The organism is Streptomyces sp. NPDC007205, from assembly GCF_040634095.1.
Lineage (GTDB): Bacteria > Actinomycetota > Actinomycetes > Streptomycetales > Streptomycetaceae > Streptomyces.
The window spans coordinates 141,476-199,146 of record NZ_JBEYEW010000013.1 but is presented as its reverse complement, the minus strand read 5'-3'; the positions used below and the strand labels follow the sequence as shown (position 1 = coordinate 199,146).

At 70.1% G+C, this 57,671-nt stretch carries 52 protein-coding genes (1 of these 52 cut by a window edge); 15 read left to right on the top strand and 37 right to left on the bottom strand.

All coding sequences use genetic code 11. From position 1 onward, the window contains the following. Positions 1-113, top strand: partial view of a pseudouridine synthase gene (locus tag ABZ624_RS22830; RefSeq protein ID WP_360091776.1) — the end only. It extends 805 nt beyond the left edge of the window; the window shows 113 of its 918 coding nt (coding positions 806-918); the start codon falls outside the window, past its left edge; its stop codon occupies positions 111-113. A 14-nt stretch (positions 114-127) separates the two neighbouring features. On the opposite strand, the gene ABZ624_RS22825 is transcribed toward ABZ624_RS22830, so the two are convergent. From ABZ624_RS22825 to ABZ624_RS22750, 16 genes are all read right to left on the bottom strand, one after another. Continuing rightward, positions 128-1,582, bottom strand: coding sequence for a cytochrome P450 (locus ABZ624_RS22825; RefSeq protein ID WP_360091773.1), 1,455 nt, complete (start codon positions 1,580-1,582; stop codon positions 128-130). A 48-nt stretch (positions 1,583-1,630) separates the two neighbouring features. Further along, positions 1,631-2,251: an ATP/GTP-binding protein gene (locus ABZ624_RS22820; protein ID WP_360091770.1), complete on the bottom strand. Its 621-nt coding sequence runs from the start codon at positions 2,249-2,251 to the stop codon at positions 1,631-1,633. After that, complete coding sequence (locus ABZ624_RS22815) at positions 2,232-2,648, bottom strand: DUF742 domain-containing protein (protein WP_360091767.1); 417 nt, start codon at positions 2,646-2,648, stop codon at positions 2,232-2,234. Before ABZ624_RS22815 ends, ABZ624_RS22820 begins: the two co-directional genes overlap by 20 nt. Beyond that, entirely contained in the window at positions 2,645-3,049 is a 405-nt protein-coding gene (locus ABZ624_RS22810) for a roadblock/LC7 domain-containing protein (protein ID WP_360091764.1), read from the bottom strand. Before ABZ624_RS22810 ends, ABZ624_RS22815 begins: the two co-directional genes overlap by 4 nt. Further along, positions 3,046-4,716, bottom strand: a complete 1,671-nt coding sequence (locus tag ABZ624_RS22805; RefSeq protein ID WP_360091761.1) for an ATP-binding protein — start codon at positions 4,714-4,716, stop codon at positions 3,046-3,048. The genes ABZ624_RS22810 and ABZ624_RS22805 overlap by 4 nt, the downstream gene beginning before the upstream one ends. A gap of 348 nt (positions 4,717-5,064) precedes the next feature. Beyond that, entirely contained in the window at positions 5,065-7,917 is a 2,853-nt protein-coding gene (locus tag ABZ624_RS22800; protein WP_360091758.1) for a DEAD/DEAH box helicase, read from the bottom strand. 98 nt (positions 7,918-8,015) lie between these two features. Continuing rightward, complete coding sequence (gene tatC, locus ABZ624_RS22795; RefSeq protein WP_360091755.1) at positions 8,016-8,957, bottom strand: twin-arginine translocase subunit TatC; 942 nt, start codon at positions 8,955-8,957, stop codon at positions 8,016-8,018. A 47-nt stretch (positions 8,958-9,004) separates the two neighbouring features. Continuing rightward, complete coding sequence (gene tatA / locus ABZ624_RS22790; RefSeq protein ID WP_360091752.1) at positions 9,005-9,307, bottom strand: Sec-independent protein translocase subunit TatA; 303 nt, start codon at positions 9,305-9,307, stop codon at positions 9,005-9,007. 235 nt (positions 9,308-9,542) lie between these two features. Beyond that, complete coding sequence (locus ABZ624_RS22785) at positions 9,543-9,737, bottom strand: hypothetical protein (protein WP_360091749.1); 195 nt, start codon at positions 9,735-9,737, stop codon at positions 9,543-9,545. Positions 9,738-9,747: 10 nt separating this feature from the next. Continuing rightward, entirely contained in the window at positions 9,748-10,008 is a 261-nt protein-coding gene (locus tag ABZ624_RS22780; protein ID WP_360091851.1) for a hypothetical protein, read from the bottom strand. Between the two features lie 173 nt (positions 10,009-10,181). After that, positions 10,182-11,171, bottom strand: a complete 990-nt coding sequence (locus tag ABZ624_RS22775) for a WYL domain-containing protein (RefSeq protein WP_360091746.1) — start codon at positions 11,169-11,171, stop codon at positions 10,182-10,184. 14 nt (positions 11,172-11,185) lie between these two features. Beyond that, the gene (locus tag ABZ624_RS22770; protein WP_360091743.1) at positions 11,186-12,139 is read right to left on the bottom strand and encodes a WYL domain-containing protein; all 954 of its coding nucleotides are present in this window, start codon (positions 12,137-12,139) and stop codon (positions 11,186-11,188) included. Between the two features lie 168 nt (positions 12,140-12,307). Beyond that, positions 12,308-12,679 (bottom strand): FKBP-type peptidyl-prolyl cis-trans isomerase, encoded by a 372-nt coding sequence (locus ABZ624_RS22765; RefSeq protein ID WP_142150777.1) that lies wholly within the window; start codon positions 12,677-12,679, stop codon positions 12,308-12,310. An 84-nt stretch (positions 12,680-12,763) separates the two neighbouring features. Further along, positions 12,764-13,762, bottom strand: a complete 999-nt coding sequence (locus ABZ624_RS22760) for an FKBP-type peptidyl-prolyl cis-trans isomerase (protein ID WP_360091740.1) — start codon at positions 13,760-13,762, stop codon at positions 12,764-12,766. 142 nt (positions 13,763-13,904) lie between these two features. Further along, the gene (pafA, locus tag ABZ624_RS22755; protein ID WP_360091737.1) at positions 13,905-15,266 is read right to left on the bottom strand and encodes a Pup--protein ligase; all 1,362 of its coding nucleotides are present in this window, start codon (positions 15,264-15,266) and stop codon (positions 13,905-13,907) included. Between the two features lie 9 nt (positions 15,267-15,275). Continuing rightward, positions 15,276-16,535, bottom strand: coding sequence for an MFS transporter (locus ABZ624_RS22750; RefSeq protein WP_360091734.1), 1,260 nt, complete (start codon positions 16,533-16,535; stop codon positions 15,276-15,278). 121 nt (positions 16,536-16,656) lie between these two features. On the opposite strand from ABZ624_RS22750, the gene ABZ624_RS22745 reads away from it, so the two are divergent. Then, positions 16,657-17,673: a LacI family DNA-binding transcriptional regulator gene (locus tag ABZ624_RS22745; protein WP_360091731.1), complete on the top strand. Its 1,017-nt coding sequence runs from the start codon at positions 16,657-16,659 to the stop codon at positions 17,671-17,673. Between the two features lie 71 nt (positions 17,674-17,744). Here the strand turns inward: ABZ624_RS22745 and prcA are convergent, their stop codons facing one another. From prcA to arc, 6 genes are all read right to left on the bottom strand, one after another. Then, complete coding sequence (prcA, locus tag ABZ624_RS22740; RefSeq protein WP_360091728.1) at positions 17,745-18,497, bottom strand: proteasome subunit alpha; 753 nt, start codon at positions 18,495-18,497, stop codon at positions 17,745-17,747. A 62-nt stretch (positions 18,498-18,559) separates the two neighbouring features. Beyond that, entirely contained in the window at positions 18,560-19,405 is an 846-nt protein-coding gene (gene prcB, locus ABZ624_RS22735; protein ID WP_360091726.1) for a proteasome subunit beta, read from the bottom strand. Next, on the bottom strand, positions 19,357-19,932 hold the full coding sequence (locus tag ABZ624_RS22730) for an endonuclease VII domain-containing protein (RefSeq protein ID WP_360091723.1): 576 nt from the start codon (positions 19,930-19,932) through the stop codon (positions 19,357-19,359). Before ABZ624_RS22730 ends, prcB begins: the two co-directional genes overlap by 49 nt. 57 nt (positions 19,933-19,989) lie before the next feature. After that, positions 19,990-20,208: a ubiquitin-like protein Pup gene (locus ABZ624_RS22725; RefSeq protein ID WP_355154257.1), complete on the bottom strand. Its 219-nt coding sequence runs from the start codon at positions 20,206-20,208 to the stop codon at positions 19,990-19,992. Between the two features lie 174 nt (positions 20,209-20,382). Continuing rightward, a complete protein-coding gene (gene dop, locus ABZ624_RS22720) occupies positions 20,383-21,894 on the bottom strand; it encodes a depupylase/deamidase Dop (protein ID WP_360091720.1) in 1,512 nt (503 codons plus the stop codon). Between the two features lie 232 nt (positions 21,895-22,126). Continuing rightward, entirely contained in the window at positions 22,127-23,893 is a 1,767-nt protein-coding gene (gene arc / locus ABZ624_RS22715) for a proteasome ATPase (protein WP_360091717.1), read from the bottom strand. A 519-nt stretch (positions 23,894-24,412) separates the two neighbouring features. On the opposite strand from arc, the gene ABZ624_RS22710 reads away from it, so the two are divergent. Further along, the gene (locus tag ABZ624_RS22710) at positions 24,413-24,715 is read left to right on the top strand and encodes a ferredoxin (RefSeq protein WP_360091714.1); all 303 of its coding nucleotides are present in this window, start codon (positions 24,413-24,415) and stop codon (positions 24,713-24,715) included. Between the two features lie 21 nt (positions 24,716-24,736). Here the strand turns inward: ABZ624_RS22710 and ABZ624_RS22705 are convergent, their stop codons facing one another. The 3 genes from ABZ624_RS22705 to ABZ624_RS22695 form a co-directional block, all read right to left on the bottom strand. After that, entirely contained in the window at positions 24,737-25,318 is a 582-nt protein-coding gene (locus ABZ624_RS22705; protein WP_360091711.1) for a hypothetical protein, read from the bottom strand. A gap of 241 nt (positions 25,319-25,559) precedes the next feature. Continuing rightward, positions 25,560-26,462 carry a tRNA (adenine-N1)-methyltransferase gene (locus ABZ624_RS22700; protein ID WP_360091708.1) on the bottom strand — a complete coding sequence of 301 codons (903 nt, stop codon included), beginning with the start codon at positions 26,460-26,462 and terminating at the stop codon, positions 25,560-25,562. A 58-nt stretch (positions 26,463-26,520) separates the two neighbouring features. Further along, positions 26,521-28,014, bottom strand: a complete 1,494-nt coding sequence (locus ABZ624_RS22695) for a site-2 protease family protein (protein WP_360091705.1) — start codon at positions 28,012-28,014, stop codon at positions 26,521-26,523. 676 nt (positions 28,015-28,690) lie between these two features. Here ABZ624_RS22695 and ABZ624_RS22690 point away from each other — a divergent pair. Beyond that, entirely contained in the window at positions 28,691-29,617 is a 927-nt protein-coding gene (locus ABZ624_RS22690) for a RecB family exonuclease (RefSeq protein ID WP_360091848.1), read from the top strand. 14 nt (positions 29,618-29,631) lie between these two features. Further along, positions 29,632-30,303, top strand: a complete 672-nt coding sequence (locus tag ABZ624_RS22685; RefSeq protein ID WP_360091703.1) for a response regulator transcription factor — start codon at positions 29,632-29,634, stop codon at positions 30,301-30,303. Positions 30,304-30,414: 111 nt separating this feature from the next. Here the strand turns inward: ABZ624_RS22685 and ABZ624_RS22680 are convergent, their stop codons facing one another. The 4 genes from ABZ624_RS22680 to metH form a co-directional block, all read right to left on the bottom strand. Next, positions 30,415-31,995, bottom strand: coding sequence for an ABC transporter substrate-binding protein (locus tag ABZ624_RS22680; protein ID WP_360091700.1), 1,581 nt, complete (start codon positions 31,993-31,995; stop codon positions 30,415-30,417). A gap of 97 nt (positions 31,996-32,092) precedes the next feature. After that, on the bottom strand, positions 32,093-33,697 hold the full coding sequence (locus tag ABZ624_RS22675) for an ABC transporter substrate-binding protein (protein ID WP_360091697.1): 1,605 nt from the start codon (positions 33,695-33,697) through the stop codon (positions 32,093-32,095). Between the two features lie 462 nt (positions 33,698-34,159). Beyond that, positions 34,160-34,861 carry an HAD family phosphatase gene (locus ABZ624_RS22670; RefSeq protein ID WP_360091694.1) on the bottom strand — a complete coding sequence of 234 codons (702 nt, stop codon included), beginning with the start codon at positions 34,859-34,861 and terminating at the stop codon, positions 34,160-34,162. Between the two features lie 146 nt (positions 34,862-35,007). Beyond that, positions 35,008-38,520: a methionine synthase gene (metH, locus tag ABZ624_RS22665; protein WP_360091691.1), complete on the bottom strand. Its 3,513-nt coding sequence runs from the start codon at positions 38,518-38,520 to the stop codon at positions 35,008-35,010. 328 nt (positions 38,521-38,848) lie between these two features. Between metH and ABZ624_RS22660 the strand changes: the two genes are divergently transcribed. The 6 genes from ABZ624_RS22660 (at position 38,849) to ABZ624_RS22635 (ending at position 45,979) form a co-directional block, all read left to right on the top strand. Then, a complete protein-coding gene (locus tag ABZ624_RS22660; protein ID WP_360091688.1) occupies positions 38,849-39,613 on the top strand; it encodes an IclR family transcriptional regulator in 765 nt (254 codons plus the stop codon). 346 nt (positions 39,614-39,959) lie between these two features. After that, positions 39,960-40,754 (top strand): MIP/aquaporin family protein, encoded by a 795-nt coding sequence (locus tag ABZ624_RS22655; protein ID WP_360091685.1) that lies wholly within the window; start codon positions 39,960-39,962, stop codon positions 40,752-40,754. Between the two features lie 63 nt (positions 40,755-40,817). Next, complete coding sequence (glpK, locus tag ABZ624_RS22650) at positions 40,818-42,356, top strand: glycerol kinase GlpK (RefSeq protein WP_360091682.1); 1,539 nt, start codon at positions 40,818-40,820, stop codon at positions 42,354-42,356. A 48-nt stretch (positions 42,357-42,404) separates the two neighbouring features. After that, complete coding sequence (locus ABZ624_RS22645; protein WP_360091679.1) at positions 42,405-44,021, top strand: glycerol-3-phosphate dehydrogenase/oxidase; 1,617 nt, start codon at positions 42,405-42,407, stop codon at positions 44,019-44,021. A 211-nt stretch (positions 44,022-44,232) separates the two neighbouring features. Then, a complete protein-coding gene (locus ABZ624_RS22640; protein WP_360091676.1) occupies positions 44,233-44,904 on the top strand; it encodes a FadR/GntR family transcriptional regulator in 672 nt (223 codons plus the stop codon). A gap of 163 nt (positions 44,905-45,067) precedes the next feature. Next, positions 45,068-45,979, top strand: coding sequence for a PAC2 family protein (locus tag ABZ624_RS22635; protein ID WP_360091673.1), 912 nt, complete (start codon positions 45,068-45,070; stop codon positions 45,977-45,979). A gap of 91 nt (positions 45,980-46,070) precedes the next feature. Here ABZ624_RS22635 and mshC read toward each other — a convergent pair whose 3' ends face one another. From mshC to ABZ624_RS22615, 4 genes are all read right to left on the bottom strand, one after another. Further along, positions 46,071-47,300: a cysteine--1-D-myo-inosityl 2-amino-2-deoxy-alpha-D-glucopyranoside ligase gene (gene mshC / locus ABZ624_RS22630; RefSeq protein WP_360091670.1), complete on the bottom strand. Its 1,230-nt coding sequence runs from the start codon at positions 47,298-47,300 to the stop codon at positions 46,071-46,073. Between the two features lie 99 nt (positions 47,301-47,399). Next, positions 47,400-48,239, bottom strand: a complete 840-nt coding sequence (locus tag ABZ624_RS22625) for an SCO1664 family protein (RefSeq protein WP_360091667.1) — start codon at positions 48,237-48,239, stop codon at positions 47,400-47,402. Next, a complete protein-coding gene (locus ABZ624_RS22620) occupies positions 48,203-48,793 on the bottom strand; it encodes a DUF3090 domain-containing protein (RefSeq protein WP_360091664.1) in 591 nt (196 codons plus the stop codon). The genes ABZ624_RS22625 and ABZ624_RS22620 overlap by 37 nt, the downstream gene beginning before the upstream one ends. 112 nt (positions 48,794-48,905) lie before the next feature. Then, positions 48,906-49,592, bottom strand: a complete 687-nt coding sequence (locus ABZ624_RS22615) for a histidine phosphatase family protein (RefSeq protein WP_360091661.1) — start codon at positions 49,590-49,592, stop codon at positions 48,906-48,908. Between the two features lie 62 nt (positions 49,593-49,654). Between ABZ624_RS22615 and corA the strand changes: the two genes are divergently transcribed. Further along, a complete protein-coding gene (corA, locus tag ABZ624_RS22610; protein ID WP_360091658.1) occupies positions 49,655-50,650 on the top strand; it encodes a magnesium/cobalt transporter CorA in 996 nt (331 codons plus the stop codon). 16 nt (positions 50,651-50,666) lie between these two features. On the opposite strand, the gene ABZ624_RS22605 is transcribed toward corA, so the two are convergent. Further along, complete coding sequence (locus ABZ624_RS22605; protein WP_360091655.1) at positions 50,667-51,455, bottom strand: ferritin-like domain-containing protein; 789 nt, start codon at positions 51,453-51,455, stop codon at positions 50,667-50,669. A 180-nt stretch (positions 51,456-51,635) separates the two neighbouring features. Then, positions 51,636-52,691: an LLM class F420-dependent oxidoreductase gene (locus ABZ624_RS22600; RefSeq protein ID WP_360091652.1), complete on the bottom strand. Its 1,056-nt coding sequence runs from the start codon at positions 52,689-52,691 to the stop codon at positions 51,636-51,638. Positions 52,692-52,834: 143 nt separating this feature from the next. On the opposite strand from ABZ624_RS22600, the gene ABZ624_RS22595 reads away from it, so the two are divergent. Beyond that, on the top strand, positions 52,835-53,818 hold the full coding sequence (locus ABZ624_RS22595) for an aldo/keto reductase (protein WP_360091649.1): 984 nt from the start codon (positions 52,835-52,837) through the stop codon (positions 53,816-53,818). Further along, positions 53,815-56,049, top strand: coding sequence for a helix-hairpin-helix domain-containing protein (locus ABZ624_RS22590; protein WP_360091646.1), 2,235 nt, complete (start codon positions 53,815-53,817; stop codon positions 56,047-56,049). Before ABZ624_RS22595 ends, ABZ624_RS22590 begins: the two co-directional genes overlap by 4 nt. 36 nt (positions 56,050-56,085) lie before the next feature. On the opposite strand, the gene ABZ624_RS22585 is transcribed toward ABZ624_RS22590, so the two are convergent. Then, positions 56,086-56,814 carry a hypothetical protein gene (locus ABZ624_RS22585; protein WP_360091643.1) on the bottom strand — a complete coding sequence of 243 codons (729 nt, stop codon included), beginning with the start codon at positions 56,812-56,814 and terminating at the stop codon, positions 56,086-56,088. Positions 56,815-56,861: 47 nt separating this feature from the next. Here ABZ624_RS22585 and ABZ624_RS22580 point away from each other — a divergent pair, with 47 nt between their 5' ends. After that, positions 56,862-57,050, top strand: coding sequence for a DUF5703 family protein (locus ABZ624_RS22580; protein WP_014671721.1), 189 nt, complete (start codon positions 56,862-56,864; stop codon positions 57,048-57,050). 84 nt (positions 57,051-57,134) lie between these two features. Here ABZ624_RS22580 and ABZ624_RS22575 read toward each other — a convergent pair. Further along, a partial coding sequence (locus ABZ624_RS22575; RefSeq protein ID WP_360091640.1) for a chaplin occupies positions 57,135-57,671 on the bottom strand: 537 nt, incomplete at its 5' end.

Sequence of the window (57,671 nt, the reverse complement as noted above, 5' to 3'; positions counted from 1 at the left end):
CGGCCGGCGACTTCCGGAACCCGCTGCGACTGCTCGCGCGGAGGCTGGAGTTCACCGACCCGGTCACGGGCAGGGAGCACACGTTCGTCAGCGAGCGCGTGCTCACCGCCTGACCCGCGCCCCCGGGCTACTCGCCACGCCACCAGTGCAGCAGCCGCCGCCAGACGCCCCGCGGGCGCGCCGCCGGCTCGGGTGCCGCACGGTAGGCCTCGGGCGCGACGGGACTGGGGATGATGGTACGCGGCTCGATCGCCGAAGGCTGCTGCCGCGGGATGGCCAGGGGCCGGGGCGGACCGTCGACGTCCTGCTGCGGCTTGGGCTCGAAGCGCACGGGCAGGGACACCAGGTGCCGGGAGGCGATGGACGAGCGCCAGCTCAACTCCTCCTCCGCGCAGTCGAGCTGGACATCGGGCAGCCGCATCAGCAGCGCGTCGACGCCGACGTCGGCGATGGCACGGCCGATGTCCTGACCGGGGCACTCATGGGGGCCACCGCCGAAGGCGAGGTGGGAACGGTTGCCCTGCATGCTCGCGGACAGGTCCGGGCGGATACGCGGGTCGAGGTTGCCCGGCGCGGGCGCGAAGAGCAGGCCGTCGCCCTTGCGGATGCGCTGCCCGCCCAGCTCGGTGTCCTGCTTGGCGTAGTAGCCGAAGACGGTGCTGAACGGCGGCTCGTCCCACAGGGACTGCTCGATCGCCTCCGGCACGGTCATCTGGCCGCCGCTGAGCTGGGCGCGGAAGCCCGGCTCGGTGAGGACCATGCGCAGCGCGTTGGCGAGGAGGTTCGCGGTGGCCTCGTAGGCCGCGAAGAGGACGAGCCGCAGGTGTTCGCGGACCTCGTCGTCGCTGAGTCCGGCCGGGTGGGTGACGAGGTGACTGGTGAAGTCGTCCTCGGGCCGGGCGCGGCGCCTGGTGGTGAGCCGGCTGAGCGCGTCCATGACGTAGGTGTGGCTCTGGATGGCGGTCTCGGTGCCCTTCAGGGCGTCCCGCGCGGCCTGCACCATCCGGTCGTTGTACTCCTCCGGCATGCCGAGGATCTCGCACATGACGGCCATCGGCAGGTGCTCGGCGAACTGGGAGACCAGGTCGGCCCGGCCGCGTTCGCAGAAGCTGTTGACCAGGCCCTGGGTGTAGCGGCCGATGTGGCGGCGCATGCTGCGGTGGTCGATGGTGGCCATGGCCGCGGTGACCGCCGCGCGCAGCCGCTGGTGCTCGTCGCCCTCGGCGTGCGAGCAGATCGGCTGCCAGGCGATGTGCGGCATGAGCGGGTGGTCGGGCTTGACCATGCCCTCGGCCAGCGGGCTCCAGATCCGGCTGTCGCGGGTGTACAGGGAGGGACTGCGGACCAGGTGCAGGTTCTCGGCGTGCCCGAGGACCACCCACATGGGTACGTCGTCGTGGAGCAGTACGGGCGCCACGGAGCCGTGCTGCTGCCGCAGCCGCTCGTAGAGGTCGCCCAGGTCCTGCGCGTCGGGGCCGTAGAGCCGGCGCAGCCCGCCGGGGCCGAGGCCGTGCGCGGGGCAGCCCGGCGGCGGGAAGGAGGTGGGGTCGGTGTCGGTCAGGGACGTGGGTTCAGACGTCACGGTGTCGCTCCGGAACGGAAAAGAGTGTGGGGGTCGGTCGGCGGCGGGTCAGGTGAGGGCGCCGGTCAGGGCGATCGAGTGCAGGAAGCGCATCAGGGTCATCAGGACGTCCTTGCTGGAGGCCCGGCGGCGTACGTCGCACTCGATGATCGGGATCTCCGGGGTCAGGTCGAGCGCGGTGCGCAGTTCCTCGACGGGATAACGCGGCGCGTCGGGGAAGGAGTTGATGGCGACGACGAAGGGCACGCCGCGTTCCTCCAGCCGGCCCATGACGTCGAAGCTGACCTCCAGACGCCGGGTGTCGACGAGGACGACCGCGCCGAGCGCGCCTTCGAACAGGCCGTTCCACAGGAACCAGAAGCGCTCCTGGCCGGGGGTGCCGAAGAGGTAGAGCACCAGCTTGTCGGTGATGCTGATGCGGCCGAAGTCCATGGCCACGGTGGTGGCGGTCTTGGATTCGGACCCGTAGTTGTCGTCCACGCCGATACCGGCCTGGGTCATGGTCTCCTCGGTGGTCAGCGGTCTGATGTCGCTGACGGAGCCGACCATGGTGGTCTTGCCGACACCGAAGCCGCCCACGATCACGATCTTCACCGCGGCCTGGGCCGTGTGCGGCAGATGATCCTCGGTGCGGGGGCCGGGGATGGTGTCAGAGCCTTTGAAGTCCATGCATCACCGCTTCGAGGAGTGAACGGTCGGGTACGACCTGACGGACGACCGGGGCGCGTACCTGCACCAGTTCAGCCGTGATCAGCTCGGTGATCAGGACGGTCATCGCGCTGAACGGCAGGTTCAGGTAGGCCGACAGTTCGGCCACGGACAGGGGGTTGGCGCAGAGCCGCAGGACCGCGGCCTGCTCCGGTGAGGCGGCCGGCTGGGGGGCGTCGCGCGCCACGATCAGGGTCACGAGGTCGAGTTCGGCGCGCGCGCCGTCCTCGGATCCGGCGACGGTGTACAGCCGCTCGGGGTTCTTGGGCTCGGCCTCCGCGTCGGCCGGTTTCGGCGCGGGCGGCGGCGGAGGCGGCGGGGGCTTCGGCTCGCGCCGTTTGCGTTGTGGAGGAGTCATACGGTCTGCCCGTTCCGCCGGGGCGGACTGGTGAGGTGGGCGCCGATCCGCACGACGAGGTCGCGCATCATGCCGCTCATCCGGCCCGGCTCGCAGGTCACGTCGGCGAGCACGGCGAGGTAGGCGTTGTCGCCGGCGTTCATGAGGTAGAAGTAGCCGCCGTCGATCTCGAAGACGACGACCTGCATGTCGCCGGCGCCGGGGAGCTCCTTGATGATGGCGCCGGCCAGGCTCTGTACGCCCGCGCAGGCGGCGGCCACCCGGTCGCAGGCGTCGGGGTCGCCGCCGTAGCGGGCGATGCGCAGTCCGTCCGCGGAGAGGACCACGATCATCTCGATGCCCGGCACGCCGTCGTTGAGCTGCTTGAGCATCCAGTCGATGTTGCCTCGCTGCTGGATCACTTGAGGTCCCCCTCGTCGTCGGCCTCGGTGGTGCCCTCGACGGGCTCGTCCGCGTAGTCGTTGAGCAGGTGCACGTACTTTTCCGGGTGCCTCGTGAAGTCGGTCAGTTCGGGTCCGGTGGCGCCCTCGGGCATGCCCTTGCGCAGGCCGTTCCAGAAGTCCTCGATGCCCTGGCCGATCGGCCGCTCCATGAGCTTCCTGCGCTCGGGATCCATCTCGGGCTGCTTCGCTTCGGGCCGGGGCTGCGACCAGATGGTGGGCCTGCCCTCGCGCTCGGCCCGCTCGACCTCCGCCTTCTCGGCGAAGCGCTGGCTCAGCGGGGTCTTCATCCGGCTGCGACGCTGCGGCAGTCCGCCCGCCGTCCACTCCGTGACCTCGGGTACGTCGTCCTCCATGGTGATCCCGGCGGGGATCTTGGGGCTGGTGGGACGGCGCCTCTTCGGCGGGCGCTTGGGGCCCTCGACGGCGCCGAGCGCGGGCACCGGCGCGCCGGTGGCGCCGATGCCGTGGGCGGCCCCGACTCCGGGCTCGGTGGTGGTCATGACGCGCGGCACGATGAGGATCGCGCGGACGCCGCCGTAGGCGGAGGCGCGCAGCGAGACCTCCATGTCGAAGAACTTGCACAGGCGGCCGACGACGGCGAGGCCGAGCCGCGGGTTCTCGCCGAGGTTGTGGGCGTCGTCGCCGTTCTTGGCGTCCTCGATCATCTGCTCGATGCGGGCCCGGGACTCCTCGCTGAGGCTGACGCCGGCGTCCTCGATCTCGATGGCGATGCCGGCCTGCACCTCGGCAGCGGTGACATGCACCTTGGTCGAGGGTGGCGAGTAGCGGGTGGCGTTGTCGAGGAGTTCGGCGGCGGCGTGGATGACCGGCTCGACGGCGGTGCCCTTGATGTTGATGTTGACGATCGAGTTCAGCTCGATGCGGCGGTACTCCAGGATGCGCGACATGGCGCCGCGCAGGGTGCTGTAGAGGGAGACCGGCAGGGGCCACTGGCGGCCGGGGCGGCCGCCGCCGAGGACGGCGATGGTGTCGGCGAGGCGGCCGATCAGCGAGGTGCCGTGGTCGATGCGCAGCAGGTCGTCGAACACCTCGGGGTTGCGGCCGTGGTCCTCCTCCATCTCCCGCAGTTCGTTGGACTGCTGGTGGACGATGGCCTGGACGCGGCGGGCGATGCTCACGTAGGAGCGCTCGGTGGCGTCGCGCATGTTGATCTCGTGGTCGGCGCCGCGCAGCGCGACGCGGAACATCTCGCGGTACATCTCGGGCAGGCCGCGCAGTTCGGGGTCGACGTCGTAGGCGTTGACCAGCACGTCCCGCAGCGGTTCGCCGGCGCGCAGCCGCTGCAGGCCGTACGGGATGACGTCGGTGGCGAAGCGCGCGATCAGCTGGTCGTGGGCGGCGAGCCGGTGCTCCAGATACGCGGTGTGACGGGCGTACTCGGCCTGCTGCTCGCGGAGCCTGCGGCCGCGGCGGGCGGCCTCCGCACCCGTGGCGAGGACCAGCAGCAGGGCCAGCGCCCCGAGCGCGCCGACGGTGATGCGGGCCGACGCCGGCGCCAGGGCGACGGCGGCTCCGGTCGCGGCGGCCATCACTATGGCTGGGAGCAACAGCACGCGCGCATAGGGACGTTCGCGGCCGCCGGGAGGCTTCTGAACACTCACCATGGATGCCTTCTGAGACGAATCGGCTGGGTGTCGGGAGAGCTTTCGGGGGGAAGGTTCATGGAACTGTTGGGATCTGTCGCATGTTTGGGAACAAGCGCACGAATTGCCTCAACTCGGTGCGCCGCGGGCGAGCTTAGTCCGACCGGATCATCGCCGTGTCATATTCAGCAAGCACCTGAAATCGCCCGCGCAACAGGAGTACGCTCGGCTTATTTACACGCCGGGTCATTATTCGAACACATTCGGTCACGGCGCACAGGTATGCGAGAGTAACTCACCGTAATGAGTGAAGGGGCCGCAGACGCGACCCCTTCACCCCACCCGGACCCGCACCCGCGAGTCGTCAGGTCACCCCACCGACGAGTAGGCGACAACCCCTCGCAGCAACTGATCGACAGCCTTGCGCGCGGCCTTGGCCACGGTCGACCCCTCGGAGACAGCCGCCGCCGAGATCTGACCCAGCACGTCGATCACCTGCTTGCACCACCGCACGAAGTCCCCCGCGGGCATCTCTGCCTCGCGCAGCACCTCGTCGAGCCCCATGCCCGAGGCCCACATGTACGCGGCCCAGGCGAAGCCGAGGTCCGGCTCCCGCTGTCCGACGCCCTCGGTCTGGCTGATCCGGAACTCCTCCTCCAGACCGTCCAGCCGGCCCCAGATCCGCACCATCTCGCCGAGCGCGGCCTTCGCCCTGCCCGAGGGCAGCTTGGGCACCATCGCGTCGTCGCCGACCCGTGCCTCGTACACCAACGCCGAGACGCAGGCGGCGAGTTCCGCCGGGCCGAGTCCTTCCCAGACGCCCTCACGCAGGCACTCGCTGGCCAGCAGGTCGAGTTCGCCGTACAGCCGGGCGAGCCGCTTGCCGTGCTCGGTGACCTCGTTGCCGCGCAGATAGTCCAGCTCGGTCAGCAGGGCCACGATCCGGTCGAAGGTCCGCGCGATGGTGTTCGTACGGCCCTCGATCCGACGCTCCAGCTGCGAGGTGTCACGCAGCAGCCGGTGGTAGCGCTCGGCCCAACGGGCATGGTCCTCGCGGTCGTTGCAGCCATGGCACGGATGGGCGCGGATCGCGGTCCGCAGCCGGGCGATCTCACGGTCGTCGGCGGCCTGCGAACGCTTTTTACGGGCCCGCTCCGACGGGATGTGCCCGGCCTTGGTGCGCAGCGCGGAGGCCAGGTCGCGGCGGGACTGCGGCGAGCGCGGGTTGAAGGACTTCGGGATCCGCATCCGGTCCAGCGGCTCGACCGGCACCGGGAAGTCCATCGACGCCAGCCGCTTGACCTGCCGCTCGGCGGTCAGCACCAGCGGGCGCGGCCCGTCGTAGTGATCGTAGCCGCGGTGGCCGTTGGAACGGCCGGCGGGCAGACCGGGGTCCAGCACCAGGGCCAGACCGGCGTACTTGCCCGTGGGTACGTGGATGACGTCGCCCGGCTTGAGCCGCTCCAGGGCGCTGGCGGCCTCGGCGCGCCGCTGGTTGGCGCCCTGCCGGGCCAGCTCGGTCTCCCGGTCCTTCAGCTCGCGGCGCAGCCGCGCGTACTCCTCGAAGTCGCCGAGGTGGCAGGTCATGGAGGCCTTGTAGCCGGCCAGCCCCTCCTCGTTGCGCTGGACCTGGCGGGAGATCCCGACGACCGACTTGTCCGCCTGGAACTGTGCGAAGGAGGTCTCCAGCAGCTCGCGCGAGCGGTGCCGGCCGAACTGCTCGACCAGGTTGACCGCCATGTTGTACGACGGCCTGAAGCTGGAGCGCAGCGGATACGTGCGCGTGCCCGCGAGACCGGCGAGGTGCTCCGGGCTCATGCCGCGCTGCCACAGCACGACCGCGTGCCCCTCGATGTCGATGCCCCGGCGGCCCGCACGGCCCGTCAGCTGGGTGTACTCGCCCGGCGTGATGTCGGCGTGCTGCTCGCCGTTCCACTTGACGAGCTTCTCCAACACCACCGAGCGGGCGGGCATGTTGATACCGAGGGCGAGGGTCTCGGTCGCGAACACCGCCTTGACCAGGCCACGGACGAACAGCTCCTCGACGACCTCCTTGAAGGTCGGCAGCATGCCCGCGTGATGGGCGGCGATGCCCCGCTCCAGACCCTCCAGCCATTCGTAGTAGCCGAGGACGTGCAGGTCCTCCTGCGCGATGTGGGAGGTGCGTTCCTCGACCAGGGCGCGGACGCGGTCCCGCGCCTCCTCGTCGTTGAGCCTCAGGCCCGCGTACAGGCACTGCTGGACGGCGGCCTCGCAGGCGGCGCGGCTGAAGATGAAGGTGATGGCCGGCAGCAGGCCCTCGGAGTCCAGCCGCTCGATGACCTCGGGACGGCCCGGCGTCCACACGCGCGAGCGCTGTCTGCGCTCCCGCTCGCGGTCGGCCTCCCGCATCGCACGGCCGCGCCGCCGGTCCTGGTACGACGGTCTCGTCGCCTCCATGCGGGCCAGGCGGACGAGGTCGGGGTTGACGGCCTTCTTGTGGCCCTCGCCCTCCTCGAACAGGTCGTACATCCTCCGCCCGGCGAGGACGTGCTGGAACAGGGGCACGGGCCGGTGCTCGGAGACGATCACCTCGGTGTCGCCGCGGACGGTGTCCAGCCAGTCACCGAACTCCTCGGCATTGGAGACGGTCGCCGACAGCGACACCAGGGTCACCGACTCGGGCAGGTGGATGATCACCTCTTCCCAGACGGCGCCGCGGAAGCGGTCGGAGAGGTAGTGCACCTCGTCCATGACCACGTAGCCGAGGCCGAGGAGGGTCTGGGAGCCGGCGTAGAGCATGTTCCGCAGGACCTCGGTGGTCATCACGACCACCGGCGCCTCGGAGTTCACGCTGTTGTCGCCGGTGAGCAGGCCGACCTTCTCCGTGCCGTAGCGGCGGCACAGGTCGGCGTACTTCTGGTTCGACAGCGCCTTGATGGGTGTCGTGTAGAAGCACTTCTTGCCCTGCTGGAGGGCGAGGTGGACGGCGAACTCGCCCACGATCGTCTTGCCCGAGCCGGTGGGGGCGGCCACCAGTACGCCCTTGCCCGCCTCGAGTGCCTGGCAGGCCTCGATCTGGAAGGGGTCGAGGCCGAAGTCGTACATCTCGCGGAAGGACGCGAGCGCGGTGGCCTGCTCGGCTGCCCGCCTGCGGGCTGCCGCGTACCGCTCGGCCGGTGAGAGGTCCTCTGTCATCGTGCTTTCGAGCGTACCGGGCGCCACTGACAACAGGACGATCATTATCCGGAAGTGGGCTGATCGACAGCTACGGACCCGCACAGACCAATGCCCCCGCCGGTGGGGCGGGGGCCTCGTGCGCGACTCGGTGCGGCGCGGGCTCAGGTCACGTCGTCGTAGCCGTTGACCCGGTCCGTGCCGGGCAGCTCGGGAGCGGCGCTCGCGGCCACTGCCTCCACCTCGTCGATCTCCTCGGGCGTGAGGTCCAGCTCGGACGCCTCGTCGTCTCCGGGGCCCTGGGCCTCGCGGCGGGCTCGGCGCCGGTCATTGAGCAGCGCGATGGCCACGGCGATGAAGTAGAGCCCCCAGATCGGCGCCGCCAGCGCCAGCATCGTCATCGGGTCGGGGCTGGGCGTGGCCACGGCCGCGAAGACGGTGATGCCGACGACCATGCCGCGCCACCAGCCCAGCATGCGCCGCCCGGACAAGACGCCGGTGAGGTTGAGCATGACCAGCAGCAGCGGCATCTCGAAGGCGAGGCCGAAGACGACGATCATGCGGGTGACCAGGTCCAGCAGGTCGTCCAGCGGCAGCAGGTTCTCCGCACCGCTCGGTGTCAGGTCGATCATCACCCGCGCCGTGGTGGGCAGCACGTGGAAAGCGAGGTAGCCGCCGCCGAGGAAGAGCGGGAAGCCGAAACCGACGAACGCGTAGGCGTACTTCTTCTCGTGACGGTGCAGGCCGGGCGCGACGAACGCCCACAGCTGGTAGAGCCAGACCGGCGACGCGAGCACGACACCGGCCATCAGGGCGACCTTCAGGGCCAGGGTGAAGGGTGCCAGCAGACCGCTGACGGTGATGTGCGCGCAGTGGACGTTCTTGACCTTGGCCAGCTCACCGAAAGACTGGTGACAGCCGATCTCGTCGAGCACCGGCCGGGTGATGAAGTTGACGATGTCCCGGTAGAAGAACGCCGCCACGATCGTGACGACCAGGATCGCCAGGACACCCTTCGCGAGCCGGTTGCGCAGCTCACGCAAGTGATCCGCGAGCGGCATCCGCCCCTCGGGATCCCTCTCCTTGTTGCGGGCAGACTTGAGCAACCCACATCCTCATCTCGTGCAGCGGACCGGACGCCCCGGCCCTCGCGTCAGCGCTGGGTCGTGTCCGTCGGCTCGTTGACCGGCCGGGAGCTGGCCACGTCGCCGGGGGCGGCCTGGATCGTGCGCTGAGCCGGAGCGGGCTCCTCGGCGGACTGGGCGGTGCCGGCAGCCTGGGCGGTGCCGTCGGACTGCTTGCCGTCGTCCTTCATCGCCTTCGCCTCGCTCTTGAGGATGCGAGCGGACTTGCCGAGCGAGCGCGCCATGTCCGGGAGCTTCTTGGAGCCGAACACCAGCAGGATCACCACAATCAGCAGCACCAGGTGCCACGGCTCAAGTCCGTTGCGGAACATAAATCTTCACCTTCTCACCGAGGCGGGGCGGCGGGCCTTGTCCGACCCGTCGGACAAGTATCTGACCATCGTGCTGGCAGCGATCGTAACGCCCTGGGGTGAACGGTGGACCATCCCCGGGCGTACTCCCGCTCTGCGGACCGCGCCTCGTTCTCCGGGCCGCGACCAGCAGCGTACCTGGCCGGGCGGGCGGGGTGACAGGGCGAAGTGACCCAAAGCGCACGACGTAACGCAATCACAGCGTATCCACGGCATGGGCCGCGCTGACCGCCGCCCGCTCCAGGTCTTCCGCCGCCCTGTTGATTCGGCGCGCGGAGTCCGCGACCTGCTGACCGAGCCGCCGCGCCTCCAGGAAGACCCGGACGGCGAGCACCCCCAGCACAGCGAGACCCAGGAAACCCAGCACTACCGCGAACATCGGCCAGAACATGACGTCGAGACTAGACGGTGGTGTGCAGCCTGAGCGTCCGGACCCCGCCGCCGGTGAGCAGCTCGACGATGCGTTCCCCGGCGGGCTTGCGGACGGCGGCACCGCACTCGGGGCAGGTGAAGGAGTAGAACGTCGTCCGGCTGGTGGCGCCGATGGCGAGGCGCAGCGCGCTCGCGGCGAGCTCGAAGCGGCCCCGGCAGTCCGGGCAGCCCGCCTTGAACACCACGGGGACCACTCGTCTCATCCCTGCGAAGGCGGCCGCCACCGTCATCTCACCCACACCGGACACCGGAGACTCGCTCACAGCCTCGCTCCTTCTCGTGATCGTTCGCCGGCCGGCGATGCGTCGGCGCTCCGCCGGCGGGGCCGCGATGCGCCGTCCTTCGTCTGCGGCGCCATCGTGGCTGGTCGCGCAGCTCCTCGCGCCCCTTTCGGGGCGCTGCCTCACCGCGGCGCCGTGTCGTACGCCGCCAGCGCCTCCGCGGCCGCTCTCCGGGCGCTTTCGGCCAGCTCCGGCGGGGAGACGATCCGGCCGTCGCGGCCGAGCCGCAGCGCCAGCCGGCGCAACGAGGCCGGATCGGGGGTCCGCAGCGTGATACGCAGCCCGCCGTCGGGAAGCTCGTCGGCGCTGTCGTGCGGGTAGTACTCGGCCACCCAGCGGCCGCCCGGGCCGACCTCGGCGACGACCTCCGGGTCCTCGGCGGCCGGCTGCACCAGGGCCTCGGACAGGTCCCGCGGCTCGATCTCGGGCGGTGCGGACGGCTCGTCCAGGATCCTGATCTCCGCGACCCGGTCCAGCCGGAAGGTGCGCCGCGCCTCGGAGCGGCGGCACCAGGCCTCCACATAGGTGTGGCCGACGCTGACCAGGCGGATCGGGTCGATCTCCCGCTCGGTGACCTCGTCGCGGGCCGGGGAGTAGTAGCGGATCCACAGCCGGCGGCGCTCGGAGATCGCCCGGTCGACGTCGGCGAAGACCCCGCCCTCGGACTCGAAGGTCACCGACAGCCGGGAACTCGCACCGGCGGCCTCACCGGCGGCGGCCTCCACCTTGGCGGTGGCCCGCAGCAGGGCCTGCCGGTCGCCCTCGCGCAGGCCCGGCAGGGTCGCCACCGCGCGGGCGGCCACCAGCAGGGCCGTGGCCTCGTCGGCGGCGAGCCGCAGCGGCTCGGCCGCCTCCTCGCCGAGCGCGGCCGGATTGTGCCACCAGATGCGCTCGCCGTCGGTGTCGATGTCCAGCAGATCGCCGCCGCGGAAGCTGGTGCCGCACATGGGCAGCAGATCGAGATCGGCGACCAGCTCGTCCTCGGTGATACCGAAGGCACGCGCCACATCCGCGATCCGCGCGCCGGGACGCTCCCGCAGATAGGTCACCAGGGAGAGCATCCGCCGGGTCTGGTCGATGGCGTTCACGGGCCTGACCGGTTTGCCTGCCACAGTCCTGCTCCCCCTCAGCCCTTGGCCACGGCACGCAGCCGGTCCACCACGTCCGCGCGCAGCTCGGCCGGCTCCAGGACCACCACGTCCGGCCCGAACTCCACCAGCCAGGCGTCCAGGCCGTGCCCGTACGGAATCTCCAACTCGTCCCAGCCGTCACCGAGTTCCCGCACGCCGGTGGCCTTCGCCCGAAGGGGGTAACCGGCGCCGGAACGCAGCCGGATCAGGGCCGTACCGTCGGCGATCTCTCCCGCCCAGCTCGCCACGGTCTCCCGGACGGTGACGACATCGGGCACGGGAGCGGTGAAGCCCGTACCGCGCGAGCGGACCCTGCCGGTGATCCGGGAGAGCCGGAAGACGCGCTCGGCACCCCGGTCCCGGTCGAAACCGGCCAGGTACCAGTGCCCGCGCCAGCACTCCAGCGCCCACGGCTCCACATGCCGGGGCTCGGGGCGGGCGGCGGAGGCCTTGCGGTAGTCGAAGACGACCGTGCGGCGGTCCCGGCAGGCCAGCATCAGCGGCTCGAAGGCGGCCTCGTGCACCGGGATACGGGGCTCCAGCGCGCCGTGCGCCTCGTACGGGTCGACGTCCTCGGGCAGCCCCGCGGCACGCAGCTTCTGCAGGGCACCGCTGGCGGCGCCGGCGAGGCGGGCCTGCTGCCACACCTTCGCGGCCAGCCCCAGCGCCGCGGCCTCCTCGGCGTCCAGGGTGATCGGCGGCAGGCGGTTGCTGTCACGGCGGGCGAGATAGCCGACCTCGCCGTCCAGGTTCTCCACCGTCTCGATGACCAGGCCCAGCTCGCGCAGGTCGTCCTTGTCCCGCTCGAACATCCGGTTGAAGGAGTCGTCGCTGCCCGCCTCGAGGTAGGCCTCGATGGACTCGCGCAGCTCGCGCTTGCTGAGCGGCCGACGGGTGCCGAGCAGACACAGCGCGAGGTTCATCAGCCGCTCGGCCTTGGCAATGGCCATCGACGCCCTTCGCCTTTCCTCTGGTGCTTCCGAGCGATGACCGTACCGCTCCGCAGTGCGGTGGCAAAGCCGAGGGCCCATGCCCGAGCAGGCATGGGCCCCAGGTGATCGGATCCGGTCGCACCCGGCCGGTCGGCCGGGAGTGGACCGGCGTGGATCAGACCGGCATCAGACGCCGAGCAGGTCCACCACGAAGATCAGGGTCTCGCCCGGCTTGATCGCCGGGGTCGGGCTCTGGTTGCCGTAGGCGAGGTGGGCGGGGATCGTCAGCTGGCGGCGGCCACCGACCTTCATGCCCTGCACGCCCTGGTCCCAGCCCTTGATGACACGGCCCCCGCCGAGCGGGAAGCGGAACGGGGTGCCCCGGTTCCAGCTCGCGTCGAACTCCTCGCCCGTGCTGAAGGCGACACCCACATAGTGGACGGTGACGGTCTGACCCGCCTGCGCCACCGCCCCGTCGCCCTCCCAGATGTCCTTGATCTCGAGGTCCGCCGGGGGCTCGCCGCCCGGGAAGTCGATCTCGGGCTTCTCGATGCTCACGTCAAAAGCTCCTGCTTGTGTACGACACGAAACACGGACAGTCTTTCATCCCCGCGCCCCCGCCGCCCGCCACGGACACCCCCGCTACACCGCCGCGAGGATGTCCACCGTGAACACCAGCGTCGCACCCTTCTTGACGACACCACCGCTCGGCGGAGTGTTGCCGTAACCCAGCTCCGGCGGCACCACGACCAGCACCCGGCTGCCGGCCTTCTTGCCGGTCAGCCCCTGCGCCAGGCCCTTGACCGCCTGCTGCAGCTGCTCCACCGCGAACTGGGCGAGCCGGCCCGAGCCGTACGTCCGCTGGAAGGTTTTGCCACTGTCCCAGACCAGCCCCTGGAACTGGCACAGCACCGCCTGGTCCGCCTTCAGCTCGGGACCGTCCCCCTCCAGGACGTACGTCGACACCAGCTTCTTCGGCGGATCCGTCTTCGGCACGGTCACCTTGGGCACATTGCCGTCCGTGTTGGTGGCCACCTTGGGCAGCGCGGCGTCCGTCTGCGCGACCGGCTTGCCCTTGGCCGAGCTCTTCGAGTTGAAGGAATCGATCAGGTCGATGACGAACACCAGCGTGTCCGTCCCCTTGATACCCGCCCGCGGCTCACCCGACTTGCCGTAACCCCAGGTGGGCGGCACCGCGATCTCGACACGGCTGCCGGCCTTCTTGCCCGCCAGCGCATACCGCCAGCCGTCGATGGCCTGGCCCTGGACCAGCGGCAGCACCAGCGGCCGCTTCTTGTCGTAGGAGTTGTCGAAGACCTTGCCCGTGTCCCAGATCTGTCCCAGGTAGTTCGCCTGGACGAAGTCGTTCTCCGCGATCGCACCGCCACTGCCCGCGATCACCGTCTTCACCGCCAGGTTCTTCGACGGCTCACCCGACCCCTTGGCCACGGTCGGCTTCTCACCGAACTTCGTACCCGCCGTGATCGCCGGCAGCGGCCCCTCCACGATCTTCGGCGGAGGCGGCGCGGACACCGACGGCGAGGCACTCGCCTTGCTGGAATCGGACGTGCCGTCACCGCAGCCGGCAACAGTGACCAGTCCTGCGGGTACGGCAGCGAGAAGGAGAGAGCGTCGGCGCACGGAAGAGCCTCGTAATCGGTCGGTCCTGTGATGGCGTGCGCGCAACTCTACGGCGAGAGAAGGGCGCCGTACGGGAAACGTACGACGCCCGTGTGGCGTTCCGGCATTGCACATCCGAAACGCTTGACTCCTCCGCTTTCCCCTACATTCCGGCGATCAGCTTCTCCACCCGGTCGTCCACCGAACGGAACGGGTCCTTGCACAATACGGTGCGCTGTGCCTGGTCGTTGAGCTTCAGATGCACCCAGTCGACCGTGAAGTCCCTGCGCTGTTCCTGTGCCCGCCGGATGAAGTCACCGCGCAACCGCGCACGAGTGGTCTGCGGCGGAACCGACTTGCCCTCGAAGATCTTCAAGTCGTTGCAGATCCGGGCCGCCTGACCCTTCTTCTCCAGCAGGTAGTACAGGCCACGACGACGGTGGATGTCGTGGTAGGCGAGGTCTATCTGGGCGACCCGCGGATGCGACATCGTCATGTTGTGCTTCGCCCGGTACCGCTCGATGAGCTTGTACTTCATCACCCAGTCGATCTCGGTGGCGATCCGGTCGAGTTCCTCGCTCTCGATCGCGTCCAGCGTACGGCCCCACAGCTCCAGCACCTGCGCGACCGTCCCCGTGCGGATACTGCGGCGGTCGCAGAAGTCCACGGCCTTGTCGAAGTACTCCCGCTGCACCTCCAGCGCCGATGCCTCGCGGCCACTGGCCAGACGCACCTTACGGCGACCGGTGATGTCATGGCTGACCTCGCGGATCGCCCGGATCGGGTTCTCCAGGGTCAGATCACGCATCACGGTGCCCGCCTCGATCATGCGCAGCACCAGGTCCGTGGCACCGACCTTCAGCAGCATCGTCGTCTCGGACATGTTCGAGTCACCGACGATGACATGCAGCCGGCGATACCGCTCGGCGTCCGCGTGCGGCTCGTCACGCGTGTTGATGATGGGCCTCGAACGGGTCGTCGCCGAGGACACACCCTCCCAGATGTGCTCCGCGCGCTGGCTGACGCAGTACACCGCACCGCGCGGCGTCTGCAGCACCTTCCCCGCCCCGCACAGCAGCTGCCGCGTCACCAGGAACGGGATGAGGATGTCCGCGAGTCGCGAGAACTCCCCGTGCCGGGCCACCAGATAGTTCTCGTGACAGCCGTAGGAGTTGCCCGCCGAGTCCGTGTTGTTCTTGAACAGGTAGACGTCGCCCGCGATTCCCTCCTCGTGCAGGCGTCGTTCCGCGTCCACCAGGAGTCCTTCGAGAATGCGCTCGCCGGCCTTGTCGTGGGTGACCAGTTCGATCACGTTGTCACATTCGGGTGTCGCGTATTCCGGATGTGAGCCCACGTCGAGATACAGCCGGGCGCCGTTTCGCAGAAAGACATTGCTGCTGCGGCCCCATGACACGACACGGCGGAAGAGGTACCGCGCCACCTCGTCAGGAGACAGGCGCCGCTGTCCCCTGAACGTGCACGTGACGCCGTACTCGTTCTCCAGCCCGAAAATGCGGCGGTCCATGACTGAACATTACGCCCGATCCCCTGAGCTGAAACGGGGTTCGACAGCACGATTTGGATCAGTTTCCGATGAAGACGCAACAACCCCGCCCCACGCGGGAGCTGCGAGGACCCGCCCCGTACCGAGCAGCACCAGCAACGACACCGCCCCCGCGGCACCCGGAACCGCGAAACCCCAGACCGTGCCACCGGCCTGGACCACCGGCCCCGCCACCCCCGTCCCCACCGAAGCACCCACCGTGAACGTCGTCACAAGCCAGGAGAAAGCCTCGGTGACCGTCCCGCTCGGCGCGTGCCGGTCCACGATGATGAACGCACAGGCGATACACGGCGCCAGGAACACCCCCGACACCACCGTCAGCAGCACCATCGGCACCGCACCCGGCGTCAGCATCAACGGCAGATAACACACCGCCAGAAGGGCGACGAGCACCCGCAGTCGCCGCTCGGGCACCCCGGCCCACCGACGCGCCCCGTACACCGTGCCACCGGCCAGCGCCCCCAGCCCCAGCCCCGCCATCATCCAGCCGTACACCGCGGCACCGCCATGACCGTCCGCGTACGACACCGACGCCACCGTGATCGAACCCAGCGCCATACCGACGAACAGAAACGCACCCAGCAGCGCCAAAAGCCCCGGTGAGCGCAGAGCGCCCAGCCAGTGCGCGTCACGCGGAGCCGACCGCCACGCGCGCGAAGGCGGCGAAACCACCACGGACAGCGCCCCCAGCACCCCCAGAAGACTCAGCACCAGCAGAGCGGCCCGCTCGTCCCACAGCGACACGCACAGCGTCACCAGCAGCGGCCCGACGGTGAACATGACCTCCTGCGCGATCGCGTCCATGGCGTACGCCGTGTGCACCTGCTCCTCGCCGCGCAGCACCGACGGCCACAAGGCCCGCAGCCCCCCTTCCAGCGGCGGGGTGAACAGACCGGCCGCCGCCACCGCCGCGTACGCGAGCGGCAACGGACCGGTACCGCAGAACGCGAAGAGCGTCATCGACAGCGCCGCCAGCACAGCCGCCGGCAACTGCACACGCGGCTGGCCGTACAGGTCGACCAGCCGCCCCAGCACCGGCTGCCCCACGGCGTTCGCCACCCCGTAGACCGCCGCCAGGGCGCCCGCCAGGCTGTACGTGCCGCCCTCGGCGCGCACGAAGAGCACCAGGGCGATCGCCGCCGTGGCATTGGGCAACCGGCCCACCAGCGTGCCGGTGAGCAGCCGCAGCGCGTGCCTCGCCCGGAGTATCTCCAGATATCCCGTGGCCATGTGCTGCCCTCCAGCGACTCGACCGGGGCGCCGCGACGCCCCTACGTTTTACGTATAACCCCTTCGTCCATACGTACCATGAGCGCTGTTCACACGTCCAGACGAAAGAGGCAGACCCACGGTGGCACGCAGCAGCACGCGCCCGACCAGCCGGGACGTCGCCCAGGCGGCCGGAGTCTCCCAAGCCGCCGTCTCCCTCGTACTCGGCGACAAATGGCGCGGCCGCGTCTCCGAAACCACCGCCGAACGCGTCCGCGAAGCCGCACGCGACCTCGGCTACCGCCCCAACCTCGCCGCCCGAAACCTCCGCCTCGGCCACACCCGCACCGTCCTGCTCGTCGTCCCGGCCCTGACCACCGAATTCTTCGCCGGCGTCTACACCGGCGCCGCACGAGTCGCCGCCGAAAACGGCTTCGGCGTCGTCCTCTACCCCTCCCCCGAAGGCATCGGCCCCGCCCGAGATCCCTTCGCCTCGGCCCAGGCCGCCCTGGACGGCGTCATCGCCTCCTCCATGGCCGCCGACGCCCTCACCGCCATCCACGGCGACCAACTCCCCCTCGTCATGCTCGACAGCGACCCCCGAGGCAGTCTCGGCGCCGCCACCGTCAACCTCGACATCACCGACGGCATCCGCCAGATCACCGAACACCTCCTCGGCCTCGGCCACCGCCGCATCCTCCACCTCGCCGCCGACGTACCCTCCTGGACCTTCGAGGTACGCGCGCGCGAACTGGCGGCCCGCATGGCGGCCGTACCGGGCACCGAGGTACGCACGGCCCGGTCCCCCATCTCCATCGACGGAGCCCTGGCCGCCACCGAAACCGCACTCACCACACCCGGACCCCGGCCCACCGCCGTCGTCTGCGACGACGACAAACTCGCCGCCGGCGCCTACAAAGCCCTACGCCGCCTCGGCCTGCGCATCCCCGACGACATCTCCGTCACCGGCGTCGACGACCTCGGCCTCGCCACCGCCATCGACCCCGAACTCACGACGGTACGACTCGACGCCGAACTCTTCGGAGAACGCGGCATGCGAGCCCTCCTCGCCGTCCTGGAAGGCCGGCAGCCGCAGCGCGGGGACATCCCGGTCCACCTGGTCGTCCGAGGCTCCACGGCCCCGCCAGGGGCCACTTAGAAGCCGTGTGCCCCGGCCACACCACAGGCAGCCGGGGCACACAGCAGCAGGCGAGCTCGCAGACCTGCGGGTCACTCCTCCTCGGAGCTGTCCTCCTCGGCACTCTCCGCCTCGGTGGCCGCGCCCTCCGCCGCCAGCAGACGGGACAGCTGACGGCCGACGATCCGCTTGAACTTGCGCTTCTGCGGACGCGTACGATCCAGCACCGCCACCTCCAGACGCTCCGCGGGAATCTCCCGCTCGCTGCCGTTGGTGTCACGGGACAGAGCCTGCACGGCCAGCTTCAGCGCCTCGGCGAGGCTCATCCCGTCACGGTGACGCTGATCAAGGAAACTGCTGATCTGCTCCGCGTTACCGCCCACCGCGACCGAGCCGTGCTCGTCCACGATCGAACCGTCATGCGGCAGCCGGTAGATCTGGTCACCCTCAGGGGTCTCCCCCACCTCGGCGACGACCAGCTCCACCTCATACGGCTTCTCGGCCGCCGAAGAGAAGATCGTGCCGAGCGTCTGGGCATAGACGTTGGCGAGACCACGGGCGGTCACGTCATCACGGTCATAGGTGTAGCCGCGCAGGTCGGCGTAACGCACACCACCGATCCGCAGGTTCTCGTACTCGTTGTACTTCCCGGCGGCCGCGAAACCGATCCGGTCATAGATCTCGCTGAACTTGTGCAGCGCCCGGGACGGGTTCTCACCGACGAACACGATGCCGTCGGCGTACTGCATGACCACCAGACTGCGGCCACGGGCGATGCCCTTCCGGGCGTACTCCGCCCGGTCGGCCATGGCCTGCTGAGGTGAGACATAGAACGGCGTCGACACCGGTTATCCGTCCCTTTCTGTCATGGTCACTGGATCACCTTGATAAGAACCGGGGCCCGCACTCAGAGCAGCGCGGCCTTGGGGCCGTCGGGTTCCTCCAGGCGCCGCTGGAGCACCGCGCGGGACAGCTCGGACGACTCGTCCCCGGTCAGCCGGCGGAAACCGTCGTCGGTGATCACGGTGATGATCGGGTAGATCCGGCGGGCGACATCGGGACCACCGGTCGCCGAGTCGTCGTCGGCCGCGTCATAGAGGGCCTGCACCACCAACGTGGTCGCCTGCTCCTCGGACAGGTCGTCACGGAACAACTTCTTCATCGCACCGCGCGCGAAGATCGAGCCGGAGCCGGTCGCCGCGAAGTTGTGCTCCTCGCTGCGGCCACCCGTGACGTCGTAGGAGAAGATCCGCCCCCTCTCACGGTCCACGTCGTACCCCGCGAAGAGCGGCACGACCGCCAGCCCCTGCATGGCCATGCCCAGATTCGACCGGATCATCGTCGACAACCGGTTCGCCTTGCCCTCCAGCGACAGCTGCGCACCCTCGACCTTCTCGAAGTGCTCCAGCTCCAGCTGGAAGAGCTTGACCATCTCCACGGCGAGACCGGCGGTGCCGGCGATACCGACCGCGGAGTACTCGTCCGCCGGGAACACCTTCTCGATGTCCCGCTGAGCGATCACATTGCCCATGGTCGCCCGACGGTCACCGGCGAGGACCACGCCCCCGGGGAAGGTGACGGCCACGATGGTCGTCCCGTGCGGCGCCTCGATCACGCCCTGCGTGGGCGGCAGCTGCCGGTTGCCGGGCAGCAGCTCGGGCTGGTGCTCGGAGAGGAAGTCCATGAAGGAGGAGGATCCTGGCGTCAGGAAGGCAGCTGGTAGACGCCCGGTGCTACGAGTGTTGGCTTCCACGCGTTTCCTTCCAGATAGGCAACGGCCCGACGGCCAACATCGGGGTCGTCCCTCAATTTGCCGATGGCCGAGTTGCAGTTGAAGCACAGTACGCCTCGGACCCTACCCGTCTTGTGGCAGTGATCCACATGCACGGGCGGGGCACTCAGGCAGATCACACACAGGCCCCGCTGGGAGGCGATCATTGCGTCACGCTCGGCTTCGGTGAGGCCGTAGTTGCGCTTGCGATGGTGCTGCCGACCCTTTACCGCCTTGCACGCTCTGCACAGAGTCGCAAGGCCGTCCGAGGCGCTGCCGTTCCGGGTCCACTCACTGTGCGGCTTGATCTCGCCACAGGTACGGCAGAACTTGTGGCCCGGTGGGACCTCCACCTTCGGCCGGACGTTGCGCCCCTTGGCCACTTGCCGCTGCTGGTGGTACTCCGACGCACACTCCCGGCAATAGGCCTGGAGGCCGTCACGCACCGCCTTGTTCCGCGCGAACGCCGCCCGCAGCTTGTCCTGCTTGCACCGCGAGCAGCGCTTCACGCTTCCTTCGCTTTCCAACCACACCCCCAGTAGCCACCTTCGAATCGAAGGAAAAAGCTACTCTCCACCCTTCTGAACGAAGGAGCGCACGAAGTCCTCTGCGTTCTCCTCGAGCACATCGTCGATTTCGTCCAGCACGGAGTCCACGTCATCGCTCAGCTTCTCATGCCGCTCCTTGAGCTCCTCCGAAGCCTGCGCGTCCTGCGCCTGCTCCTCGACCTCCTCGGTGGAGCGCGTCGCCTTCTGCTGACCGCCGCCGGTGTCCTTGGTTGCCATAACCCTCACCCCGCTCAGTTCGCCTGCCGATCGGTGATGATCAGACCCTACAAGCCGGGTCCGACATCGGCCCCGCAGTTTCCACAACGTGCGGGGGCCACCTCGATGATTCCCGGGCGGTGGGATTTCCACCCTGTTCCGCCCGGGTCGGGGCCGAGTACCCCCCTGGCCCGCTCAGCCGCCTGACAGGACCCTGACCAGGTCTTCTGCGGTGCGGCAGCGGTCCAGCAGTTCCTTGACGTGATTTCGCGTTCCGCGTAGCGGTTCCAGGGTTGGAACGCGCTGCAACGAGTCCCGGCCGGGAAGGTCGAAAATCACCGAGTCCCAGCTCGCCGCCGCCACGTCGTCGGCGTACTGCTCCAGGCAGCGGCCGCGGAAGTAGGCGCGGGTGTCCTCCGGCGGCTTCCTGCGCGCCCTGTCCACCTCGGTCTCCTCCAGGAGCCGCTTCATGCGCCCACGGGCCACGAGGCGGTTGTAGAGGCCCTTCTCGGCGCGTACGTCGGCGTACTGGAGGTCGACGAGGTGGAGGCGTGCGGCGTCCCAGTCGAGGCTGTCGCGGCGGCGGTAGCCCTCCATCAGCTCCCGCTTGGCGACCCAGTCCAGTTCGCCGGCCAGGCTCATCGGGTCGTTCTCGAGCCGTGTGAGGGTGTCCTCCCAGCGGGTCAGGATGTCCTTGGTCTGTTCGTCGGCGTCGGCGCCGTAGCGCTCCTCCACGTATTTGCGGGAGAGCTCGTAGTACTCCATCTGGAGTTGGACCGCGGTCAGGGTCCTACCGCTACGCAGTGTGATCAGGCGCTTGAGTGACGGGTCGTGCGAGACCTGGTGCAAGGTCCGGACCGGCTGGTCCACCGCCAGGTCCACCGCGATGAAGCCGTCCTCGATCATGGCCAGGACCAGGGAGGTGGTGCCCAGCTTGAGGTAGGTGGAGATCTCGGACAGGTTCGCGTCGCCGATGATCACGTGGAGGCGGCGGTATTTCTCCGCGTCGGCGTGCGGCTCGTCCCGGGTGTTGATGATGGGGCGCTTGAGGGTCGTCTCGAGGCCGACCTCGACTTCGAAGTAGTCGGCGCGCTGGCTGAGCTGGAAGCCGTGTTCGTGGCCGTCCTGGCCGATGCCGACGCGGCCGGCGCCGGCGAAGACCTGGCGGGAGACGAAGAAGGGGGTGAGGTGGCGCACGATGTCCGAGAAGGGGGTTTCCCGCTTCATCAGGTAGTTCTCGTGCGTGCCGTAGCTGGCGCCCTTGTTGTCGGTGTTGTTCTTGTAGAGGTGGATGGGCTGGGCGCCGGGGAGCTGGGCCGCCCGCTCCGCCGCTTCCGCCATGATCCGCTCGCCGGCCTTGTCCCAGAGGACGGCGTCGCGGGGGTTGGTCACCTCGGGGGCGCTGTACTCGGGGTGGGCGTGGTCGACGTAGAGCCGTGCGCCGTTGGTGAGGATGACGTTGGCGAGGCCGATGTCCTCGTCGGTGAGCTGGCTGGCGTCGGCGGCCTCCCGGGCGAGGTCGAAGCCTCGCGCGTCTCGCAGCGGGTTTTCCTCCTCGAAGTCCCAGCGGGCCCGGCGGGCCCGGTGCATCGCCGCCGCGTAGGCGTTGACGATCTGGGATGAGGTGAGCATGGCATTGGCGTTGGGGTGGCCGGGGACGGAGATCCCGTACTCCGTCTCGATGCCCATTACTCGCCGTACGGTCATGCGGCCCTCCTTGCCCGGCGGCACCCTCGGTCATGGGCGCCGCTCGCGTACCGCTGGCGCTCCGGTGCGTGTGCGGTGCCCGTCCCCGCACTGCGCGACTCGGCGGTAGGAACGAGCCTAGAACGCCTTTGCGCTGGTGGGGAGATCATTTGCGTCATTGCCTGCTCCGGTCGTGGCCAGAAAAACAGTCGGCTGCGGGTACCCGCTGAGGGCACCCGCAGCCGCCCTGCTGTTACAGGTACTGACCGGTGTTCGCCACCGTGTCGATGGAGCGTCCGGTGTCCGCGCCCTGCTTTCCGGTGATGAGGGTGCGGATGTAGACGATCCGTTCGCCCTTCTTTCCGGAGATGCGGGCCCAGTCGTCGGGGTTGGTGGTGTTGGGCAGGTCTTCGTTCTCCTTGAACTCGTCCACACAGGCCTGGAGGAGGTGGGAGACGCGGAGGCCCTTCTGGCTCTTTTCGAGGAAGTCCTTGATCGCCATCTTCTTGGCGCGTCCGACGATGTTTTCGATCATGGCGCCGGAGTTGAAGTCCTTGAAGTAGAGGACCTCCTTGTCGCCGTTGGCGTAGGTGACTTCCAGGAAGCGGTTTTCCTCGGATTCCGCGTACATCTGCTCGACCGCCGTCTGGATCATGCTCTGGACGGTGGTGGCCCTGTCGCCGCCGTGCTCGCCGACGTCGTCGGGGTGCAAGGGCAGGCGTTCGGTGAGGTACTTGCCGAAGATGTCCTTGGCGGCTTCGGCGTCGGGGCGCTCGATCTTGATTTTCACGTCGAGTCGGCCGGGGCGCAGGATGGCGGGGTCGATCATGTCCTCGCGGTTGGAGGCACCGATGACGACCACGTTCTGCAGGCCTTCCACGCCGTCGATCTCGGCGAGCAGCTGCGGGACGATGGTGTTTTCCACGTCGGAGCTGACGCCGGAGCCGCGGGTGCGGAAGAGGGATTCCATCTCGTCGAAGAAGACGATGACAGGGGTGCCCTCGCTGGCCTTTTCGCGGGCTCGCTGGAAGACGAGGCGGATTTGCCGCTCGGTTTCGCCGACGTACTTGTTGAGGAGCTCGGGGCCCTTGATGTTGAGGAAGAAGCTCTTGCCGGCGGCCTGGCCGGTGACCTCGGCGACCTTTTTGGCCAGTGAGTTCGCGACGGCCTTGGCGATGAGTGTCTTTCCGCAGCCGGGGGGGCCGTAGAGCAGGACGCCCTTGGGCGGGCGGAGCTCGTGCTCCTTGAAGAGGTCGGGGTAGAGGTACGGCAGCTCGACCGCGTCGCGGATGGCTTCGATCTGGTTGCCGAGGCCGCCGATCTGTTCGTAGCCGATGTCGGGGACTTCTTCGAGGACGAGTTCTTCGACCTCGCTCTTGGGGACGACCTCGTAGACGTAGCCGGAGCGGGGTTCGAGCAGGAGGGCGTCGCCGGCGCGGATGGTGACGTCCAGCAGCGGCTCGGCGAGCCGTACCACCCGTTCCTCGTCGGTGTGGCCCAGTACGAGGGCGCGTTCGCCGTCCTCGAGGATTTCCTTGAGGGTGACGATGTCGCCGACGCGCTCGTATTCCATGGCTTCGACCACGTTGAGCGCTTCGTTGAGCATGACTTCCTGGCCGCGCCTGAGGTCGTCGAGGTCGACGCCGGGGCTGACGTTCACGCGGAGCTTGCGGCCGCCGGTGAAGATGTCTGCGGTGCCGTCCTCGTTGGCCTGCAGGAAGACGCCGAAGCCGGCGGGCGGCTGGGCGAGCCGGTCGACCTCTTCTTTGAGGGCCACGATCTGGTCGCGGGCCTCGCGGAGGGTGTTGGCCAGCCGTTCGTTCTGGGCGGACACGCCGGCCAGGTTGGTCTGCAGCTCGACGATCCGCTCTTCGAGAATCCTCGTGTGTCGCGGAGAGTCGGCGAGCTTGCGTCGCAGGACGGCGATCTCCTGCTCAAGGTAGGCGATCTGCCCGGCCGGGTCGTCGGACCCTCGTCCCGGGCGGATGCCGCGGTTCATGTCGTCGTCGTGGGCTGCCACGGTCCTCACCTCCTCCAAGGGGAGCTGGACGCTTCCAGACCCTACCTGGGTGGGTGTCGATTGAAACCCCTAGATCACCAAGACTGTCAAGGTGTGTCGTCGGTCACCCGGTGCGCTCTCCCTCGCACGGAGGGGATACCCACTCAACGTGATGGGGAAGCAGCTTGTTCCGGGCATTGCGTGGTCGAAAGCCTTCAGAACTGGCTGGAGTTGTCCGGTCGGGCTGGTGGGGCCAGTTCGCGGGCAGCACTCGGGGCGCTCCTACGATCGTTACGCAGAGCGACGGTTTGGGCGGGCGGTGTCACGGCCGGCCCGGCTGGATGTGGTGGGTGCCGGGACGGGGACGCCGTTGTTCTGGTCGGGCGCTGGTACCCGAGGGGGCGAGGGTGGAAACCCGTGGCGGTGGGGCGTGGGTGGAATGCGGGCGGAGGTAGGGTCGGGGGTGTTCAACAGCCGCTGGTGCGGACCCGGCTGGCCCGTGCGGTGCCGGTTCCGTCCGGCGAATCGACGGCAGGAGAGGTGACCGTGCAGCAGGAGGCCCCGGGCGGGGAGGCGCTGGAGGTCTGGATCGATCAGGATCTGTGTACCGGTGACGGGATCTGCGCCCAGTACGCCCCTGAGGTGTTCGAGCTGGACATCGACGGGCTGGCCTATGTGAAGGGCGCGGACGAGGAACTGCTGCAGGCTGCGGGGGCGACGGTGCCGGTGCCGTTGCCGCTGCTCACGGATGTGGTGGATTCGGCGAGGGAGTGTCCCGGCGAGTGCATTCATGTGCGCCGGGTCGGGGACGGGGTCGAGGTGTACGGGCCCGACGCGGAGTGAGTCCGGGCCGGGCCCGGTGGGTCAGACGCTGTGGGCGTCGGCGGGGGTGGAGCGGACGAACGCCCTGCCGTCCCAGTGCCATGTGACCGGGGTCTTGAGGTCGGGGCAGCAGTTGGGGACGGCGTCGGAGGAGTAGCCGAGGAGGGTGGCGCCGACTGTCCGTGTGTGCAGGGAGAGATCGGTGACGGTGAGCCGCTCCTTGGGGTCGACGAGGGTGGCGACGATGCGTGGTGTGCCGCTGTCGGTGGAGCCGGTGAGGACGTAGACGCCGTCGGGTGGGGTGCCCATGGCGGAGTCGCAGTGGACGACGGCGACGGTTTCCGGTTTGCCGTCGCCGTCGAGGTCTCCGGTGGCTTTCTTGGCGACCACGGCTCTGACGGGCCCGCACTGGAGCGGGAAGTCGACGCCGGTGGTGCTGGGCGGTGCGAGGGCGGCGGGGGCGGAGTCTGTGTGTGTGCCGGTGGCGGCCTGGGCGGCCGTGGCCGATCCGGGTTGTACGAGGGAGGAGAGGGCCACGACGCCGGCGACGGCTGTGGCGGTGGCCACCCAGTGGATGGGTCGGGTGTGGGTGTGGGCGAGCTCCGGAACGGCGGATTGCTGCACTAGGAGTGTCTCCTGTGAGGAGGGCTGTGCCGGTGGGGGTGGCCAGCATGGTGCCACACGTCACAGTGCGGGGGAACGGCGGGGTCCGGGATTCCCGCAGGCGGGGAGCTCGTCGTGAGTGCGGGGTGTTCTGGTGTTGTGTCAACGTGCGGGCGCCGTGCCCGAGTTCCCGTGGGTGCGGGGGAACTCGGGCACGGCGCCCTTGCGTTGTGCTCTGTGCGTGGTGCCCTGTGGGGGGCGGTCAGCGGCCGGTGCCGCCGTCGGCGTTGGGTCCGGCGTAGTCCTCGCCGTAGGCGCCCTTGGCGGGGCGGCGGCGGCGCATGGGGGGCTCGACTCCGTCGGCGAGGCGGCGGGCGGTGAGCAGGAAGCCGGTGTGGCCGATCATGCGGTGGTCGGGGCGGACGGCCAGGCCCTCGATGTGCCAGTTGCGGATCATGGTTTCCCAGGCGGTCGGCTCGTTGAAGCAGCCGATCTCGCGGATGGATTCCACGGTCCGGGCGAGCTGGGTGGTGGTGGCCACGTAGCAGCACAGGATGCCGCCGGGGACGAGTGCCTTGGAGACGGCCTCCAGGCATTCCCAGGGGGCGAGCATGTCGAGGATGACGCGGTCGACGTCGGTGTCGGACAGATTGTCCTGGAGGTCGCCGACGGTGAGCTGCCAGGCGGGGTGCGGGCCGCCGAAGTAGCGCTCGACGTTCTGCTGGGCGATGTCGGCGAAGTCCTCGCGGCGCTCGTAGGAGTGCAGCATGCCCTGGTCGCCGATGGCGCGCAGCAGGAAGCTGCTGAGCGAGCCGGAGCCGACGCCGGCTTCGACGACGCGTGCGCCGGGGAAGATGTCGGCGAAGGCGAGGATCTGCCCCGCGTCCTTGGGGTAGACGACGGCCGCCCCGCGGGGCATGGACAGGACGTAGTCGGGGAGCAGGGGGCGCAGCGCGAGGTAGGCGACGTTGCCGGTGGTGCGGACAACGCTGCCCTCGGGAGCGCCGATCAGTTCGTCGTGCGGGAAGGAGCCCTTGTGGGTGTGGAAGTTCTTCCCGGCTTCGAGCGTGAACGTGTAGTGGCGGCCCTTGGGGTCGGTCAGCTGTACCTGGTCCCCGACCTTGAAGGGCCCGCGCCTGCGGGCGGCACCGGTCGGTTCGGACATGTGACCAGACTACCGGCAGCTGCGGGGGGCGCCGACCACTGGACCCTGACGGCAGGGCCTAGGCGGGCGGGCGGGCCATGGCCTTGACGAAGGCGCGCTCGACGTCCGCTGCGGACAGGACGCCGTAGATCTCGCCGGTTTCCTCGATGACGAGGTATTCGGTGGCGGGGGTGGCGCGCAGGACGTCGAGGAGTTCTTCTCCGGCGAGCTCGGCGGAGACGCGCATGCCGTCGGTCAGGTCCTGGGCGAGGCCGCTGACGGGGACCCAGGGGCGGCGGTGTTCGGGTACGCCGACGATGGCGGACTCGCGGACCAGGGAGAGGGGGTTGCCGTGGGCGTCGACGACGACGAGGGCGCGGGCTCCGGCGGCGTTGGCGCGGCGCAGGGCTTCGGAGAGCGGGGTGTCGGTCTGGACGGGTACGGCGCGCCGGGTGAGGGTGCGGGCGCGCAGTTCGGGGAGGTGTTCGCGCAGGCGGGCCATGCGCAGGCTGTTGCCGGCGCCGGTCCAGATGATGGCGGCGAGGATGGCGGCGAGCAGGGCGTCGGTGACGGTGTCCATGCCGCCCGTGTCGGTGCTCTCGCCGCCGAGGGCGCCGGACTGGTTGAGCAGGGGCAGGCCGATGAGGACGGCGACGGCGAGGGCGCGGCCGACCCAGGCGGCGGCGATGGTGCCGCTCATGGGTTTGCCGGTGATTTTCCAGACGACGGCGCGGAGCATGCGGCCGCCGTCGAGGGGCAGGCCGGGGAGGAGGTTGAAGATCGCCACGATGAGGTTGGAGATCATCAGGCCGGCCAGCAGGACGCCGGTGACGGTGCCGGGTTCGACGGGTTTCATGGCGAGGTAGAACAGTCCGGCGAGGACGAGGGAGAGCAGGGGGCCGACGAAGGCGAGGACGAATTCCCGGCCGGGGGTCTCGGCCTCTTTCTCGATTTCGGAGACGCCGCCGAAGAACTGCAGCTGGATCCGGCGGACCGGGAGCCTGAAGCGGATCGCGGCGACGGTGTGGGCCAGTTCGTGGACGAGGACGGAGGCGTAGAAGGCGACGGCGAAGAACAGGGAGACCAGGTAGCGGGCGGCGCCCAGCTCGGGCAGGACGCGGTCGAGCTGGCCGCCGAAGACCCAGGTGATCAGGGCGGCGACGAGGAACCAGCTCGGCGCGACGTACACCGGCACGCCGAACGGCCGGCCCATGAGGATGCCTCCCCCGGGTTCCTTGGGGCGCGGCTGCGGCGGTTCGCCCTTGGCGATACCGGTGTGGGCGAGCGACCTGTGTTCGGGCTCGGCGCCGCCGCTGGTTGCGTCGGTGTCCGCGTCGGCGTGGGTGCCGGGGGTGTCCTTGGTGGGTTGAGCGGGGCGTGGGAGCGGCGGTCGGTCGGTCGCGTCGCCGGGGTTCTCGGTGTCGGGCTCGGCGGCTGGGGAGGCCGAGGGTTCTCGGGGCTCCGGGCCGGCGGGGTGGGTGGGGCCGGTGGTCGGGGCCGTTGGACCCGCGGGGTGCTCGGCCGGCTCGTCGTTGCCGGACCGCGGCTGCCCGCTTCCGCCGCTCACGTCCACGGTGTCCCCTCGTTCGAAGCGTCTTCCGCACCTGCCGGACGGAAGGGTCTCCGGTCGATGGTATGCGGCCGTGGTGGCGTGTTTCGCCCCGGCACCCGTTGTGTTCGCCGCGTGGTCGCGCGGTCCTGGCGGGCGGCGGCTGCGTGACTGTCAGTGGTGGGCCGTAAGGTCTGTGGACATGGACAGCAGCATCGAGGACGCGGGAGCCCTGTCGGGCCGCGCCGAGCAGACGGATCCGGGCGAGGCGCCGGCGACGACGCCCATGGCGGCTCCGGCGGCTCCCGTGGCGGTGCCGAGCCCGTCGACGGCTGCGGAGGTGACCGGGGCACCTCACTCCGCGGACGCTTCCCCCGCTTCCGGGACGTCTCCGGTGGCCGGGGGATCCTCCGGTTCCGAGACGTCCGCCGCGGTCGAGGACGCTGCTGCTGCCGAGGCGTCCGCCGCTCCCCATGCAGCCGGCGCTCCCCGTGCGGTCCAGGGCGCTCCTGCTCCGGACGCACCCGCCACTTCCGGGACCTCTCCTGCTGCCGGGACCTCTCCTGCTGCCGGGGTCTCTGCGGCTGACGAGGCCTCCCCCTCTTCCGCGGACTCCCCGGCTGCCAAGGCCTCCGCCTCCCCTGACGTCTCCCCGGCTTCCGAGGCGTCCCCGGCCTCGGCGGCGTCCTCCGCGTCCGGTGTGGTGCCCGGGGCCGAGGCGGTGGAGGGAACCGCCGCCGGAGCCGGTGGTGAGCGTGTCGCCATGGCGCCCACGTCGCTGTCGCCTTCCCGGGCCGGCGATTTCATGCAGTGTCCGTTGTTGTACCGGTTCCGGGTGATCGACCGGCTGCCGGAGAAGCCGAGCGCGGCGGCGACGCGGGGCACGCTGGTGCACGCGGTGCTGGAGCGGCTGTTCGACGCGCCGGCGGCGGAGCGGACCGCACCGCGGGCCAAGGCGCTGATCCCGGGTCAGTGGGACCGGCTGCGGGAGACCAGGCCGGAGGTCACGGAGCTGTTCGCCGACGACCCGGAGGGAGAGCGGCTGGCCGGGTGGCTGACGGAGGCCGAGCGGCTGGTCGAGCGCTGGTTCACGCTGGAGGATCCGACGCGGCTGGAGCCGGCCGAGCGGGAGCTGTTCGTGGAGGCCGAGCTGGAGTCGGGGCTGCGGCTGCGCGGGATCATCGACCGCGTGGACGTGGCACCGACCGGTGAGGTGCGGATCGTCGACTACAAGACGGGGAAGGCGCCGAGGCCGGAGTACTCGGAGGGGGCGCTGTTCCAGATGAAGTTCTACGCCCTGGTGGTGTGGCGGTTGAAGCGGGTCGTGCCGCGCCGGCTCCAGCTGGTCTACCTCGGCAGCGGGGACGTGCTGACCTACGACCCGGTTCCCGCCGATCTGGAGCGGGTGGAGCGCAAGCTGCACACGCTGTGGGACGCCATCAGAAAGGCCACGGAGACCGGGGAGTGGCGGCCACGGCCGACGAAGTTGTGCGGCTGGTGCGACCATCAGGCGCACTGTCCCGAGTTCGGAGGCACCCCGCCGCCGTATCCGCTGCCGGTGCGGGCGGCCGAGTCAGGGACGGTGTCAGGCGGAGAAGCCGGGCAGGGCAGAATGGGCCGGGACTAGCGAAGGAGTGTCACGTGGCCATCCGTGTCCTACTGGTCGACGACCAGCCCCTGCTGCGTACGGGTTTCCGGATGATCCTGGAGGCCGAGCAGGACATCGCGGTCGTGGGCGAGGCCGGTGACGGCCTGCAGGCCCTCGATCAGGTACGGGCCCTGCAGCCGGACGTCGTGCTGATGGACATCCGTATGCCGCGGATGGACGGGGTGGAGGCGACCCGTCAGATCACCGGGCCCGGCCGGGACGGTCCGGCGAAGGTGCTGGTGCTGACCACGTTCGATCTGGACGAGTACGTGGTGGAGGCGCTGCGGGCCGGGGCCAGCGGCTTCATGCTGAAGGACGCGCCGGCCGACGAGCTGGTGCAGGCGATCCGGGTCGTCGCGGCCGGTGAGGCGATGCTGGCGCCGAGCATCACGCGTCGGCTGCTGGACAAGTACGCCACGCATCTGCCCTCCGGTGAGGAGCCGGTGCCGGACACGCTGAACACTCTCACCGACCGTGAGGTGGAGGTGCTGAAGCTGGTGGCGCGCGGCCTGTCGAACGCGGAGATCGCGGCCGACCTGTTCGTCAGTGAGACGACGGTGAAGACGCATGTGGGGCATGTGCTGACCAAGCTGGGTCTCAGGGACCGGGTGCAGGCGGCGGTGTACGCGTACGAGAGCGGGCTGGTGCGTCCCGGCGCGCAGTAGGCGGACGGTTCGCTGACGACGCCGAAGGGCGCCCCTCCCGCGTGGAGAAGGGCGCCCTTCGTCGTCTGCGGCGCCTGTGGCGTCAGCAGGTGCCGGCAGTGTCAGCAGGTGTCAGCTCTTGCTGAGTTCCCAGAACCGGAACACGGTGGAGGCGTCCAGGCAGTACTCCAGGCCGTAGACGCCGTCGCGGACGACCGCGTACTGCTTGGCCTGCCAGACGGGCAGGACGGGCAGTTCGGCGGCGACGATGTTCTGCAGCCGGCCGAAGTCCTTGTCGGTGGCGGCCCGGTCGCTCTGCGCGGCGGTGTCGGGGATCAGGGTGCCGGAGATGGTGTGGTTGCTGTAGTTGTTGTCCAGCACGTTGCCCTTGCCGAAGAACGGCGCGGTGAAGTTGTCGGGGTCCGGGTAGTCGGGCACCCAGCCCTTGACGTAGACGCCGTACTTGCCGGCGGCGATGTCCTTCTCGTACTGGTCGAAGGCGACGGACTTGACCTCGGCGTCGAACAGGCCGCTGGCGTTCAGCTGTCCGGCGATGGCCTTCAGTTCCTCGTCGGTGGCGGGGCCGTAACGCGACGGTGTGGACCACAGGGTGAGCTTGACCTTGCCGGTCATGCCGTCGGCGCGCAGTGCGGCGGCGGCCTTGGCCCGGGAGGGGCGGGCGCCGTAGGTGTCGAAGAAGGCGGTGTTGTGGCCGACGATGCCCGCCGGGATGATCGAGTACAGCGGGGTGGCGGTGCCCTGGTAGACGTTCTTGATGAGGGCGTCGCGGTCGATGAGGTAGGCCATGGCCTTGCGGACGCCGAGCTTTCCGGCGACCGGGTCCTGCATGTTGAAGACCAGGTGCTGGACCTCGGCGCTGGTTCCCTCGATGACGTCGATGCCCTTGCTGCCGTCCTGCTGGTCGAGGCCGGCGACGTCGGAGGCGGACAGGCCTCGGTAGGCGAGGTCGATGTCGCCGTCGTTCAGGGCCTTCTTCAGGGCGGTGCGGTCGCCGTGGAAGAACTTCAGGGTGACGCCGGAGTTCTTGACCTTGGCGGTGCCCTTGTAGTTGTCGTTGACGGAGAAGACCGCCTTGTCCTTGTCGAAGGAGTCCAGCTTGTAGGGGCCGGAGCCGACGGCCTGGTGGTCGGTGCGCAGGCCGCCCGCGTCGTACTGGCGGTGGTCGACGATGGAGCCGGCACCGGAGGCGATCTTGCTGGGGAAGGTGGCGTCGGAGGTCTTCAGGTGGAAGACGACCGTCTTCGCGTCGGGGGTGTCGATGCCGCCGAGCATCGGGAACATGATCGCGGGCCCGGCGGGGTCGTTGATCTTCAGCATGCGGTCGAAGGAGAACTTCACGTCCTTCGAGGTGAGGGCGTCACCGTTGCTGAATTTCAGGCCGTCCTTGAGTTGGCAACGGTACTCGGTGGCGCGGGAGTCGGTGAAGGAGCACGCCTTCGCCAGTTCCGGCTGGGGTTGGGTGGCGCCCTTGGGGAAGCTGAGCAGCGACTGGAAGACGTTGTCGAACAACAGCCAGGAGCCGGGGTCGTAGCCGGATGCCGGGTCCGTGGCGAGGACGTCGTCGGACATCCCCATCACCACGGAGGAGCCGGTACCCCCGGAACCACCGGTCTCCGAGCCGCAGCCGGTCAACAGGCCGGAGGCCAGCCCCGCCACGATGGGCAGGACTGGCCACTGGTTGCGCATGTTCACTTGAAATGTGCCTTGTCGTCGGTTCGTCATCCCGGGGCCGCCGTCCTGGCCCGGGTTGTCCGGGGGCAGTGGTCCCTGGCCCCGGATGAGAGAGCCGTCAGCCGCTCACACCGCGGCTGAGCTCCCACAGCTGAAGCGTCGAGGAGGAGTTGAGGGCGTAGGCGACACCGGTGATGTCGTCCCGCGCGGCGACGTACTGCTTGCCCTGCCACAGTGGCAGAACGGGGACGTCGTCGGCGACGGTGTCCTGGATCTGCGTCAGGCTCTTGGCGGCGTTGAGCCGGTTGGCCTCGCGGCGGGACTGAGGGATCAGGGTGTGCTGGATGGTGCCGTTGGAGTACGGCGAGCCGAGGAAGTTGTCCTTGTCGAGGAAGGGCGCGAGGAAGTTGTCGGCGTCGGGGAAGTCGGGGAACCAGCCCATGCCGTAGACGTCGTACTGGCCCTTCCGCTCCGCCGGACGGAAGGTCTCCCAGGGGTGGCCCTGGATGGAGACGTCGAACAGGCCGCTGTTGTTGAGCTGCTGCTGCAGGACCTCGAACTCCTTCTTCGTGGCGGAGCCGTAGTGGTCGGTGGTGTAGTGCAGGGTCAGCTTGACCGGGGTGGTGATGCCGGCCTGGGTCAGCAGGTCCTTGGCCTTGGCGACGCTGGGGTTGCCGTACTTGTTGAAGAACGAGTTGGAGTGGCCGGTGACGGTGGCGGGGACGAGCGAGTACAGCGGCTCGGCCTGGGTGCCGTAGACCTTGGAGACGAGGGCCGCGCGGTCGATGAGCTGGGCCATGGCCTGGCGTACGGCCTTGGACTTCACCGTCGGCGCGTTGGTGTTGAAGGCCAGGTAGCGGATCTCCAGGCCCGGCATGTCGACCAGGTCGGCCTTGTCGTCGCTGCCGGCGTCCAGCTTCTGGATCTGGGCGGGCGACATGGTGCGGGTCATGACGTCGATGTCACCCTTGTCGATGGCGGCGCCCATGGCGTCGGCATCGCTGAAGGAACGCAGTTCGACCTTGTCGTTGTTCACCGTCACGGAACCCTTGTAGGAGGGGTTCTTGGTGAAGGTGGCGTTGGTCATCGCGTTGCCGCTGACGTCGGCCTGGAAGGTGTAGGGGCCCGAGCCGTCGACCTCGAAGCCGTCGCGCAGCTTGTCCTTCTGGTAGTCCTTCGGGTTGATGATGCCCGCGACCGGGGTGGACAGCTTGTACGGGAACGTGGCGTCGGCCGTCTTGAGGTGGAAGATGACCTCGCGGTCGCCCTGGGTCTCGATGGTGTCGATGGTGTTCAGCAGGGCGGACACACCGCTGTCGGCCTTGATGCGCAGGGCGCGCTCGATGGAGAACTTGACGTCCTGGGCGGTCACCGGGTCGCCGCTCGCGAACTTCAGGCCGTCGCGGAGCTTGCAGGCGTAGCGTTCGCTGCCGCTGTCGGTGAAGGAGCAGCTCTCGGCGGCGTCCGGGATGGGGTCGCCCTCGCCCTTGGGCTGCGCCATCAGCGTCTGCACGGTCTGGCGCAGGATGTTCCAGGTGCCGACGTCGTAGGCGTAGGCGGGGTCGAGGGGTGCCGGGGCGTCGCTGGTGGCGGTGAACCGGTCCGTGGTGCCGACGACGATGGCGTCGCCGCTCTTGCTCCCGCTGTCGGATCCACCGCACGCGGCGAGAACCGGGGTGAGCAGGCCGGCCACCGCCGGCAGCACCAAAGTCTTGCGGTTCATCGGGGAGTTTCTCCAGAGCTGTTCGAGTCCGTGTATCCACCATGCATGGGTGGTGCGGCGGATCACGGGGGGTTGCGGCGATGTTCTCGCGATGAGATTAGTCCGCGCCCGCAGGAGGGTTCACAGCCGCGCGAGTTGACCCGCCATCACGCAGTGGAACCAGGTGCGGACAGACCGAAAACCCGACAGCGGCAGGATTAGTGCAGCTTCCCACCAATCGGGACACAAAGACCCGACGGTCAGGCCCGGACAGGGGCGATCAGCACACTTTGGCCGGATTGTCGAGTCTCTTGAGGGTGAGGAACGTCACACTCCAACTGTGTGACGAGTCAGCAGAAATTCAGTCGCGCGGCCTGACCGGAATTCCACTCGGGTGTACTTCCCCGGAAATTTGTCCAACCCGGCCAATGGACATGGCACTCCCCCAAACTCTTCGAGCCCGGGGGTACCCGCAGTGAACGGCTAGCGCATTTCCGTCATCAGGCCGCGGAGAAATGCCAGGTCGACCTCTTCCAGAGAGGTCACGACGGTGCGTCCCTCGGCCGGGGTGATGGGGGCGATGGAGGGTACGGCGACCACGCGGCAGCCCGCGGCCTCGGCGGCGGCGACACCGGTCGCGGTGTCCTCGACCACCGCGCATCTGTCCGGCTCCGCACCGAGCCCGGCGGCGGCGAGCAGGTAGGGGTCGGGGAAGGGCTTGGTGCGCGTGACCTCGTCGCCGGCGATGGACAGGGCGAAGTGGTGCGGGCCGAGCGTGCTCAGCACGCGGTCGATGATGCGCCGGTGGGAGGCCGAGACCAGGGCCGTGGGGATGGCGTGCTCGTGGAGTTCGGCCAGCAGGCGGGCGGCGCCCGGCATCAGCGGCAGGGCATGGTCGATGCGGTCCTCGAAGCCCTCGTTGAGCAGCTCGGTGAGTTCGGCGAGGGTGATGTCGGCGCCGGTGGCCTCGATGAGGAAGCCGGCGCTGCGGGTCATGGGTCCGCCGACGACGACGTGCCGCCAGGAGTCGTCCAGGGCGTGGCCGAGGCCGGCGAAGATCTCGACCTCGACGTCCCACCAGAAGCCCTCGGTGTCCACCAGGGTGCCGTCCATGTCCAGGAGTACGGCCTGCAGGGCTGAGCCTTCCGCCGTACGGGTTCCGAGCGCGGGGACCGTGCTGGTCATCCGGGCGCACCTCCTTGAGGGACGAGCAGGCCGGTTCCCGGACAGGGAACCGGCCTGTAGTGGGCCGACAAGTGTACGCCGCCGCCACCGGAAACGCCTCGTTTATCACTCACGACATGGGGTATCCCTTGAACACCCCGGAGCGCTCACCGGGCGTTGAAGTACTTCGCCTCCGGATGATGGATCACGATCGCGTCCGTGGACTGCTCGGGGTGCAGCTGGAACTCCTCGGACAGGTGGACGCCGATCCGCTCCGGCCGGAGCAGGTCCGCGATCTTGGCGCGGTCCTCCAGGTCGGGGCAGGCGCCGTAGCCCAGGGAGAAGCGGGCCCCGCGGTACTTCAGGGCGAACATGTCCTCGATGTCGGCCGGGTCCTCACCGGCGAAGCCGAGTTCGGAGCGGACCCGGGCGTGCCAGTACTCGGCGAGCGCCTCGGCCAACTGGACGGACAGGCCGTGCAGTTCGAGGTAGTCGCGGTAGGAGTTGGCCTCGAAGAGCTTCGCGGTCTCCTCGCCGATGCGCGAGCCGACGGTGACGACCTGGAGGCCGACGACGTCGGTCTCCCCCGACTCCTGCGGCCGGAAGAAGTCGGCCAGGCACAACCGGCGGCCGCGGCGCTGGCGCGGGAAGGTGAACCGGGTGCGTTCGTTGCCGTGCTCGTCCAGGATGATCAGGTCGTCGTCCTTGGAGACGCAGGGGAAGTAGCCGTAGACGACGGCCGCTTCGAGCAGGTTCTCCGTCTGCAGCCGGTCCAGGAGGCCGCGCAGCCGGGGCCGGCCCTCGGTCTCCGCCAGTTCCTCGTACGACGGTCCCTCGCCGGTGCGGGCCTGCTTCAGTCCCCACTGGCCCTTGAACAGCGCGCCCTCGTCGAGCCAGCTCGCGTACTCCTTGAGCTGGATGCCCTTGACGATCCGGGTGTCCCAGAACGGCGGGGTGGGCACCGGGTTGTCGGTGGCCACGTCGGAGCGGACGTGCCCCTCCTCCGGGCGCTCCTCGACCACGGCGGCCGTCGCACGGACCCGGCGCTGCCTGAGTTCGGGCAGCTTGGCGCCGGGCAGGCCGCGCTTGACGCCGATGAGGGCGTCCATCAGGCGCAGGCCCTCGAAGGCGTCGCGGGCGTAGCGGACCTCGCCCTCGTAGATCTCGTGCAGGTCCTGTTCGACGTAGGCACGGGTCAGGGCGGCGCCGCCGAGGATGACGGGGAAGCGGGCGCCCAGGCCGCGCTGGTTCAGCTCCTCCAGGTTCTCCTTCATGATCACGGTGGACTTCACCAGCAGCCCGGACATGCCGATGACGTCGGCCCGGTGCTCCTCGGCGGCTTCCAGGATCGCGGAGACGGGCTGCTTGATGCCCAGGTTGACGACGTTGTAGCCGTTGTTGGACAGGATGATGTCGACGAGGTTCTTGCCGATGTCGTGCACGTCGCCGCGCACGGTCGCGAGGACGATGGTGCCCTTGCCCTCGGCGTCCGACTTCTCCATGTGCGGTTCGAGGTGGGCGACGGCCGTCTTCATGACCTCGGCGGACTGCAGGACGAACGGCAGCTGCATCTGGCCGGAGCCGAACAGTTCGCCGACGACCTTCATCCCGTCCAGGAGGGTGTCGTTGACGATGTCCAGGGCGGGCCGGTCCTGCAGGGCCTCGTCCAGGTCGGCCTCCAGGCCGTTGCGCTCGCCGTCGATGATGCGGCGCTTGAGGCGCTCCTCCAGCGGCAGCGCGGCCAGCTCCTCGGCCTTGCCGGCCTTCAGGGACTTCGCGGTGGCGCCCTCGAAGAGCTGCATGAGCTTCTGCAGGGGGTCGTAGCCCTCGGACCTGCGGTCGTAGATCAGGTCGAGAGCCGTGGTGACCTGCTCCTCGTCGAACCGGGCGATCGGCAGGATCTTGGAGGCGTGGACGATCGCCGAGTCCAGGCCCGCCTTGACGCACTCGTCGAGGAAGACGGAGTTGAGCAGGATGCGGGCGGCCGGGTTCAGACCGAAGGAGATGTTGGACAGGCCCAGGGTGGTCTGCACGGCCGGGTGGCGACGCTTCAGCTCCCGGATGGCCTCGATGGTGGCGAGGCCGTCCTTGCGGGACTCCTCCTGACCGGTGCAGATGGTGAAGGTCAGGGTGTCGATGAGGATGTCCTCCTCACGGATGCCCCAGTTCCCGGTCAGGTCGGCGATCAGCCGTTCGGCGATCTCGACCTTCTTCTCGGGGGTGCGGGCCTGGCCCTCCTCGTCGATGGTCAGCGCGATCAGGGCGGCGCCGTGCTCCCGGGCCAGCTGGGTGACCTTGGCGAAGCGGGAGTCGGGGCCGGCGCCGTCCTCGTAGTTCACGGAGTTGATGACCGCGCGGCCGCCGAGCTTCTCCAGGCCGGCCCGGATGACGTCGACCTCGGTGGAGTCCAGCACGAGCGGCAGGGTGGAGGCGGTGGCGAAGCGGCCGGCGAGTTCCTCCATGTCGGCGACGCCGTCGCGGCCGACGTAGTCGACGCACAGGTCGAGCAGGTGCGCGCCCTCGCGGATCTGCTCCCGCGCCATCTCCACACAGTCGTCCCAGCGGCCCTGCAGCATGGCCTCGCGGAACTTCTTGGAGCCGTTGGCGTTGGTGCGCTCGCCGATCGCCAGGTAGGAGGTGTCCTGGCGGAACGGCACCGACTGGTACAGCGACGCCGCCCCCGGCTCGGGGCGCGGGTCACGGGCGGGCGGGGTGAGATCCTTCACGCGCTCGACGACCTGGCGCAGGTGCTCGGGGGTGGTGCCGCAGCAGCCGCCGACGAGCGAGAGGCCGTACTCGCGGACGAAGGTCTCCTGGGCGTCGGCCAGCTCGGGCGCGGTCAGCGGGTAGTGGGCGCCGTCCTTGCCGAGGACGGGCAGACCCGCGTTGGGCATGCACGACAGCGGGATGCGGGCGTTGCGGGCGAGGTAGCGCAGGTGCTCGCTCATCTCGGCCGGGCCGGTGGCGCAGTTCAGGCCGATCATGTCGATGCCGAGCGGCTCCAGCGCGGTGAGGGCCGCGCCGATCTCGGAGCCGAGCAGCATGGTGCCGGTGGTCTCGACGGTGACCGACACGATGACCGGCAGGTCCAGGCCGAGGGCGTCGAGGCCGCGGCGGGCGCCGAGGACGGCGGCCTTGGTCTGCAGCAGGTCCTGGGTGGTCTCCACGAGCAGCGCGTCGGCGCCGCCGGTGACCAGGCCCTCGGCGTTGCGCTGGTAGGCGTCGCGCAGGGTGGTGTACGGGGCGTGACCGAGGGTCGGCAGCTTGGTGCCGGGGCCGATCGAGCCGAGGACCCAGCGGGGGCGGCCGTCCTCGGCGGTGAACTCGTCGGCGACCTCGCGGGCGACCCGGGCGCCCGCCTCGGACAGCTCGTGGACGCGGTCGGAGATGTCGTACTCGCCGAGGGCGGAGTGGTTGGCCCCGAAGGTGTTGGTCTCGACGCAGTCGACGCCCACGGCGAAGTACGCCTCGTGGACGGAGCGGACGATGTCGGGGCGGGTGAGGTTGAGGATCTCGTTGCAGCCCTCGAGCTGCTGGAAGTCCTCCAGCGTGGGTTCCTGGGCCTGGAGCATGGTGCCCATGGCTCCGTCGGCGACCACCACACGGGTGGCGAGCGCCTGGCGGAGCGCGGACGCACGGGTCCGGCTGTCGGCGGAAGGGGACGGTGGCAACGAGGCCATGAAGGGGCTCCCTAGATGCGACGGCTGTCGGCTATGCGGCTTCCCCGGCAGGCGGGGATGCCGCACGGCGTCAGAGTAACCGGGAGTCGGCTTGGATGGGCAGCGGCGTCCACAGGCCGGACGCGGGTGGCCCGTGTGCCACGGCCAGGTCACGTGTGATGTAACAGGTGCCGTCCGACCATTAGCGGGAGGTCGGCATGGACCGGTAGTGTTCGACATTGCCGAACGGCGGGTAACGGTACGGATGACGGTGCGCGACAGGTGTCGTCACCGGCGGACGGTACGGCGGCGTTCGGCGGCAGTCGAAGGAGACGGAGGCAGGACGGCGATGGCACGGAACATCCAGTCGCTCGAACGGGCGGCCGCGATGCTGCGGCTGCTCGCGGGCGGCGAGCGACGGCTCGGCCTGTCGGACATCGCCTCGTCACTGGGTCTCGCCAAGGGCACCGCTCACGGCATTCTGCGCACCCTCCAGCAGGAGGGGTTCGTGGAGCAGGACGACAACTCCGGGCGTTACCAGCTGGGCGCGGAGCTGCTGCGCCTGGGCACCACCTATCTGGATGTGCACGAGCTGCGGGCGCGGGCCCTGGTGTGGACGGACGACCTGGCCCGGTCCAGCGGCGAGAGCGTGTACCTCGGGGTGCTGCACCAGCAGGGCGTACTGATCGTGCACCACGTCTTCCGGCCGGACGACAGCCGGCAGGTGCTGGAGATCGGCGCGATGCAGCCGCTGCACTCCACCGCGCTGGGCAAGGTGCTCTCGGCCTATGACCCGGTCGCGCACAGCGAGGCGCTGGAGGCCGACCGCAAGCCCTTCACCGACCGCACGGTGTGCGACATGGACGACTTCGAGCACCTTCTCGATCTCACCCGCGCGCGCGGCTACGCGGCGGACGTGGAGGAGACCTGGGAGGGTGTGGCGTCGGTCGCCGCGCCCGTCCACGACCGGCGCCGCATGCCCGTGGGCGCGGTCGGTATCACCGGTGCCGTGGAACGGCTGTGCCGGGACGGCGAGCTGCGTTCCGAGCTGATCGCCGCGGTGCGCGACTGTGCCCGCGCGGTGTCCAGGGATCTGGGCGCGGGACGGTTCTGAGGGGCTGAGCGCTCCCCCGGGAGGGAACCGGGACGCCGGGCGGCGTTCCGGTTGTCGCCATACCCTGAAATGGACATATAGGGCTAACCCATACGTCAGTGCGCGAAGAGTGATAACCGGCAACGATCAATAACGATCCTGTTTTCGATAACAGAACCCTTGACGCATGCGTAACGCCGAAGCAAGACTCCCGTCCATCGGTCGGCATTGTCGAACACCTACCGGCAATACGCGCTAGAGTGTGACAACGCCAAGGGCCGGCATCGCTCTCACCCCCGAGGGCGCCAGAACCCCCGGTGGGACCCGGGGTTCGGCGAACCCTGGACGAAGGACAAAGGAGTCGCGGGTGTCCAGCTCCGACATCTTCATCGGCGAGACCATCGGTACCGCCATACTCATCCTGCTCGGCGGCGGCGTCTGCGCGGCCGTCACGCTGAAGGCCTCCAAGGCCCGTAACGCCGGTTGGCTCGCCATCGCCTTCGGGTGGGGCTTCGCCGTCATGACGGCCGTCTACATCTCCGGACCGCTCTCCGGTGCGCACCTCAACCCGGCCGTCACCGTCGCCCTGGCCATCAAGGACGGCGAGTGGAGCAACGTTCCGGTCTACTTCGCCGGCCAGCTGCTCGGCGCGATGATCGGCGCGACCCTGGTGTGGGTCGCCTACTACGGACAGTTCCACGCCCATCTGACCGACAAGGAGATCGTCGGCGGTCCGGGCGCGCAGGCCACCACGGCCAAGGCGGTCGAGGCGCAGGAGAAGGGCGCCGGCCCGGTCCTCGGCGTCTTCTCCACCGGTCCGGAGATCCGCAACGTGGCGCAGAACCTCGCCACCGAGATCATCGGCACCGTCGTGCTGATCCTGGCGGTCCTCACGCAGGGCCTGAACGACAAGGGCAACGGCCTCGGTCTCCTCGGCGGTCTGATCACCGCGTTCGTGGTGGTGTCGATCGGTCTGTCGCTCGGCGGCCCGACGGGCTACGCGATCAACCCGGCCCGTGACCTGGGTCCGCGCATCGTGCACGCCCTGCTGCCGCTGCCCAACAAGGGCGGTTCCGACTGGGCTTACGCCTGGATCCCGGTGGTCGGTCCGCTGATCGGCGGCGCGATCGCTGCAGGCATATACAACGTCGCCTTCGCTTAGAACGCACTCGAAGCACGCGCCGTACGTACAGCCCCCTCACCACGGATCTTTCAGGAGCACACAGTGACCGACGCCCACACCGCAGGCCCGTTCATCGCGGCCATCGACCAGGGCACGACTTCCTCGCGCTGCATCGTCTTCGACAAGGACGGCCGGATCGTCTCCGTCGACCAGAAGGAGCACGAGCAGATCTTCCCGAAGCCGGGCTGGGTCGAGCACAACGCCAATGAGATCTGGACCAACGTCCAGGAAGTCGTCGCCGGAGCCATCCAGAAGGCCGGCATCACCCGTGACGACATCAAGGCCATCGGCATCACCAACCAGCGCGAGACCACCGTGCTGTGGGACAAGAACACCGGTGAGCCCGTCTACAACGCCCTCGTCTGGCAGGACACCCGCACCGACTCCCTGTGCCGGGAGCTGGGCCGCAACGTCGGCCAGGACCGCTTCCGCCGCGAGACCGGCCTGCCGCTGGCCTCGTACTTCTCCGGCCCCAAGGCCCGCTGGCTGCTCGACAACGTCGACGGCCTGAAGGAGCGCGCCGAGGCGGGCGACATCCTCTTCGGCACCATGGACACCTGGGTCATCTGGAACCTGACCGGCGGTGTCAACGGCGGCAGGCACGTCACCGACGTCACCAACGCCTCCCGCACCCTTCTCATGAACCTGCACACCATGCAGTGGGACGAGAAGATCGCCGAGTCGATCGGCGTGCCGCTGCAGATCCTGCCGGAGATCCGTTCCTCGGCCGAGATCTACGGCGAGGTCACCGGCGGCAAGCTGGGCGACCTGCTCGGCGGCATCCCGGTCGCCTCCGCGCTCGGTGACCAGCAGGCGGCCCTGTTCGGCCAGTGCTGTTTCTCCGAGGGCGAGACCAAGTCCACCTACGGCACCGGCACCTTCATGGTGATGAACACCGGTGACAAGATCATCAACTCCTACGCCGGTCTGCTGACCACGGTCGGCTACAAGATCGGTGAACAGCCGACGGTCTACGCCCTGGAGGGCTCGATCGCCGTCACCGGCTCCCTGGTGCAGTGGATGCGCGACCAGATGGGCCTGATCTCCACCGCCGCCGAGATCGAGACGCTCGCGCTCTCGGTCGAGGACAACGGCGGCGCCTACTTCGTGCCGGCCTTCTCCGGTCTGTTCGCCCCGCACTGGCGTTCCGACGCCCGCGGTGTGATCGCCGGTCTGACCCGGTACGTCACCAAGGCGCACCTCGCGCGCGCCGTCCTTGAGGCCACCGCCTGGCAGACGCGGGAGATCGCCGACGCCATGGTCAAGGACTCCGGCGACGAGCTGGTGGCCCTGAAGGTCGACGGCGGCATGACCTCCAACAACCTGCTGATGCAGACCCTCGCCGACGTTCTGGACGCACCGGTGGTGCGCCCGATGGTCGCCGAGACCACCTGCCTCGGCGCCGCCTACGCCGCCGGCCTGGCCGTCGGCTTCTGGTCCAGCACCGACGAACTGCGCGCCAACTGGCGCCGGGCCGCCGAATGGACCCCCCAGATGGACGCGGACATCCGCGACCGTGAGTACAAGAACTGGCTCAAGGCCGTCGAGCGGACCATGGGCTGGATCGAGGACGAGAGCTGAGCGGCTCAAGACAGCTCAGACAGCTCTGACGAGGAGTAAGTACCCGACATGACCAGTCAGTCCACCCTGCAGACCGCGCCTGCCCTGGGGAAGCACCCGGCCTCCGGCTCCAACCCGAGCCGGGCCGAGACCAGGGAGCAGCTCTCCAAGGCGTCGTACGACCTTCTGGTGATCGGCGGCGGCATCCTGGGCATCTCCACCGCCTGGCACGCCGCGCAGTCCGGGCTCAGGGTGGCGCTGGTCGACGCCGGCGACTTCGCCGGCGCCACCTCCTCCGCCTCCTCCAAGCTGCTCCACGGCGGTCTGCGGTACCTGCAGACCGGCGCGGTGAAGCTGGTGGCGGAGAACCACTTCGAGCGCCGTGCGGTCTCCCGCCAGGTGGCCCCCCACCTGGCGAACCCGCTCACCTTCTACCTCCCCGTGTACAAGGGGGGCCCGCACGGCGCGGCGAAGCTCGGCGCGGGCGTGTTCGCCTACTCCGCGCTCTCCGCGTTCGGCGACGGCGTCGGCCACCTGCTCTCGCCCGCCAAGGCGGCGCAGGACGTGCCCGAGCTGCGCACCGAGAACCTCAAGGCCGTGGCCGTGTACGGCGACGACCAGATGAACGACGCGCGCATGGCGCTGATGACGGTCCGCGCGGCCGTCGAGGCGGGCGCGGTCGTCCTCAACCACGCCGAGGTCACCGGCCTGCGCTTCACCAACGGCCGGGTCACCGGCGCCGACCTCAAGGACCGGACCTCCGGTGACGAGTTCGGCGTCAACGCCCGTCTGGTACTGAACGCCACCGGCCCGTGGGTGGACCACCTGCGCAGGATGGAGGACCCGAACGCGGCGCCGTCCATCCGCCTGTCCAAGGGCGCGCACCTGGTCCTCAAGCGCACCTCCCCCTGGAAGGCGGCGCTCGCGACCCCCATCGACAAGTACCGCATCACCTTCGCCCTCCCCTGGGAGGACATGCTGCTGCTCGGCACCACGGACGAGGAGTTCGAGGGCGACCCGGCGGACGTGTCCGTCACCGAGAAGGACATGGCCCAGATACTGGACGAGGCCGCGTTCTCCGTCCGGGACCAGCAGCTCAAGCGCGACCTGATCACCTACGCCTTCGCCGGCCTGCGCGTCCTGCCGGGCGGCCCCGGCGACACCGCCAAGGCCAAGCGCGAGACCGTGGTGACCGAGGGCAAGGGCGGCATGCTGTCCGTCGCGGGCGGCAAGTGGACGACCTTCCGGCACATCGGCCGTACGATCATGAAGAAGCTGGAGGCGCTGCCGGGCCACCCGCTCGGCGACGACTTCGAGCCGATCTCCTCGCTGCCGAAGAAGCTGCCGCTGCCCGGCGTCGCCAACCCGCGCGCGGTCGCGCACCGCCTGCTGGTGGACGGCCCGGCCCCCGGCCCGCGCATGGCCGCCGACACCGCCAAGCACCTGGCCACCCACTACGGCTCCCTGGCCTTCGACATCGCCCGCCTGGCGAACGACAACCCGGAGCTGGCCGAGCGCGTCCACCCCGACGCCCCGGAGATCTGGGCGCAGGTCGTGTGGGCCCGCGACCACGAGTGGGCCGAGACGCCGGACGACGTGCTGCGCCGCCGGACGACGCTGACCATCCGGGGCCTGGCCACGGACGAGGTCCGCGCGAAGGTGCAGGACGTGCTGGACAAGAAGTAGACGTCGGTGTGGCCGGTCCGCCGTCCCGACCGGGACCGGCCACACCGCAGCGCCGGACCGCCGCACCGGGTCCGGACGACCGGGAGGGGCGACCCCACGCCGATGGGGCCGCCCCTTTCGGGTACCGGCCCGGACACTGCTTGGTGAGGACCCCATAATGTCCCCGGACATCCGATGTCCGAGGCACGGGGCGGGCGACGGGAGGCCGGGCATGGCAGTCACCGACGAGGCGATCGAGAAGATCAAGGGCATGATCGTCTCGGGTGCGCTGCGGCCCGGGGACCGGCTGCCCAAGGAGAGCGAGCTGGCCGCCGAGCTGGGCCTGTCCCGCAACTCGCTGCGTGAGGCCGTACGGGCCCTGTCCCTGATCCGGATCCTGGACGTGCGCCAGGGCGACGGCACGTACGTCACCAGCCTCGACCCGCAACTGCTGCTGGAGGCCATGAGTTTCGTCGTGGACTTCCACCGCGACGACACCGTGCTGGAGTTCCTGGCGGTGCGCCGGATCCTGGAGCCGGCCGCGACGGCGATGGCGGCCTTCCGGATCAGCGAACAGCAACTGGACGCCCTGAGCGCCCAGTTGGACGCACTGGGCGACGAACCCTCGGTGGAGGAACTGGTCGCCGCCGACCTGGAGTTCCATCGCGGCATCGTGCGCGGCGCCGGCAACTCGGTGCTGTGCTCGCTGCTCGACGGGCTGTCGGGGCCGACCACCCGGGCCCGGATCTGGCGGGGCCTCACCCAGGAGGACGCCGTGGGCCGCACCCTGCGCGAGCACCGGGCGATCCTCGCCGCGCTGCGCGACCGGGACGCGGAGGCGGCCCGCTCCTGGGCGACCGTGCACATCGCGAGCGTGGAACAGTGGTTGCGCAGCACCCTGTGAAACGCCTGGGCGCAGTGCGCCCGGCTCCCTGTTGACGGGGTGTTCCACGGTGGCGAACGGGGCAGTGATCCGTTCACTCCCCCACGCAGGGGGCTGCGGGCGCCCCCGCCGGACGCCGTAAGGTTGGTGAGTCAAGCGAGGGCACGTCGGAAGGAGGCACTGGGTGATCGAGCTGGAGGGGGTTCCCGAGCTGATCGACCCAGTCATGGTGGCCGCGTTCGAGGGCTGGAACGATGCCGGCGACGCCGCCTCCACGGCGGTCGCGCATCTGGAACGCGAGTGGAAGGGCGAGGTGTTCGCGGCGCTGGACGCCGAGGACTACTACGACTTCCAGGTGAACCGGCCCACGGTCTTCATGGACGGCGGAGTGCGCAAGATCACTTGGCCGACGACCCGGCTGTCGGTGGTCCGCGTCGGCGGCGAGAAGCCGCGCGACCTGGTGCTGGTCCGCGGTATCGAACCGTCCATGCGCTGGCGCTCGTTCTGCAACGAGCTGCTCGGCTTCGCGCACGAGCTGGGCGTGGAGCTGGTGGTCATCCTGGGCGCCCTGCTCGGTGACACCCCGCACACGCGTCCGGTGCCGGTCAGCGGGGTGACGTCGGACCCGGACCTGGCGCAGCGCATGGACCTGGAGGAGACCAAGTACGAGGGTCCGACAGGCATCGTCGGCGTCCTGCAGGAGGCGTGCACGCACGCCGGCGTCCCGGCGGTGTCGCTGTGGGCGGCCGTACCGCACTACGTCTCCCAGCCGCCCAACCCGAAGGCCACGCTGGCGCTGCTGAACCGGCTGGAGGATCTGCTGGACCTGCGGGTCCCGCAGGGTGAGCTGCCCGAGGACGCGCGGGCCTGGCAGGTCGGGGTGGACCAGCTGGCGGCGGAGGACAGCGAGGTCGCCGAGTACGTCCAGACGCTGGAGGAGGCCCGGGACACCGCGGAGCTGCCGGAGGCGTCGGGTGAGGCGATCGCCCGCGAGTTCGAGCGGTATCTGCGGCGCCGGGACGTGGGCCCTCCGGGCGGGAAGCCGCGGCCTGCCCCGGGCGGTTCCAAGGACGACGAGGACGACTCGGAGGACTGAAGGTACGACGAAGGGGCGCTTCCCGTGTGGGGGAAGCGCCCCTTCGTTCTGTTGCCGACACGCCAGGGGTGCCGTGACAGGCAGGGGTGCTTTACAGAGCCACTCCCAGGAGCGCGTCCACCGCTCGCGTCACCACGCCCGGCGCGCCCGTGTCTGTGCCGCCCTGCTCCTCCTGCCGAGCCGCCCAGCGGTCCACCGCCGCCAGGGCGGTGGGGGCGTCCAGGTCGTTGGACAGGGCCTCGCGGATCTCCTCGACCAGGGCGTCGGCGGAGGGGCCGTCGGGGCGGGAGACGGCCGCGCGCCAGCGGCCGAGGCGGGTGACGGCGTCCTGAAGGACCTGGTCGGTCCACTCCCACTCGGCGCGGTAGTGGTGGGCCAGCAGGGCCAGGCGGATGGCGGCGGGGTCGACGCCGTCCCGGCGCAGCCGGGAGACGAAGACCAGGTTGCCCTTGGACTTGGACATCTTCTCGCCGTGCAGGGCGACCATGCCGGCGTGGACGTAGGCCTTGGCCATGGGGAACTCGCCGGTGAGCACCTGGGCGTGCGAGGCACCCATCTCGTGGTGCGGGAAGGCGAGGTCGGTGCCGCCGCCCTGGACGTCGAAGCCCATACCTAGGTGGTCCAGGGCGATGGCCACGCACTCGATGTGCCAGCCGGGGCGGCCGGGTCCGAGGGAGGCGCCGTCCCAGCTGGGCTCGCCCTCGCGGGCCGCCATCCACAGCATCGGGTCCAGCGGGTTCTTCTTGCCCGGGCGGTCCGGGTCGCCGCCGCGCTCGGCGGACAGCAGCCGCATGGCGGCCGCGTCCAGGTTCGAGACCTTGCCGAAGTTCGGGTCGGACTCGACGGAGAAGTAGATGTCGCCGTCCAGATCGTAGGCCGCGCCGAGGTCGCGCAGCCGCTCCACGAGCGGGACGATGCCGGGTATCGCCTCGACGGCGCCTATGTAGTGCTGGGGCGGGAGCAGCCGCAGGGCGGTCATGTCCTCGCGGAAGAGGGCCGTCTGCTGCTCGGCGAGGGCGACCCAGTCGAGGCCGTCCCGCTCCGCGCGCTCCAGCAGCGGATCGTCGACGTCGGTGACGTTCTGGACGTAGTGGACCTGCCGCTTGGTGTCGAGCCACACGCGCTGAACGAGGTCGAACGCGTTGTAGGTCGCCGCGTGACCGATGTGGGTCGCGTCGTACGGGGTGATGCCGCAGACGTAGATACGGGCGACGGGACCGGGGTCGAGGGTGACGAGGCCGCCGGTCGCGGTGTCGTGGATCCTCAGGTCGCGGCCCTGACCAGGCAGGGCGGGGACCTCGGAAGCGGGCCAGGCATGCATGTACATGAGCCTAACCGGCCAACAGCCGCGGATACGAATGGGATCGCGTCGGATGGCCGGTTCTGCGCTCTTGTACATCCGCGGCCGATGTGCTGCTGCTTACACGGGCGGCCAGGGGATGGCCGGCCAGTCCCCGGCGGGCTCCGGGTGCACTCCCGTGGTGAGCAGTGCGTCGACACGCGCGCGTGTGGCGTCGATCTCGGCGGGGGTGATCAGTCCGGTCAGCCGCTCGCCCAGCGGCCCGCCGAGGGCTTCCCGCAGTCCCTGGAGGACGTCGACGGCCTCGGCGGTCAGTGGCTCCCCGGCCCAGCCCCACAGCAGGGTGCGCAGCTTGTTCTCGCTGTTGAAGGTGACACCGTGGTCGATGCCGTAGAGCCGGCCGTCGGGGGTGGGCAGCAGATGGCCGCCCTTGCGGTCGGCGTTGTTGATCACCGCGTCGAGGACGGCGAGCCGGCGCAGCCGCTCGTCGTCGGCGTGCACGAGGAGCGCGGTGCGGCCCTCGCCGACCTCGGCGAGACCGATCGCCTTCCAGCCCGGCTCCGGTTCCTCCGCGTCGACGAGGGCGAGCAGTTCCGCGTCGGCCTGGGCGTCGACCCACAGCTGGCACATGCCCTCGCCGTACGGACCGTCGCGCAGCACGGTCGGCGGGACGAGCCCCCAGCCGGTGGCCTCGGAGACCTCGTAGGCGGCCACCTCACGGCCGGCCAGGGTGCCGTCGGGGAAGTCCCACAGCGGGCGCTCCCCGGCCACCGGCTTGTAGATGCAGGAGGCTTCCCGGCCGTCGAGGGCGACGGTGCAGAACAGCGCGGCGTTGGACGCCTCGCGGATCCGGCCGCGGACGGTCAGCTCGCCCCCGGCGAGCAGCTCGGCGGCGGCTGCGTCGGCCTCCGCGTCGGCAGCCGTCACGCTCCGCGGCGGTATCCGTTCTGGCGCGGACATACGTGTCCTTCCGGATCGAGCGGGAGGCTGCACAGCGGGCACGGCGGCCGCCCGGCGTTGACGACGTCGAGGGCGCGCTTGGCGAAGGCCCTGGCCTGCGCGCCGGTCAGCCGGACCCGCAGCATCGGGGGCCCGTTCTCCTCGTCCTGGAGCAGCCGCTCCTCGGCCTCGGCGAGGTCTTCCTCGGTGTCGGCGTCCAGCTCCACCAGGGCCTGCGCCTCGACGATCATGCGCTGTTCCTCGCCGTCCCAGGCCAGCGCCATGGTGCCGACGCGGAACTCCTCCTCGATGGGGGTCTCCAGCGGGGCGGTGTCGGCGATCTCGGTGGGCGCCACGGCGGGGACGGCGGCGCTGCCGCCACTACGCCGTACGACCTCGTCGAGCAGTTCGTCCATGCGCTCGGCGAGCGCGGCCACCTGGGTCTTCTCCAGAGCCACGCTGGTCACCCGGGAGCCTGCGATGGCCTGGAGGAAGAACGTACGGCGCCCGGGCAGTCCGACCGTGCCGGCCACGAAGCGGTCCGGCGGGTCGTAGAGGAACACCTGACGGGACACGTCCTGTCTCCATTGAGAGTGAGTTCGGCGAGTGAGTTTCGAGAGTTTCGGCGGGGCGGGCCGCTGCGGAGGGGCGACTGTGCGGGTCGCTTCACCCTACTGCGGCCGACGATCACGGTGCGCCCGCACCACCCCCGACCGGTGCGTCGCCCTCGCCAGGTTCCTCGCGCGGGGCGAGCGAAGCGAAATCGCCGGTGTCGCCGAGGCGAACGAGAAACGGCCGCAGGCGGGTGTAGCGGATCGCGGTGACGGAACACGGTTCCACGGAGATTCGCTGGAAGAGGTCGAGATGGAGTCCGAGGGCGTCGGCGACCAGGGATTTGATGATGTCACCGTGGGAGCACATGACGTAGACGGCGTCGGCGCCGTGGTCGCGCTCCACGCGCGCGTTCCACTCGCGTACGGCCTCGGCTGCGCGGGTCTGCATGGCGCGCATGGACTCACCGCCGGGGAACGCGGCGGCCGACGGGTGGGCCTGGACGACCTCCATCAGCGGCTCGTCCTTCAGCTCGGCCAGCTTGCGGCCGGACCAGTCGCCGTAGTCGCACTCCCCGATCCGCTCGTCGGTGTGGGCGCGCAGGCCGGGGCGGGCCTCCAGCAGCGGCCGTACGGTCTCCTGGCAGCGCTGGAGAGGACTGGTGACGACCTCGGAGATCGGCAGTGCGGCGAGCCGTGCGGGCAGCGCGGCGGCCTGGGCGGCGCCGCGCTCGTCCAGGGCGACGCCTGGTGTCCACCCGGCGAGCACCCCGGAAGTGTTGGCGGTGGAACGTCCGTGCCTGACGAGGATCAGCGTGGGCATGCGGCCCAGGGTAGGCGTAGGAACACCGGCACCGGCGACCGGGCGAAGGGAGAATGCGCTCCGTGATCATGGACTGCGCCATCTACCGGCATGGGCTCCGCACCGAGGGCCCGGAGGACCTGTCCGACGCGCTCGCCGAGGCGCGGGCGGCGGAAGGGTTCGTCTGGATCGGCCTGTACGAGCCGTCCGAGCGGGAGTTCGACCTGGTCACGCAGGAGTTCGGGCTGCATCCACTGGCGGTCGAGGACGCCCTCAACGCGCATCAACGGCCCAAGCTGGAGGTGTACGACGACTCGCTGTTCATGGTCCTGAAACCGGTCGTGTACGAGCCGGAGAGCGACACCGTCTCGGCAGGCGAGATCATGGTCTTCATCGGCGACTGTTTCGTGGTCACCGTCCGTCACGGCGAGGGCTCGCCGCTGGCCGCCGTACGGCGTCGGCTGGAGGAGGAGCCGGAGATGCTCGACAAGGGCCCGACCGCCGTGCTGTACGCGGTCGCCGACGCCGTCGTCGACCACTATCTGGAGGTGGCGACGGAGCTGGGGACCGACCTGGAGGAGCTGGAGACGGAGGTGTTCCGGCCGGAGGGCGGCGGCTCGCGCCACACCGCGTCCCGGATCTACGGCTTCAAACGGCAGGTCCTCGAGTTCCGCCGGGCCACCGGCCCGCTGGCGCTGCCGCTGAACCGGCTGGCGGGCACGGGACAGTTCGGCGGCGGGGTGCCCTTCGTGCACGACAAGGCCCGCCCGTTCTTCCGGGACGTGGGCGACCACCTCATGCGGGTGAACGAGTCCGTGGAGGCCCTGGACCGGCTGGTGTCGGACGTTCTGTCGGCGCATCTGGCGCAGATGAGCGTGCGGCAGAACGACGACATGCGGAAGATCTCCGCGTGGGCGGCGATGGCCGCGGTGCCGACGATGATCGCGGGGATCTACGGCATGAACTTCGATCACATGCCTGAGCTGCACTGGCTGTGGTCGTATCCGGCGGTGATCCTGGTGATGGCCGCACTGGAGGTGCTGCTGTACCGGCTGTTCAAGCACCGGGACTGGCTGTGAGGCCGCCTTCCGTGGCTCAGGCGAACTCGGGGGCCGGGGTGGCGGGGCCGCCGAGGGCGTCACGGCGCTCGGGCATGCGCAGGCTGACCATGCGTCGCCAGCCGCCGAGGCGCTCACCGGCGTACGACGCGCGGATACCGGCCGCGAGCAGCGCGCGCTTGGCCCTGGACCAGCCCAGGATGCGGCCCATGTGGGCCATCACCGCGAGGCTGACGTCCCGGTAGACACGGATCTCGGCGAGAGCGCACGCGCGCAGGGTGCGCTGGATCAGCCGGCCGTGCCCGGCGGCGGTGAACCGCAGCAGTTCCTCGTGGGTATAGGCGAGGTGGTTGTCCTCGTCGTGGGAGATCAGGCGTACGGCCCTGCCGATCTCCGGGTGGCCGGCGAAGTACCGGAGGAGCATCACCATCTGGTCGGCGGCGCGCTGTTCGGTGACCCGGCTGTGAGCGAGGTAGACGATGACGTCCCGCACGGTGAGCGGCTCGTCCCGCCTGAGCCGGTCGTGGGCGAGGCCGATGCCGTGCCGCTCCAGGAGCATGGTGTAGTCGGTCTCGGGCGGTACGGCGACGGGGGTCAGCCCGCGCTTCTTCAGCAGGGCGGTGAAGATGCGTCCGTGCTTGGCCTCGTCGAGGCCGTGGCGGGCGATCTTCGGGGCCAGCGCGGTTTCGCTCAGCGGCACCAGCGCGGCGATCCGTCCGTTCTCCCAGCCGCCCTGGGACTCCCCGCCGGCGGCGATGGAACAGAAGAGCCGGAACGACTCGTCGTGGTCGAGGATCTCCTGGAACAGGCTCTTGGCCGAAAGCATGAAATGAGTCAAATGCGAACAAAAGAGGGTCGCAACAGCTGTCGGCCCCCGCTCGGCCGGAAGAAGGAACACGAGCGTCGTAACCGCGCGGCACCGGGCGCGTTGTTCCCGGTGACGGCCGTGGCGGGGAAGACCCCCCGAGCCCCCACCACGGCCGCTGAAGCCTCTTGACGACAGGGCCTAGGCCAGACCGGCGCGCTCCAGGGCCTCGCTGCCGGCCCGCAGGGAGGCGAGACGCTCCTCCAGGGTGAAGCCGGCCGGGGACAGGCTGAGCGTGGTGACACCGGCGGCGGCATAGGCCTTCATCCGGTCGGCGATACGGTCCACGGAGCCCAGCAGCGCCGTCTTGTCGATGAGGTCCTGCGGGACCGCGGCCGCGGCGCCCTGCTTGTCGCCGGACAGGTACTTCTGCTGGATCTCGGCGGCTTGCTTCTCGTACCCCATGCGCTGGGCGAGCTGATTGTAGAAGTTCTGCTTGGCACTGCCCATGCCGCCGACGTACAGCGCGGTGTAGGGGCGGAAGGTGTCCGCGAGGCGGGCCACGTCCTTGTCGTCGCCGACGGCGATCGGCAGGGTCGGGCACACGTCGAACCCGTCGAGGGTCCGGCCGGCCTTCTCGCGCCCCGCGCGCAGGTACTGCAGGGTGGTCTCCTCCAGGTGTTCGGCGGCGGGGAAGATCAGCAGGGCGCCGTCGGCGATCTCGCCGGTCTGCTCCAGGTTCTTCGGGCCGATCGCGGCGATGTACAGCGGGATGTGCTCGCGCTGCGGGTGCACGGTCAGCTTGATCGGCTTGCCGGGGCCGCCGGGCAGCGGCAGCGTCCAGTGCTGGCCCTCGTACGTCAGCCGCTCCCGCGTCATGGCCCTGCGTACGATCTCCACGTACTCGCGGGTGCGGGCCAGCGGCTTGTCGAACTTGACGCCGTACCAGCCCTCGGAGACCTGCGGTCCGGACACCCCGAGCCCGAGCCGGAACCGGCCGCCGGACAGCGAGTCGAGCGTCGCGGCCGTCATCGCGGTCATCGCGGGCTGGCGGGCCGGGATCTGGAAGATGGCCGAGCCGACGTCGATGCTCTCGGTCTGCGCGGCGACCCAGGACAGCACCGTCGCCGCGTCGGAGCCGTACGCCTCGGCGGCCCAGCACACGGAGAAGCCCAGCCGGTCGGCCTCCTGGGCCACGGCCAGATTGTCCCCGTCCATTCCGGCACCCCAGTAGCCGAGGTTGATCCCGAGCTCCATGGCCGATCCCCTTACCCGTGAGTAACGTCGCTGTCGGGGGTGACCTTAGCGCGGATACACAGCTGCGGCACCGGGCGCCCGGCACCCGACCCGGTTATCCACAGGCAACCCACCGCACCGGTTCTGGCCAGTAATCTCGCCGCATGGAGCAGAGGCATCTCGGCCGTACCGGCCTGCGCGTGTCCCGCATCGGACTCGGCACCCTCACCTGGGGCCGGGACACGGACGAGCACGACGCCGCGGACATGCTGAAGACGTTCTGGGAAGCCGGCGGAACCCTCGTCGACACCGCAGACGTGTACGGCGACGGGGAGGCGGAGTATCTGCTCGGGCAGCTGATGGACGGCCTGGTGCCACGCCGGGACCTGGTGATCTCCACCAAGGCGGGCAGCGTCCCCGACCCCGACCGCCGCTTCGACGGCTCCCGCGGCCATCTGCTCGCCGCACTCGACGCGTCCCTGGCCCGCCTGGGCACGGACCACGTCGACCTGTGGCACGTCCACGCCTACGACCCCGGCACCCCGCTGGAGGAGACGCTCCAGGCCCTCGACATAGCGGTGAGCAGCGGCCGCGCCCGCTACGCCGGCGTCTCCAACTTCTGCGGCTGGCAGCTGGCCAAGGCGGCCACCTGGCAGCTCGCGGCGCCCGGCACGAGGACCCGGCTGGCCAGCACGCAGATGGAGTACTCGCTGCTGCAGCGGGGCGTGGAGCGCGAGGTGCTGCCCGCCGCGCTGGACCTCGGCGTGGGTCTGCTGCCCTCCTCCCCCCTCGGCCGGGGCGTGCTCACCGGCAAGTACCGGCACACCACTCCCCCGGACTCGCGCGGCGCCTCCGAGCACCTGGCCCCGTTCGTGGAGCCGTATCTGGACGACACGGCGACCCGCATCGTGGACGCGGTGACGACCGCCGCCGACGGGCTCGCCGTCACCCCGCTCCAGGTGGCCCTCGCCTGGGTCCGGGACCGGCCCGGCGTGGCCGCGCCGATCGTCGGCGCGCGCACCGCGCAGCAGCTCACGGCCGCACTGTCAGTGGAGGCCCTTAGTCTTCCTGAGGAGATCTGCAGGGCGCTGGACGATGTGTCGGCGCCCGTGCACCGCTATCCCGATCACGACTGGAGCACGCTGTGAGCACGGAGCCGGAGACCACGGAGGAAGCCGGGCCGGGGACGCCGGACACACCCGAGACCCCGGACCGGGACACCGCGCCCGGGGAAAGCCGTGCCAACGGCACCGACAGCGGCGGTATCCGGGACGAGAACGCCGTCAGCGGGAGCGCGGACGGTGTGAGCGAGGCGGACGGCACCCAGGGCACGGACGGCGAAGGCGGTGCGGACGGCGCGGACGCGGCCCAGTTGTCCGAGGCGGAGGCCGAGTTGGCCGCGCAGCGGATCGAGCGGGAGCGGATCGAGCGGCGCAAGGCCGAGAAGAAGGGCTCTGTCCAGAGCGGCACGAAGCTCAGCGGCACGGCTGCCGACCTGCTCGCGGCGGTGCGGGCCGTGGAGAGCGGCGAGAAGCCGGTGGCCGCGGTGTTCGCCGAGCCCGCGCCCGCCCCGCGCCGCCCGGCCCCGGAGCCCGTACACCGGCCGCAGCCCGCGCCCGCCCCGGCCGCCGCCGCGCCCGCCGCACCGGCTCCGCAGGCCGTGGAGGGCGTCCGCCGGGTGCTGGCCGAGGGCGGCGCGCCCGAGGCGCTCGCCGCCCAGGTGGCCGCCGCGCTCGGCGAGGGCGCCGACGCGGTACTCCGCGAGGATCCCTGGCAGTTGCTGCGGATCAGCGGGGTACGGCCCGACCAGGCCGACGGCTTCGCACGCGTGCTGCTCGGCGCCGCCTGCGGCCCGGGCGACGAGCGGCGGGGCCGTGCGGTCACGGTGTGGCTGCTGGAGCAGGCGGCCCTGGCCGGGCACACCGCGCTGGACCTGCCCACGCTCACCGCGGCGCTGGGCCGGCAGAGCGTGCCGGACCCGGACGCGGCGGTGCAGGGCACGCTCGCGGAGGGCGAGGCCCTGGCGTTCCAGGACGCCCTGGAGGAGGCCGGCGCGCCGACGCCCCAGGAGACCGAGGAGGAGGAGCAGGAGCGGCCGGTGCGGGTCCTCGTCGGCCTGGAACGGTACGCGCTGGCCGAGGAGAGCCTCGCCGACGGTCTGGCCCGGCTGGTCAACTCGCTGTCCAAGGAGACCGAGCAGGCCTGGCGGACGGCCGCCGAGTCGGTCTCCGGCGGCGCTGCCGAGCTGGTCCGCGCTGCCGCCGGCAACGGCCTGGTGCTGCACACCGGCGGGGAGGCGGCCCGCGCCGAACCGGCCGCGCTGCTCGGTGCCGCCCGCGCCGCGGGCCTGCGGGCGTTCGCCGTCTGTCACACGCCCGACGGCCGCGACCGCTTCGCCGCGCTGCCCGGCGCCGGCCCGGCGGAACAGAGCGTGGGCACGGTCGCCGGTCTGCTGTCCGGCGCCGAGGGACCGGGCCGGGACGCGGACGGCGCGCTCGAACTGGACCTGCTGACGGTGCTGGACGCCCCGCAACTCGACGTGGAGAGCGCCGCGATGCTGGCGGAGTCGCTGCCCGACGGGGCCCGGCTGGTGCTCAGCGGCGACCCGGCGGTGCTGTGGTCGGCCGGTCCGGGGCGGGTCTTCGCCGACCTGCTCACCGCTCGGGTCTGCCCGCAGATCACCTCCCGTGTTCCCGACCCCGGTCCGATCGGCGAGCTGGTCTCCGGCATCGGCATCGGCGAGCTGAACCAGGTCGCCGCTCCGGGCAAGGAGATCGTCATCGTCCCGGTGCGGGACGCGGGGGAGGCCGTGCACCGGACGGTCCAGCTGGTCGCGGACTCGGTGCCGCGGGCGATCGGTGTCCCGGCCGACCAGACTGTGGTGATCACTCCGGGGCACGGCGGCGCCGCGGGCACCCGTGCCCTCAACTCCGCGCTGAAGGAACGCCTCAACCCCGGACCCGGCCGCTTCGGCGGCTTCGACCCCGGCGACCGGATCGCCTACTCCCCCGCTCCGGGCCGTACGGTGCCGGGCGTGGTGGTGACGGCCGACACGGACGGGCTGCACCTGTCGTGCGCGGGAGCCGCAGTGGTCGTACCGCGCGAGCGGGTGGAGGGCGCCGTACGGCACGGCTGGGCACTGACCGCGCACCAGGCGGTGGGCGCCCGCTGGCCGGCGGCGGTCGTGGTGCTGCCCGGCGATGCGGCACAGGCGCTCAGCAGACCCTGGGTGTACACGGCGTTCGGCCGGGCGGAGCGGCATCTGTCCGTGGTCCACGGCGTGGAACAGGCCCTGCCGAAGGCGGTGGCGGAAACCCCGGCCAAGCCCCGCACGACCCGCTTGCAGACACTGCTGCGCACGCTGGTGCCGACGAGCTGAGCGCCCTGGGGGCGCCCACGGCACCGCCGGCTCCGCTCACTTCTCGGTGTCCAGCGCCTCCAGGCCCTCGTCCTCGCCCTCGCCCTCGTCTTCGCCCTCTTCCTCGTCCTCGACGTACTCGAGCTCTTCGTCCTCGTCCTCGTCCGATTCCTCGTCGTCCTCGTCGAAGACGGCGCTGACATCGAACCGGCACACGACCTGCTGCGGATCGATGGGCTCGAACGGCGACTCCAGCCACTCCCCGGCCTCGGGCGTCTCGTCGGTGGCGGTGACCCAGAGCGTGGAGTCGCCCTCCTCCAGGCCGAACTCCTTGTGCCGGGACGCGATCTCGTCCGGTTCGAACTCGCCGAACAGGATGCCGAGCGCCCCCGGGACCGTACCGGCGGCATCCTCGGCCAGACCATCGGCGGCCGAGTACTCCGCCGCCTCGACCCGCTGGGCCTGCGCCAGCAGCCGCTGGGGTTCCGCCACGGCGTAGTCGCGGCGGATCAGCACGCTGATCGCGTGGGGTTCCTCGGGGCCCGCGTACGGCGGCAGCTCCTCCGCACCGGGGATCTCGAAGGGCGTGACCTCGTCGTGGCGGTCGTAGAGCAGCTCGTCGTACGCCTCGGCGGCCGCGGCCAGCTGGTTGAACGCCTCCAAGACGGCCGGGTCGTCATCTCCCGACCTGCGTTCGACGGCGGCCAGATGACGGTCGAGCGCGGTCTTGACCGCCTCGGCGGCGGCGCGTACCTCGGCAGCGGTGGGCTGCGCAGCATCAGACATAGTGCAGACGCTATCCGTACCGGGCCCCAGCCCGCACAATAGATGCGATGCCGGAATACGAATTTGTCGACGTGTACGTGCCTCGCGGGGTGTCCCGCAAGGAGGCGACACGCCTGCTGACGGACCATGCCGAGTACGGACACTGGGAGTTGGACCGACTGAGCCTGTTGCGCGACGGCAGCCGCAGGGTGCGGTTGCGCCGGCGGATCATCCGCCAGGTGCGTGCCACGTGGTGATGCCGGCGACCTGAACCGGAGCGGGCCCCGTCTGACCTGGCGGGGCCCGCTCCGTTCACTGCACTCCCTGGTCGGGACGTCCGGCTACGCCGTGGCCCGCGCCTTGCGGTAGAGCACCGCGCCCGCGAGCAGCGCGCCCGCGCCGACCGGCAGCACGAGGTCCAGCGGCAGCTCACTGCCGGTGTGCGCGAGCTGGGCGTTGGTCAGCGGCTGACCGGAGCGGCCGCCGTGCTGCGTGACCTGGTTGGACCCATGGGGTCCCTGGGGCGTGTGACCGCCCTTGCCGGGCGGGGTCGTCGGGCTTCCCGGGTGACCCGGCTGACCGGGGTGTCCCGGCTGGCCCGGGTGACCGGGGTGTCCGGGCTGACCCGGGTGGCCGGGCTGTCCCGGCTGACCCGGCTGTCCGGGCGGGTTGCCGTGGCCACCGCCGGGCGGCTGGGTGTGGTCGCCGCCACCGCCGTTGCCGCAGTCGTTGCCCGCGGCGTCGTTTCCGACTCCGACCACGTTCACGCTGTTGCCGCAGACGTTCACCGGAACGTCGATCGGCACCTGCACCGTGTTGCCGGATCCGACGCCCGGCGAGCCGCCGGTGTGGCCGCCCGCGTGCGAGCCGCCGTGTCC

What these genes read in the sequence shown, in the direction of transcription:
- ABZ624_RS22640 (WP_360091676.1), top strand. Translation starts at nt 44,233, where the DNA reads ATGGCAGTCACCGACGAGGCGATCGAGAAGATCAAGGGCATGATCGTC.
- pafA (WP_360091737.1), bottom strand. Translation starts at nt 15,266, where the DNA reads ATGGACCGCCGCATTTTCGGGCTGGAGAACGAGTACGGCGTCACGTGC.
- ABZ624_RS22800 (WP_360091758.1), bottom strand. Translation starts at nt 7,917, where the DNA reads ATGATCGTCCTGTTGTCAGTGGCGCCCGGTACGCTCGAAAGCACGATG.
- metH (WP_360091691.1), bottom strand. Translation starts at nt 38,520, where the DNA reads ATGGCCTCGTTGCCACCGTCCCCTTCCGCCGACAGCCGGACCCGTGCG.
- ABZ624_RS22595 (WP_360091649.1), top strand. Translation starts at nt 52,835, where the DNA reads ATGGAGCAGAGGCATCTCGGCCGTACCGGCCTGCGCGTGTCCCGCATC.
- ABZ624_RS22820 (WP_360091770.1), bottom strand. Translation starts at nt 2,251, where the DNA reads ATGGACTTCAAAGGCTCTGACACCATCCCCGGCCCCCGCACCGAGGAT.
- ABZ624_RS22605 (WP_360091655.1), bottom strand. Translation starts at nt 51,455, where the DNA reads ATGCTTTCGGCCAAGAGCCTGTTCCAGGAGATCCTCGACCACGACGAG.
- ABZ624_RS22805 (WP_360091761.1), bottom strand. Translation starts at nt 4,716, where the DNA reads ATGGTGAGTGTTCAGAAGCCTCCCGGCGGCCGCGAACGTCCCTATGCG.
- ABZ624_RS22780 (WP_360091851.1), bottom strand. Translation starts at nt 10,008, where the DNA reads ATGACGGTGGCGGCCGCCTTCGCAGGGATGAGACGAGTGGTCCCCGTG.
- ABZ624_RS22600 (WP_360091652.1), bottom strand. Translation starts at nt 52,691, where the DNA reads ATGGAGCTCGGGATCAACCTCGGCTACTGGGGTGCCGGAATGGACGGG.
- ABZ624_RS22700 (WP_360091708.1), bottom strand. Translation starts at nt 26,462, where the DNA reads ATGTCCGAACCGACCGGTGCCGCCCGCAGGCGCGGGCCCTTCAAGGTC.
- dop (WP_360091720.1), bottom strand. Translation starts at nt 21,894, where the DNA reads ATGACCGTACGGCGAGTAATGGGCATCGAGACGGAGTACGGGATCTCC.
- ABZ624_RS22725 (WP_355154257.1), bottom strand. Translation starts at nt 20,208, where the DNA reads ATGGCAACCAAGGACACCGGCGGCGGTCAGCAGAAGGCGACGCGCTCC.
- ABZ624_RS22815 (WP_360091767.1), bottom strand. Translation starts at nt 2,648, where the DNA reads ATGACTCCTCCACAACGCAAACGGCGCGAGCCGAAGCCCCCGCCGCCT.
- ABZ624_RS22580 (WP_014671721.1), top strand. Translation starts at nt 56,862, where the DNA reads ATGCCGGAATACGAATTTGTCGACGTGTACGTGCCTCGCGGGGTGTCC.
- mshC (WP_360091670.1), bottom strand. Translation starts at nt 47,300, where the DNA reads ATGCATGCCTGGCCCGCTTCCGAGGTCCCCGCCCTGCCTGGTCAGGGC.
- ABZ624_RS22585 (WP_360091643.1), bottom strand. Translation starts at nt 56,814, where the DNA reads ATGTCTGATGCTGCGCAGCCCACCGCTGCCGAGGTACGCGCCGCCGCC.
- ABZ624_RS22660 (WP_360091688.1), top strand. Translation starts at nt 38,849, where the DNA reads ATGGCACGGAACATCCAGTCGCTCGAACGGGCGGCCGCGATGCTGCGG.
- ABZ624_RS22750 (WP_360091734.1), bottom strand. Translation starts at nt 16,535, where the DNA reads ATGGCCACGGGATATCTGGAGATACTCCGGGCGAGGCACGCGCTGCGG.
- ABZ624_RS22785 (WP_360091749.1), bottom strand. Translation starts at nt 9,737, where the DNA reads ATGTTCTGGCCGATGTTCGCGGTAGTGCTGGGTTTCCTGGGTCTCGCT.
- ABZ624_RS22670 (WP_360091694.1), bottom strand. Translation starts at nt 34,861, where the DNA reads ATGACCAGCACGGTCCCCGCGCTCGGAACCCGTACGGCGGAAGGCTCA.
- ABZ624_RS22770 (WP_360091743.1), bottom strand. Translation starts at nt 12,139, where the DNA reads ATGGCCATTGCCAAGGCCGAGCGGCTGATGAACCTCGCGCTGTGTCTG.
- ABZ624_RS22675 (WP_360091697.1), bottom strand. Translation starts at nt 33,697, where the DNA reads ATGAACCGCAAGACTTTGGTGCTGCCGGCGGTGGCCGGCCTGCTCACC.
- ABZ624_RS22645 (WP_360091679.1), top strand. Translation starts at nt 42,405, where the DNA reads ATGACCAGTCAGTCCACCCTGCAGACCGCGCCTGCCCTGGGGAAGCAC.
- ABZ624_RS22615 (WP_360091661.1), bottom strand. Translation starts at nt 49,592, where the DNA reads ATGCCCACGCTGATCCTCGTCAGGCACGGACGTTCCACCGCCAACACT.
- tatA (WP_360091752.1), bottom strand. Translation starts at nt 9,307, where the DNA reads ATGTTCCGCAACGGACTTGAGCCGTGGCACCTGGTGCTGCTGATTGTG.
- ABZ624_RS22625 (WP_360091667.1), bottom strand. Translation starts at nt 48,239, where the DNA reads ATGTCCGCGCCAGAACGGATACCGCCGCGGAGCGTGACGGCTGCCGAC.